Consider the following 57,168-nt stretch of genomic DNA (forward strand, 5'->3'; position numbering starts at 1 on the left):
ATCGCGCAGAAAACCAGACAACAACGTCCGACCCTCAACCTCCCCGATCACAGCAGTACCGTTCACGGTCATCGAGACCTGTGTCATGAGTTCCTCCCGGTTTGATTGTTCTCCCTATGAACAAGTTAAGCACGGGAAATACTGTTTGAGAACAAAAAACTTGTCGCGTTTAACGCATCCCCTCTCGCCCAACAGTCACGGTTTAGTGCGGCAGGGCAAGCGATCAAAACACCAAAGCATCACAGTTTACGCTGCGCACGGGGTTGCGGCCGCGTCGGGATTTCCTTGAGCAATCCCCCCACCCCCATGGCAGCGATGTCGGCGCCGGTGGTTTCGATACCGCAGGCCACACGGGACAACACCCAATCGGCACCGTTCAGCGCCGGAGACCGCGCACAGCCCGGCAGCCCGATCACCGGGCGTTCGCCCAAAGCCCCCAGAAACAACAGGTTTCCCGGATCGACCGGCATACCGAACCGATCCACCACCCCTCCGGCCTCACGAATAGCTGATGGCGCCACATCATCCACATCCGATGTAGCCGAGGCGGTCAGGATCATCAGCAGATCACTTTGCATCTGGGAAATTGCCGTAGCAATCCGACCGGTATCATGGGGGACGATCTGCACATCGCTCAGCTCCATTCCCAACAACTCGACGCGGCCTTTTATGGCTGCAATGCCTTTCTCATTGGGCGGACCGCCGGGAATATCGGTCACGATCAGGCCTGCGGTTCGGTGGACCGGTGCAATCAGCCGAACTGCGCCTTGCGCAAAGCTTGCAGCGTATCGAACGTCAGCCTCGGGAACCGCATAGGAGATGATCTTGATCGTCGCGACCATACCCCCATCGCTCATCTGCTGGTGCTGAGGCACAGTGGCGACGGTGATCATCGGGTTGACCCGATTGAATTGTTCCAGCGCTTCGACATCTAGGATCACGATGCCCGGACCATCAGCCAAAAGGTTCACACGCCCGGTAAATGCTTCGGTGATCCGCAGATTGGCGGCTTCTGCATCTGGGACCAAAGCGTGCGCCAAAAGACCAGCCGCCTCGTCCTCATGGCAATCGTCGGGATCCAGTCGCGCGACGGTGACTTCGATCAACCCGGCTTGGGTCAGTTCCGCAATGTGATCAGCTGATAGGGTCAATCCCTTGCGCAGTTTGCGCCCGTTCGCTGATACTGAATGCGCAAGAATCGCTCCTTTAGCCTGATCAACGGGCATTGGGCCAAACTTCATGCCCTGCCCCGCAGAACAGCCGTCATCTGGGCCAGAATGGCCACTGCAATCTCTGATGGATCAGACGCCCCGATATCCAGACCGATAGGGCCATGGATCAGAGCGATCTGTGCGTCGGTGAACCCGGCGGCTTGCATCCGCGCGACCCGTTTCGCATGGGTCCGGGTCGAACCCAGCGCGCCGATATAGAACACATTCGCCTCAAGCGCGGCTTGCAGTGCCGGGTCATCCAGCTTCGGGTCATGGGTCAGCAACACGACGGCGGTACGCGTATCCAATCCCAGCTTGGCAACGGCCTCATCCGGCCAATCCGTGAGAATAGTCTCGCCAGGAAAGCGGGCGTCAGATGCGAAAGCCTCACGCGGGTCGACAATTGCGGGATCATATCCGGCGATCCGAGCCATCGGCACAAGCGCCTGCGCGATGTGAACCGCGCCGACGACGATCAGCCGAAGCGGCGGATTGTGGACGGCAACAAAGGTTTTGCCATCTTCTTCGAAACCCGACCGGTCCATGCGCAAACGGTCGGGATATTTGTTGCGCCGCAGGGACCGGTGGCCGCTGTCGATATTGACCTCATAGGCCAAGGGCTCGCGCGCTGCCCGTGCGGAGACCAGTTCGGCCAGCATGGGTTCGGGCAAAACCTCGCCCACCGGCTCGACCAGAACCCTGATGGTGCCGCCGCAAGCGAGACCGACGGCAAAGGCGTCCTCGTCGCTGACACCAAATTCCAATAGGCGTGCCTCACCCTCGTCGATAGCTTCCAATGCCTCGACAATCACAGCGCCTTCGACGCAGCCACCCGAGACAGAGCCTTCGATCCGGCCATCGCCACCGATGACCAACTGCGCTCCTATGCGACGCGGCGCACTGCCCCAGGTTTCAACGACAGTTGCAAGGGCCGCACCGCGCCCGCTGCGATACCAGTCCAGAGCTGTTTCAGGGCTGTTGTCGAATCTCTGCATCAGAGCCTCCTGCGGTGTATCGGTTCAACATAGTGAGCCATGATACAAAGAAAAGCGTAGGCGGGTTGCTGTGATATCAGATTGATCCTATCCCGCCCGGCTTCTAATCTGTCATCATGCTTGGAATCAAATCCGGCAGACCCCCAAAATTTCAGAACGGAGACACAGAATTGAAACGCATTCTTACACTCGGCGCCGCAATCGGCATGTTGGCTGCAACCACAGCCTCTGCGGATACATATGAACGCTATGGTGAGGTCGAGGGCTGGAAAGTCTTCATCGATAATGAGCGCAAATCCTGCCTGATCGAAGCCATTGATGACGCTGAAAATGTGGTCCAGATGGGACTGACCGAAGATCGCGGCGTTGGCTATGTTGGTGTGTTCACCAAGGCCAAGACAAACATCAAACGCGGCGAGAAAGAAGCCGTGGCAATCCTTCTGGGCGACAACCTGTATCTGGGCGAAGCCACGGGCATGAAGGGCAATATCACCAAGGGCTATTCCGGCGGGTATGTCCTGTCTGATGACCCTCAGTTCGCCGAAGACATCGCGAAGAAGCAGGTGATGATCGTGTTTCCTGAAAAGGAATTCGCCTTCACCGTCGATCTGACAGGCACGTACAAGGCCATGGAAATGGCGCGAGAGTGCAACGCGAAACAACTCGGCTAGACCCTAACCTGAAAGCGCGGACATAAGCCGCGCTTTCTCACCCCCATCATCGGGGTCCGAGATGACTTTGGCCAGATCTTCCAGCGACGCAATCGAATGCCCGGCGCGAAAACTATCAACATGAGGCAACATCGCGGCCACGCCCTGCGCCTTGGGCGCAAACCCATCCCAGCGCAGCAGTGGATTGAGCCAGATCAGGCGGCGCGCAGACAGGTGCAACCGTTCGGTTTCTTTTGCCAACGCTTCTGCGTCACCCCGATCCAGCCCGTCCGAGATCAGCAGAACTACTGCACCCTGCCCCATCACCCGGCGCGACCAGTCGCGGTTGAACGCGTGCAGGCACTCTCCGATCCGTGTGCCGCCTTCCCAATCCTGCGCCTCGCCCCCCGCCGCGGCCAGGGCGGCATCCACGTCACGTTGCTGCAGATGCCGGGTGATATTGGTGAGCCGCGTACCAAAGGTAAAGGCATGCACCTTGGCCCAACCAGCCCCTTTGGCATTCGAAACCGTGTGCAGGAAGTGCAGGATCAGGCGGGAGTACTGGCTCATTGACCCGGAAATGTCGCAAAGCACAACCAGATTGGGCCAGCGAGGCTTGGGTTTCTGGTGTGCAATATCTCGCAGCTCACCCCCCTGTCGCATGGCTGCACGCAAGGTTCTGGCGCGATCTATGCGATGACCCAAGAGGCTGGCTTGCCCTCGACGGCTTGCAATCGGTTTGACCGGAAGGCTAAGACGCGACAGAAGGCGTTTGGCCTGGGCAGTCTCGGCAGTGCTCATCTGTTCAAAATCCAGGCTGCGCAGGCGTTCTTCGGAGGACGCGGTTTGTGACGCATCAATGTCGAGCTCGGTTTCCCCTTCATCGCTGGCGCTTTCAGGCTGGTCGCGCTCAACCCCATCCAGCAACGCCTCTGCCGCCCGTTTTTCGGCAGCGTCCGCTTTGCGTTCTTCCTGCACTCCGCGAATGGCAGGCAGCATCATGGACATCATATGCTCCAGATATCGCGGGTCGCGCCAGTAGAGGCGAAAGACCTGCGCAAAAACGGTGCGATGTTCGGGCCGGTTCACAAAGCAGGCGTGCAGGGTCCAGTAGAAATCCTGCCTTTGGGTAAAACCGGCAGCCTGCACGGCGCGGATCGCATCCACCACCCGCCCGGTCCCGATCGGCAACCCCGCTTTGCGCAAGGCCCGCGCAAAATGCGTGATGTTTTGCGCCAGCTTCGGGTCTTCGGGGATATCGAGCGGGAGTTGTTCAGCCATTACCGTTGATGGGGGCTCTGCCCCCAAACCCCCGAGGTATTTTTGAACAGAAGAAGCATCAGGCGGGTTCGAGATCTGCTTTGGCTTCATCCAGAATGCGTTTCGCCTCGGATCCCTGCAGTTTCTGGATGTCATCCTGATATTTCAGGATCGCGCCCAGCGTGTCGCCGATCACCTCGGGGCTGAGGTTGATGACGTCCAGAGCCAACAGGCATTTGGCCCAGTCGATCGTCTCGGCCACGCCGGGTTTCTTGAACAGGTCTTCGGTGCGCAGACGCTGAACAAAGGCCACAACCTCGCGGCTAAGGGCCTCAGCGGCTTCGGGCGCGCGGGCGTGTAGAATTTCAATCTCACGATTGAAATCAGGGTAGTCGACCCAGTGATACAGACAACGGCGCTTCAGGGCGTCATGCACTTCTCGGGTGCGGTTCGAAGTAACGATGACGATGGGTGGTTCGGGAGCCTTGACGGTGCCGAGTTCGGGGATCGTGACCTGAAAATCGCTGAGTGCTTCGAGAAGGAAAGCCTCGAACGGCTCGTCGGTGCGATCCAACTCGTCGATCAGCAAAACCGGCGCGCCGTGTTCATCGGGGCGCATGGCTTGAAGAAGGGGCCGTTCGATCAGATACTCATCTGAGAACAGTTCGGTTTGCAGCGCGTTTCGATCTGCACCCCCGGCAGCCTCGGCCGTGCGGATCGCAACCATCTGCGCCGGGAAGTTCCATTCATAGACAGCCGAGGACGCATCCAGCCCCTCGTAACACTGCAGACGGATCAGGCGGCGGTTCAATCCGGCGGCCAGCGCCTTGGCAATCTCGGTCTTGCCGACCCCAGCTTCGCCTTCCAGAAACAGGGGGCGTCCCAGTTTTAGCGATAAGAACACCACAGTCGCCAAAGCACGTCCGCAGACATAACCCTGCTCTCCCAAAATGGTCTGAACCGCATCAATCGATTGCATCTTTGACATGGCATCCCTCCGTTCGACCAAAAGGTCACGCTCGGCGCCGGTCGTCAACCCGGCCTGATATGGTCCCTTAGTCGCATTCCAGCCTCTTTCACAGCGGCCCACGCTATGTTAGCCGAGCGTCATGACCGAGAGCATCACGATCCGCCGCCCCGACGACTGGCATTTGCATCTGCGCGATGGCGCGATGCTGAAAGCCGTCCTGCCCGAAACCGCGCGCCATTTTGAGCGTGCGATCATTATGCCCAACTTGGTGCCCCCGATTGTTACGGGCGCGCTGGCTGCCGCCTATCGGGATCGCATTCTGGCCGCGCTGCCCGACGGCATGAGTTTCGAGCCGCTGATGACCCTGTATCTGACCGAAGATACGGACCCGGACGATCTGGCCGCGGCCCATGCCAGCGGGTTGGTCAAGGCCGTGAAACTCTACCCGGCGGGCGCAACGACCAACTCGGCCTCGGGCGTGCGAGATTTCGACAAGGTTCGCCCGGTGCTGGAGAGAATGGCCGAGATCAGTCTGCCGCTGTGTGTACATGGCGAGGTCACAGACGCCGAGATCGACATCTTTGACCGTGAGGCGGTGTTCATCGACCGTGTGCTTGACCCAATCCGCAAGGCCACGCCGGGCCTGCGCGTGGTGATGGAGCACATCACAACCCGCGACGGCGTTCAATATGTCAAAGCCAATGACACTGATCTGGGCGCTACGATCACCGCGCATCACCTGATCATCAACCGCAATCACATTCTGGTGGGCGGGATCAAACCGCACTATTACTGCCTTCCGGTTGCCAAACGTGAGGAGCATCGGCTTGACCTGCTTAAAGCCGCGACCTCTGGTGATCCGCGGTATTTCCTGGGCACCGACAGTGCGCCGCATACGGACGACAACAAAGAAATGGCCTGTGGTTGTGCAGGGTGTTTCACCGCGACCAACACAATGTCACTGGTGGCTGAAATGTTCGACCGTGAAGGGGCCATGGACAAGTTGGAAGGGTTTGTCTCGCTGAACGGACCCGCCTTCTATGGCCTGCCGGTGAATGAAGGCACCATCACATTGGCCAAAGGCGACCCGGTCGACTATCCCGAAAAGATCGAAACTGAAGACGGCCCAGTTACGGTGTTCGATCCCGGCTTCCCGTTGCACTGGCGCGTGGTTTAACCCGCCAGTTTTGCAGCCAGATCGCGGGCGCGGCCTCCGGTGCGCAGCATCGACCAGATCGCGTCCGCCTCATCCGCGCCGATCAGCTTGGACGCTTTGGCGCGCACCCGGTCCTCGCGATCCGGCAGAGATATCGGGGTCATCAGGTCATGCGTTGCCTCAAGCCGCGCCCCATCACGGCGCAGCAGGGTCAGCCGGGTTTGCGTCTCGGACAAGGCCTCATCTGCTTCGACCACGATACGGTCCTGCAGCGATTTGACACGCGGGTCAGCGCAGACTTTCTGAGAGTAGCTTCCGGGCAGCGCGGTGTCATAGCCAAGCGCCTGCATGGCGATCACGGCACGGTAAGAAAACTTGGCTTCCAGCCCTGTGGTCGGCGACATCTGGTTACAGACGCTCATCCAACGCGGATGCGTTTTGACCTTGATCTCGGCTACTTCCGGTTCGGCAATATCCAGATTGCGTGCCGCCTCAAGCGCCGCGTGCAGTCCATGACAACAGGCGTGAAACTTGTGGCTGACCGATTCGAACACCCACTCATCTCCGAGCCCGTCCAGAGCTGCGGCGGCGTCGGCAGCCCCGTGATGGGTCGCGCCAAAGCCTAACGGGCCGTCCAATGCATCCGCGCTCGGCACAAACCCCTTGTGGATCAGAAGCGCAGCCTCGACACCCGAGGCAGAGGCCATCCCTGCATTATAGGGTTTTCCCATTGTCCCGAATTGCGCCTTAAGGCCCGCCGCGCGGGTCGCAGTCAGGCCCATTACCTGCCGCATCTGATCCGCGCTGAACCCCAGAATACGCCCGACGGCAACCGCGGCCCCGAAAGCCCCAGCTGTGGCCGTTTGATGAAACCCGGTCTGATAGTGACCACGGCCCAACCACAGCCCAATACGAATTGACGTTTCCATCCCAACTAGGGCTGCTTCGAGAAGATCGACCAGGATACGATCATCCCACTCAGACGCGGCCAACGCTGCAGGCAGGACCGCCACAGACGGATGGCCGATATGGGCAAAATGGGTGTCGTCATAATCCAGCGCATGGGACACCGTACCATTGACCAAAGCCGCAGTACGCAAGGGGGCGCCGCCGCCACCGAACAGATGCGCCTGCACTGCACCCGCCTCGTCCATAGCCATGTCCCGGACGATCGTCGCAACGGGCTCGTTAATACCAGCCCGGCCAACGGCGACCCAGTCCAGAACAGAAAGCGATGTGACGATCCGCGCCTGCGCGGTGGTCGTGATCGGGCCTGCGGCAAATGCAGCCAGTGTTGAGGTAAAATCTGACATAAGGCGCAGTCTAGCGTGCGCCAAGCGCGGGTAAAGCCTTAGCTGTAAAGCGCGGCGGCGCGCGCTTCGAAGGCGCGTACGATGCGCTGCATGGCTTCGTTAAAAACAACGCCGATGATGCCTTGCAGGATGGCGTTCTTGAACTCGAAATCCACGTGGAATGAGATATTGCACCCACCTTCGGGCGCGTCCTCGAACTGCCAATCGGATTTCATGTATTTGAACGGGCCATCCAGATATTCGGTATCTATCTTCTTTTGGTCCGGATACAGAGTCACCCGGCTGCCAAACCGTTCGCGGAACACTTTGAACGAGATGACCAGATCGGCCTCCATCACCTCGGCCTCACCCATAGCATAAGTTTTGCGAATACGGGCTGCTGCGCACCAGGGCAAAAACTGCGGATACTGGGCCACATCCGCGACCAGATCATACATCTGTTGCGCGGTGTATGGCAGGTGGCGCGTTTCCGAGTGAATAGGCATGGCATTCAGGCAATAAAAGGTGACATTGGCGCGTCATGTCGTATGTTGCGCGCCAAAGATCAAGGGGGCAGCGATGAGTGACCGCGCATATGTGATAGATGAGATGATCTCGGCCAAGGCCATCGCGGCGCGGATCGAAGAGCTATGTCGGGAAATCTCTGACGAATTTGGCGATACCGACAAGCTGGTTGTGGTCGGACTGTTGCGCGGTAGTTTCGTGTTCATCGCCGATCTGGTGCGCGAGCTGGACCTGCCGATCGAGGTGGATTTCCTTGAGGCCTCTTCCTATGGTGACGCGATGGAGAGCAGTCGGGAAGTCCGTATTCTCAAAGACTTGCGCGGTGCAATTGAAGGGCGTGATGTGCTGGTGGTCGAAGATATCGTCGATACGGGTCACACACTGAACCATGTCACCAAGTTGCTTCAAAGCCGCAAGCCCTCTCGATTGAAGTCCATTGCGTTGCTCGACAAACCCAGTCGCCGCGAAGTGGATTTCCGGTCAGACTGGATTGGCTTTGAAATTCCGGATGAATTCGTCGTGGGCTATGGGATCGATTACGCTCAGCGCAATCGAAACTTGCCGTTTATCGGCAAGGTTCGGTTTACCGAAGGCGAGTAAGTTGCGGGTTCAGCCCAGAATCTGACGGATCGCATTCAGGAAGATACCCGTTCCGACCGGAATCAAGGCATCCGGGAAATCGTAGTCTGGATTGTGGAGTTGCGGGTGATCGCGCCCCGCCCCAAGCCAGTACATCGCCGTTTTCGCACCTTTGCCAAACTGTCCGAAATCTTCGGAAAATCGTTGCGGTTGGTCGGTCAAGTCACAGGTAACGTTTTGTGCCGCGCATGCATGGGATAAAATATCGACGGCTTCCGCGTGATTGGTGCAAGCCTCAAAGACATCTTCGTAAGTGATCGAGGCGCTAAGCCCTTCGGAGCGCGCGATCTTTTGCACCAGCGCTTCGGCGTCTGATACCAGTTTACCCATGCGTTGATCAGATACCGTGCGCAACGTCACCCACAATTCGGCTTGCCCTGGGGCAACGCCAAAGGTTTGCTCTCCCAAACGCGCATGGGTGATGGTCGTGAGCGCGTAGTCCGTGCTCAGGTCGCCACCCGTACCAAGACCCGTGAGCTTGGGAATCAGGGCCGATACCGCACCTGCCGGGGACACCCCATCCTGAGGCGCTGCGGCATGCGAGGTTTTGCCCGTCAACCCAATTCGCATCCCACGCGAGGCGCAATTGGCGGGCCCTTTGCACAGCTGGACAGCACCCAACGCAAGCCCAGGCAAATTGTGCAACGAAAACACATAGTCAGGTGCGATTTTTGCAAAACGCGGATCAGCGCGAAAGGCTTCGGCACCCTGCCCTGTTTCTTCCGCGGGTTGAAAAATCAGGACAACACGTCCGCGCAGTGGGCGTTTCTGTTGCAAGGCCAACGCTACGCCCAGGACCATTATCATATGCCCGTCATGGCCACAGAGGTGCCCGTTACCCGGCACTTGCGAACGATATGGCAGATCCGAAAGCTCCTGTATCGGCAACCCATCCAACTCACACCGGATCGCAACGCAAGGACCTGTCTGGTCGCCATCGAAGACAGCGGCAACGCCATGTCCCCCGAGCCCCGTTAGCACCGTGTCCGCGCCCGCATGCCGTAGCTCACCTACCATCCGCGCGGCCGTGGCCTGTTCCTGTCCGGACAGTTCGGGCTGTTGGTGCAGTTCGTGGCGCAGCTGTGTGAGCCGCGCCAAATCGTCGGGCGTCACGCTTGCCCCAGCTTCTCTTGCCGGGCGGCGCGCAGGCGGGCGAAATCATCACCGGCATGGTAGGAAGACCGAGTCAGCGGTGTAGCCGAAACCATCAGGAATCCCTTGCCATAGGCCGCCTTTTCATAGGATTCGAACTCTTCGGGTGTCACGAAACGATCCACCGCGTGATGTTTAGGCGTCGGCTGTAGATACTGCCCAATGGTCAGGAAATCGATATCGGCTGCGCGCATGTCATCCATAACCTGGGCAACCTGTTGCTTATCTTCGCCTAACCCAACCATGATGCCGGATTTGGTAAAAATCGACGGGTCCAGTTCTTTGACCCGCTGCAACAGACGCAGAGAATGGAAATACCGCGCACCGGGGCGTACCTCGGGATAGAGACCCGGAACGGTTTCCAGATTGTGGTTGAACACATCCGGTTTCGATTCCACCACAGTCTCCAGAACTTCCGGATCACATTTCAGGAAGTCCGGCGTCAGAATTTCGATGGTCGTCTTGGGCGAGCGATGACGCACCGCGCGAATGGTCTGTGCGAAATGATCGGCACCGCCATCCTTCAGATCATCCCGATCCACAGAGGTGATCACCACGTGGTTCAGACCCAATTTCTCAACCGCATGCGCCACACGGCCCGGTTCGAACACGTCCAGCGCGTCGGGACGGCCGGTGGCGATGTTGCAGAAGGTGCAGCCCCGGGTACAAATCTCACCCATGATCATCATGGTGGCGTGGCCCTGAGACCAGCATTCGCCCACATTGGGGCATCCAGCCTCTTCGCAGACGGTGACCAGATTGTTTTCGCGCATGATCCGATGGGTTTCAGCATAGCCTTTACCACCGGGCGCCTTCACACGAATCCATTTGGGTTTTTTCGGCTGCGCGTTATCCGGACGGTGGGCTTTTTCCGGGTGACGTTGTTCTGGAATCTTCAGATCTCGCACGGGCCGCTTTCCTAGCATTGGGTCAACTTTGTGTACCTTTAGCATAGTGCAGTGAAGCCGGTTACGCCAGCGCTGCATAGCCGCTATGCATGTGCATTGCGCAAACGCAGAATACGGTGAAAGTAAACGCAGATTTGAGCTAAGTATTCGCTTTTTAGGGAAGGAGTTAGCGACAATTCGCAAGCGCAGCATTTCTGTGATTGAAGGCTCGGGGCAACTGTTTTAATCCCGGGCCAATTCAATTTGAATCACAGGAGATCCAGCATGAAATCCGGCGCAAAATTGCCTGATGTCACCTTTCACACCCGCGTCCGGGATGAGGCCATCGAAGGCCCCAACCCCTATCGTTGGCAGGATGTCACCACAGCGGATTACTTCGCTGGCAAGCGGGTTATCCTGTTCTCGCTGCCCGGTGCGTTCACGCCGACCTGCTCGACCTACCAACTGCCAGGTTTCGAGAAGGGCTACGGCGATTTCATCGCCAAGGGCGTCGATGCCATCTACTGCATGTCGGTCAACGACAGCTTTGTGATGAACAAATGGGCACAGGATCAGGGGCTGGAAAACGTCACGGTCATCCCCGACGGGTCAGGTGAATTCACCCGCAAGATGGGCATGCTGGTCGACAAAGACAATCTTGGCTTTGGCATGCGGTCCTGGCGCTATGCGGCCATCATCAGTGACGGTGTGGTCGAAGCCTGGTTCGAAGAACCCGGCCTGATGGATAACTGCCCCGAAGACCCGTATGGCGTTTCCTCGCCCGAGAACCTGATGAAACATCTGGAACAAGCGGCAGAGCCCGAGCTGGCCTAAGCCAACCCCATCAATGACAATCTGGCCCGCCTCTTGGCGGGCCTTTTATGTTCGGGTGGCCGTCACGATCTGGTCACCCACATCGCGGATCACCTGTTCCAGCCTTTCGGCCCAATCGGCCTTGCCACTTGATGCACGATGGATCAGCCCCACGGTGCGTGCAGGCTGAGGGCTGCCGAACCGCAACAGTCGCAGGCCCGGAACGGCTTCGGATTCCGCACGGGCCGCAAGTTCAGGCATAAGGGTCAAGCCAAACCCCTCGGCCACCAACCGCGACAACGTCGCCAGGGATGAAGCCCCCATATTAATCTGCCCGCTGCCCCGGTCCTGGCCACAGACCTCAAGCGCCTGATCGGTCAGGCAATGCCCGTCTTCCAGCAGCATCAATTGGGCCGATTGCAGATCAAGCGGGCGCAGCATATCCGGGCTGGCCGATACCTTTTCAAGACGTGCAGCACTGCCTGCCAAGAGGAACTGATCCTGAAACAGAGGTGTTTCCCGGAACTCGGTACCACCAACTGGCAAGGCCAGCACAGCCGCATCAATCTCGCCTGCACGCAGCAAGGCCAACAGACGCTCGGTTCTGGCCTCACGTATCTGCACCCGCAGCGAAACATCGCCCGAACGCAGACCGGCCAGAACGCCAGGCAAAAGATAAGGTGCAATCGTCGGGATGATACCAATGGACAGGGATCTGTGACCGCCTGAATGATCACGGGTAAACTGATCCAGCCGATCGGCAGCGCCAAGGATCAGGCGCGCGCGCTCCAGCACATCGCGCCCCAATGGCGTCAGCAGAATATCGCGGGCCTGTCTTTCAAACAGGACACCGCCCATAGTCTCTTCCAGCGCCTTGATCTGAACCGATAACGCGGGTTGGGACACATTGCAGACCTGAGCAGCACGACCAAAGTTTCGCTGTTCGGCGACAGCCTGAAAATACTGCAATTGTCTGAGGGTAAAACTCATAACCCTTGCTTATCAAAACCAGGCGATTTCGCAAGGGTTGTATATGACAATCATCCGATCATCTGATCCCGGTCTGTCTGATCTTCGTAGTGGCGTTTCAAGCGTTGCAAGGCGATGCGCAAAACGATCTTGCCGGAGCGAGCAGACCAACCCATTCGCTTCTCTGCCGTTTCCAATCCTTCAAGGTAACAGCAACAGCGCAGCGCCACGTCGCTCAACCCCGGCCCCAGATCCGACAACGCCCACGCAACTCGATCCCGCGCATCCGAAGACCCGCGCCCGCCATGCGATTTACTGTCAAAACTGCCCCGGCCACCACCCGTCAGGAACCGATCCCAGTTCTGCGCGACCTGAGGCCCAATCTGCGCCAGTTCGAAATCCTCGCGCAGGCGTTCTCCGGCGCTGACAAGGGTTTCGTCCAGAAACGGCTTGCCATCGCGATCCCGGCGACGCGCCAGCGCGACCAGCGGGCTTTCTGCCGCACAATAGCGAATCCGCCGCGCCCGATCGTTCTGAGTTGTTGTGGTTTTGGCCTGAAACGGCATCTGAGCCTCGGCCATTCCAAATTCATTCTTGGCGCGGGCCTTGTTTTCCGCCTCGGCCACCAGACGGTTCAGCGCCGCGCGCCCTGATGCCGAGATCCGGTAACGCGAGATGCGACCGGGATTGTCGCAGCTGATCCAATCCTGCAACGCAAGCGCCTGTGCAATCTTGCAATCAACAACAGCCGTTCGGGTTGCCGCAGCATCGCCCGTATCCCGAACCACAACCGCCTTATCCATATCCTCGGCCACAGCAAGAACCGATCCGGTTTCACACAGGCGACGCAGGATCCGCATCGCTTCCTGATCAAAATTCTCTGCGTCATCAGACCCTTGACCGGCCCGGTGGTCATCCGAGATTGAGAAATGCGTTTCGGCCAGCGATTGCAGCGCGGCATCCACAAGCGGGTCATCCCGGCGCATTTCAATGCGTCGGATTTGTCGCAGAATAGTTGATGCATGGCATCCCTCGGATCGTGCGATATCTCGTATCGATCGACCGGTCTCGGTATGAGCAAGGTATCTCTGCGCCCCTTCGGGCACCCAAGCCGGAATGGTGAAAGCCATGTAGTTTTCCATATTCATTTGCCCTCGTCGACAAAACAGACTGCCACTTTTCGCCCGCGGAATTTGAGTTAACCAAATCTAACTAGAGGTGCTTTCGTTACTCGTTCGTTAACCCCAACGGTCGCGAACCAGATTTGATTCAAAAAGATAAACAGTCGTGAAACCATCGTTCGGAGGGAGCCCAACACAAGCAACACCCGCTTAGGTTGTGTGACAAACAGGCCAAATCAAAACCGCGTAAAGGAACACGGAAGATGCAGGACCTGATGACCATGATCACAACCCTCCGCCGCCCACGACTGCTGACACGGGCCGCGAAACTTGGGGTGCAGGATTACAATCGGGACAGGCATTTGCAGCGCATTCTGGGCTATGGATCGCTGCCCGGCACAGGCGCGGCGCTTATGCGGTTGATGGATCTTGAGCGAGAGGTAAACGCGCAGCGAAAAGAAGAAGATGCCGCCTATTCGCTGGTGCGGCATCTGGATCTTCTGATCGCGCTGTTGGGTGAGGCGCAGCTGTATCAGGCCAGCCGCGCCTCGTAGTTGGAGTATTCAGATGAAAGCATCCGGCATGGATGCTTTCTTTTCCGCAACAAATGCTTCAATGGCAGCAGTCTTGTCCGGATCCAACTGCGGCTGCTGATAGTTTGCCAGCAAGTGATCGACCCGCGCGGTTGCCAAAGCGCGCGTATCACGTGCGCCTTCTTCTTGCCAGGTCTCGAACGGCTTGTAGTCCAGCATTTCGGTTTTCCAGAACGCGTCTTTGAAATTGGCCTGCGTATGTGCGCATCCAAGATAGTGACCGCCCGGACCAACCTCGCGGATCGCGTCCATGGCTTGGGCGTTTTCATCATAGGTCACGCCTTTGGCCAACCCGTGCAGGACGCCCAATTGATCCGCATCCATGACGAATTTCTCAAAATCAGCCACCAGACCACCTTCAAGCCAGCCGCAGGCGTGCAGCATGAAGTTCACACCCGACATCAGACCCATGTTCAATGAGTTGGCCGTTTCGTAAGCAGCCTGTGCATCGGGCAGTTTCGACCCGCAGAACGAACCGGCCGAACGGTATGGCAAGTTGAGACGCCGCGCCAACTGGCCCGCACCATAGGTGATGTGCGAAGCTTCTGGCGTTCCGAATGTTGGTGCACCGGAATTCATATCAATGGATGTGACCATGGCACCAAAGATCGCAGGCGCGCCGGGGCGAATGATCTGGCTATAAGCTACACCCGCCAAAACCTCGGCCAGAACCTGTGTCAGTGTTCCTGCAACCGAAACCGGCGCCATCGCACCGCCGACGATGAACGGAGAGATGATGCAGGCCTGATTGTTCCGTGCGTAGACTTCCAGCGCCCCCATCATCACATCATCGAACGTCATCGGAGAGTTGATGTTGGTCAGCGACGTCATGACCGTATTTTCCTGCACGAACTGCTTGCCGAACAGAATCTCGCACATCTCAACCGAATCCTGCGCCCGGCTGGGATCGGTGACCGAGCCCATAAACGGCTTGTCCGACAAGGTCATATGCGCCTTGAGCATATCCAGATGCCGCTTGTTCACCGGAATATCCGTCGGCTCGCACACCGTGCCGCCCGAATGGTGCAGCCACTTGGACATATAGGCCAGTTTCACGAACTTGTTGAAGTCATCCATGATCGCATAGCGGCGGCCACCCTGGGCATCCCGCACAAATGGCGGGCCATAGACCGGGGCCAGAACCAGATTGCGTCCACCAATCACCACCGATTTCTCGGGGTTGCGGGCGTGTTGGGTGAACTCGCTGGGGGCAGTTTTGATCAGCTCCCGTGCCAACCCGCGCGGGATGCGCACACGTTCGCCATCGATATCCGCACCTGCATCGCGCCAGCGTTCCAGCGCGGCCGGATTGTCCACGAAGTTGACGCCAATCTCTTCCAGCACGGTTTCCGCGTTGTGTTCGATGATCTCCAACGCTTCTTCGTTGAGGATCTCGAAATTCGGAATGTTGCGTTCGATATACTTCGCGGTTTCGATACGAACTGCGGTACGCTCGGCCCGGCGGGCAGCGCCACCGCCACCTCTCGCCCTGCGCCGGGTGTTTGCCTCTGCCATGAGAAAATCCCGTCTGATGTGTTTAGATTGACCGTTGTGTTACAGGATTGAGCACCCGCAAGCATATGGATTACGGCGCTCTGGGGGGAAAAGCGACATTGAGGCCATGTCCCAACTGGATGACGCTCCGCTCCGCCGCTGATCGGGCGCTATCGGGCGCCTCTGCCCGCTCAAATTCCGGTTTTGTATCAAATGGCGTCATAGCGCTTGCACATACAAGGCTTGCGACCTAATAGCCGGATATGACCCAAAACACCCATGACCGCCTTCTCATCATCGACTTCGGCAGCCAGGTGACGCAGCTGATTGCACGCCGCCTGCGCGAGCTGAATGTCTATTGCGAAATCCACCCTTATCAGAATGTCACGATGGACGTTGTGCGCAAAATGGCCCCGCGCGCCGTGATTTTCTCGGGTGGTCCCGACAGTGTGACGCGCGATGGATCACCCCGTGCCCCGCAAGAGATTTTCGAATATGGCGTTCCAATTCTGGGCATCTGCTATGGCCAGCAGGTGATGATGCATCAGCTGGGCGGCAAGGTCGAAAGCGGCCACGGTACAGCCGAATTCGGCCGCGCCTTTGTCACCCCCAATGGACAACTGGACATCCTGGACGGCTGGTTTGCCGACGGGGATGAACAGGTCTGGATGAGCCACGGCGACCATGTCAGCGAAATCGCCCCGGGGTTTGAGGTCTATGGCACATCGCCCAACGCACCTTTCGCGATCACAGGCGATCCCAATCGCCATTTCTATGCGGTCCAGTTCCACCCCGAAGTGCATCACACCCCCAAGGGCGCAAAACTCTACGAAAATTTCGTAAAACTGGCCGGCTTCAAGGGCGACTGGACCATGGGGGCCTATCGCGAGGAAATGATCCGCAAGATCCGTGAACAGGTTGGCGACAAAAAGGTCATCTGCGGCTTGTCCGGCGGCGTCGACAGCTCAGTCGCGGCGATTCTGATCCACGAAGCCATCGGCGATCAGCTAACCTGTGTGTTCGTCGACCACGGTTTGCTGCGCAAGAACGAGGCCGAAGAAGTCGTCGGCATGTTCCGCGACAATTACAATATTCAGTTGATCCACGCCGACGAATCCGAACTGTTTCTGGGCGAGTTGGACGGTCAGTCCGATCCGGAAACCAAGCGCAAGATCATCGGAAAGCTGTTCATCGACGTGTTCCAGAAACATGCCGATACCATCGACGGGGCCGAATTCCTGGCGCAGGGAACTCTGTATCCGGATGTGATCGAATCCGTTTCCTTCTCAGGCGGCCCGTCGGTGACGATCAAATCGCATCATAATGTGGGCGGTCTTCCTGAAAAGATGGGCCTGAAACTGGTTGAACCCTTGCGTGAGCTGTTCAAGGATGAGGTCCGCGCCTTGGGTCGCGAACTGGGTCTGCCCGCCAGCTTTATTGGCCGCCACCCCTTTCCCGGCCCCGGCCTGGCGATCCGCTGCCCGGGTGAGATCACTCGCGAAAAGCTGGAGATCCTGCGCGAGGCCGACGCCATCTACATCGACCAGATCCGCAAACACGGGCTCTACGATGATATCTGGCAGGCCTTTGTTGCCATTCTTCCCGTGCGCACCGTTGGCGTCATGGGCGATGGCCGGACCTATGACTACGCCTGCGCGCTGCGCGCGGTCACCTCAGTCGACGGCATGACAGCGGATTACTATCCGTTCAGCCATGAGTTCCTGGGCGAAACCGCCACGCGGATCATCAACGAAGTGAAGGGTATTAACCGCTGCACCTATGATATCACATCGAAACCGCCTGGAACGATCGAGTGGGAGTGATCCCGGACTCAACGAACGGGAAATCTCACTGAAAACCCCTTTGCAAGTACGGGCAATCTACCCTCCTGAGCGCTGTTTCTTGCGCTCAGGATTGGCTTGCAATCCATTTCCTGATCACTCACCTTATGCGCGGCCTGTCAAGTGTGTATGACCCGGCCAGTTGATGGTTTGTTAGTTTGTCCCGCCCAAGGGTTTGTTTATGGCACTGATCCGAAATAGTTTTTTCATTCTTTTCATGACTATTGTCACTCTGATCGCGCTGGAAGTGATCCTGTTTGCCGCGTTTTCGATCCGTGGCATGGTCAGTGGAAATGAAACCCCCAAAACCTCTGAAAATCCCAATCAGGATGAAGAGACCCGGCAGTTCCAAAACGACGCTCAGAGCTTTCAGGGCTATCCCTATAAGGCTTTTGTGGGATGGCAATCGCCCCAAATCTCAAGCGAGACGCTGAATATCGATGAAAATCTGCGGCGTATCACCGTCAATTCGAATCCGCCAACAGACCGCAAGGTGCATTTCTTCGGCGGCTCCACCATGTGGGGGCACAGTGTTTCCGACAAGAATACAATCCCATCTCATTTCAGCAATTTAACGGGAAAAACGGCGATCAACTACGGGGAACAAGCCTATAATTCGCGCCAAAGCCTCAACAGACTTCTCAACACCCTGGACAGCATCCAACCCGGCGACAGCGTGGTGTTTTTTGATGGCGTAAATGACGTCTATCACAACTGCCTCAGCCTGAACTCGCCCGACGGGCATCCGCGCGAAGGGTTTATTAAGGAAAAGCTGAGTGGGAAGTCCAGCGGCATCTGGGGGCTGGTATCATCGACCTCGACCTACCGGTTGGCCCGCCGGATCAGTGAAAAGCTGGGCTCGGGCGATAACAACCAGCGCTTTGCCGATCTGAACCAATGTGATGATCCGGCCTATGCCGAGCGTGTCGCCGATTTCCTCGTCAGCAGCTGGGCTGCAACCGAAGCCATCGTCAATTCACGGGGGGCACGTTTTTCCTGTGTCTTGCAACCAAACCCGTATACCCTGCCCGACCGTCCGTTCAGCCACAACGAAACCTACGCCACGCAGATCCAACAAGTGTACCCGCTGATCCGTGAGAAGGCGCAAGAGCTTGACTGTTTTCAGGATTATTCAGGCATCCTGCAGCAGGATTTCTATATCGATCATTGCTGCCACGTAAACGCACAGGGAAACCTGGAAATCGCCCGGCGTTTTGCAAAGGACCTCAACTAATCCAGCCCTTTCTTACTGCACGGAAAGATTCAGAGTGCCAGAGCGGAAAAAATCCGGTTAGGTCCAGTTGCAAAGCCAAAAATTGCGAAGGACACCGGGTGGATAAGGGCTCAATTCAAATCGGCAAGGCAGCCCTGTGGATGACCGGGGCCATTCTGTCATTCTCGTCAATGGCCGTAGCGGGGCGAGAGCTGAGCCTGCATCACGACACGTTTGAAATCATGATGTATCGCAGCTTTGTGGGCATCGTGGTGGTCGCCCTGGTGCTGAGTGTAACCGGCAAATGGCATCAGGTCACAACCCAGCGACTGGGCCTTCATGCGGTGCGCAATGTGCTGCATTTCACCGGGCAAAATCTGTGGTTCTACGCAGTCGGAGTGATTCCCCTGGCGCAGGTCTTTGCGCTGGAATTCACCCAACCGATCTGGGTAATCCTTCTGTCGCCTCTGTTGTTGAAAGAACGTCTGACTCCACTCAAGATGCTGGCCGCCCTCATCGGCTTCGCCGGTATCCTGATCGTCGCGCGCCCCGGCGCGGCACCGTTGAGCCCAGGGCTGATAACCGCCGCGACATCTGCAATTTTCTTCGCATTTACAACGATTACCACGAAGAAGTTGACGCGCTTTTCCAGTATCGGTTGCATCATGTTCTGGCTGGCGGTGATGCAAGCCGCACTCGGCGCGGCAGCGGCCGGTCTGGATGGTCAGATCGCCCTGCCAAACGCGCAAACCCTACCATTTCTGGTTTTGGTCGGATTGGCCGGATTGCTGGCACATTTCTGCATTACCAATGCCTTATCCATCGCACCCGCAACTGTGGTCGTACCGTTTGACTTTGCCCGCCTGCCCACAATTGCGGTGGTGGGCATGCTGTTGTACCATGAGCCAATTGATCACTGGACCATGCTGGGCGCCGCGGTGATATTTTCGGGCATATTTCTGAACGTTTGGTCTGAAAATCGTAACAGTTTAGCAACAGTCCATAAACCTAGTTGCAATAAGTAACGCTCCGTCACCCGTTGACCTTAGACTAACCGAAAAGAAACTATCGGGCATTATTCAACGGGTCAGAGTCAAACACACTCAGTTTCACTTAATCAGGCTCGCATCGAAAACAAGGGAGGACAGCAATGAAAAAGGCACTACTCGCCACATGCGCGCTGTGCGTAGGGGCATCGGCAGGATATGCAGGCGGTCTGGACCGCAGCGGCCAAGGCATCAATCTTATCTTTGAAGAAGGCTCGGCGGTTCAGTTCCGTCTAGGGTATACGAACCCCAGTGTCACAGGAACTATGCCGGCTATCGCCGGGCCGAACATAGGTCAACCCGTCGATTCCGGTGAAGTCGCGAACGACTTTTTTACACCGCATCTGGGATACAAGACCTCCCTTACGGAAAAACTGGATTTCGCGATCATGTATGATCAGCCATTTGGTGCTGATATCCAGTACGCAGCTGCTTACCCGCTTTCGATCAACCCGGCTAACCCGACAGATCCCCGCGTCTTGCAGGCAACTGCTGACACGGATGCGATTACTGCTTTGCTGCGTTACAAATTCGACGGAGGCTTCAGCGCAATTGGTGGTGTTCGGGCACAGCGGGTGACAGCATCGATTACCGTGCCGCTTGCCGCCGGCTACAACGTGGAAACCGATGCAGACATCGCGTTCGGATACGTTGTTGGTGTGGCTTGGGAAAAGCCCGAGATCGCTGCACGAGTTTCGCTTACCTATAACTCAAAGATTTCACACGATCTTTCTCAGACAGAATCCAGTGCATTGACTGGAGGATTGCCCGTAAACTCTTCGAGTGAAGTTGAAACTCCGCAGTCGATTAATCTGGACTTTCAAACGGGCGTAGCACCAAAGACGCTTCTGTTTGGCTCAATCCGCTGGGTTGACTGGCCACAGCTTGTGTACAACCCACCAAACTACCCACCGACTTCGAACCTTGTTGACTACGATGAGGCCACTTTTACATACTCGCTTGGGCTGGGCTATCAATTCACGAACGAGTTTTCCGGTGCTGTGACGCTGGGCTACGAGTCATCCCAAGGTACTCCTGTATCGAACCTCGGCCCGACCGACGGATTCTGGAGCGTTGGTCTGGGTGGAACTTATTCCTTAGAGAACGCAAAAATTTCCGGTGGTGTTCGTTACACCGACATCGGCGACGCAATAGCTGATGGCGCTGGCCCGAATGCGCGAGGAACGTTCACCGGTAACAGCGCATGGAGCGTAGGCTTCCAGATCACTTACGCGCTGAATTGATCAGGCAGCAAACGAACCTTATTGGACCCCGCCCACCCGGCGGGGTCTTTCTTTTTCGCAAGAACCGGGTCGCGGCGACTGTCATTGAATGACAAGTTAAGGCCATGGAACCTCAAAAACATCTCTCACCCCGAGCTTGGGCCGAACTGCTGTTGCTCGGTCTGATCTGGGGCGCGTCCTTTGTGGCGATCCGCATCGCTCTGGACACTATCCCGGTTATGACTTCGGTTCTGCACCGGACCTTCTGGGCCATGGCCGCGCTATGGTTGATTGTCTGGATCAAAGGCATTGAGATCCCCAAAAGTCCAAAGGTTTGGCTCGCGTTCCTGATCATGGGCCTTTTGAACAACGCCATCCCGTTTTCACTGATGGCCTGGGGGCAGCTTTACATCGACACCGGCCTGACTGCGATATTGAACGCCGCAACCGCAGTCTTCGGCGTATTGGTCGCCGCGCTGTTCTTCAAAGACGAACGGCTTACACCCAACCGGCTGATCGGCGTGGTATTGGGGTTTCTTGGCGTCTCAATTGCCATCGGATTAAAGAGTTTCACCGGTTTCAATCTGCAAAGCCTTGCCCAACTCGCCGTACTGGCGGGCACGGTCTCGTACGCATTCGCCAGCGCGTGGGGCCGTAAACACCTGTCGGGTCTGTCTCCTATCCTCGCGGCTGCTGGAATGCTGACAGGGGCAACCTTGCTGACCCTTCCAATCAGTATCATTCATGACGGGCTGCCCATACTTGCCCTTCCGGCAGTGACATGGGCTGCCATCGGATACTATGCGATCATCGCAACGGCGGCGGCTTATTTGCTCTATTACCGCGTACTTGCCATGGCAGGCAGTGGAAATCTGATGTTGGTAACCCTTGTAATCCCTCCGGTCGCCATCGTTCTCGGCTCGCTTTTGCGGGACGAAGCACTTGGCGCAAACGCCTTTATCGGCTTTGCGATCCTCGCACTGGGCCTGCTGATCTTGAACCGCCCCGGCAAGCGTGATTGACGCGCCCCCTCGCCCGTTCTAGCAAAGGCGAAACAAAGGGACAGCGGATCATGATCTACGGCTCGGCAAAAGACTGGCGCACAGCTGCGCGCAAGAAAGTGCTGTTTTTCGGCATGTCGGGCTTGGGCAAAACCTATGTGTCCAACATCCTGCGCGATTCAGGTGATTGGTTTCACTATTCGATCGATTACCGGATCGGTACGCGTTATATGGGCGAATACATCACCGACAACGCCAAAGCCGAAGCGATGAAAGTGCCCTTTCTGCGCGACCTGCTTCTATCGGATTCCATCTATATCGGCTCGAATATCTCGTTCGAGAATTTGACCCCCGTGGCCGCCTATCTGGGCAAGCCCGGTGACCCGGCCAAGGGCGGGCTTGAGATGCCCGAATACCGTCGCCGTCAGGAGCAATTCCGGCTGGCTGAGATCCACGCCTTGCTGGATACCGAATACTTTATTGATCGCGCTCAGCGTTTGTATAGCTACCCGCACTTCATCTGTGACACCGGCGGGTCGATTTGCGAATGGGTCGATCCGGATGACCCTTCGGATCAGGTAATGAGCGAGCTGTCCAAGCAGACGCTGATGATCTGGCTCAAGGGCGATGAAGAACACACGGCCAAGCTGATACGCCGCTTCGACAAAGCCCCTAAGCCAATGTCTTATCAGCCCGAGTTTCTGGCGCGCAGCTGGTCCGATTATCTGGATCAGCAAGGCTGTTCCGAGGGTGAGGTCGATCCCGATGCCTTCATCCGCTGGACCTATGCCCAGGCGCTGGCCCACCGTCAGCCCAGATACGAGGCGATGGCCAAAAACTGGGGCATCACCGTCACCGCGGCCGAAATCGAACGCGTGCGCGATACATCTGATTTCGATGAGTTGATCGAAGGTGCCCTTGAGGCAAAGGCCAAGAAGGCCTAACTAGCAGTTTCCATTTACTTACCAAAGCTTGAACCGATGCCAATCAAAATACCCTCAGACCTGCCCGCCTATGATGTCCTGACAAAGGAAGGCGTCATGGTCATGGCCGAGGATCAAGCGATGCGACAAGACATCCGCCCCCTGCGCATCGGGCTGCTGAATCTGATGCCCAAGAAAATCCAAACAGAAAATCAGTTTGCACGTCTGATCGGGGCGACACCGCTACAGATCGATCTGTCGCTGATCCGTATGACGGAACACCGCACCAAGAACACGGCTGCCGCGCATATGGCGGAATTCTACCGGCCGTTTCAGGAGGTGAAGGACCAGAAGTTCGACGGCCTGATCATTACGGGTGCCCCGATTGAGCATCTGGAGTTCCCTGACGTCACCTATTGGGACGAAATCAGCGAAGTGTTCGAATGGACGCAAACCAACGTGCATTCCACCTTCGGCGTCTGCTGGGGTGGAATGGCGATGATCAACCATTTCCACGGTGTCAAGAAACACATGCTGGACGCCAAGGCCTTTGGCTGTTTTCGGCACCAGAATTTAAATCCTGCCTCGCCATTTCTGCGTGGGTTTTCAGATGATTGCGTTATTCCTGTCAGCCGTTGGACTGAAATGAAGCAGGCCGAGATCAATGCCGCACCGGGTCTGAACACCCTGTTGGGCAGCGATGCTGTTGGCCCTTGTCTGGTCGAAGATCCGGGGCACCGTGCGCTCTATATCTTTAACCATTTCGAATATGACAGCGATACGCTGAAACAGGAATATGATCGGGACGTGGCCAATAACACGCCAATCAATGTGCCGATCAACTACTACCCGGATGACGATCCTGCACAGACGCCTCAGAACAGGTGGCGCAGCCATGCGCATCTGCTTTATGGCAACTGGATCAACGAAATCTACCAGACAACACCGTTCGATATGGACCAAATTGGCCGCTAAGATACTGATATCATTTGTCATACTCCTGCTGGGCCTCGCCATTTTCACCACTTGGCGCAGCGCTCAGATCGAAGCACGGGCCGAGGCCGCCTTCCCCCCCGAAGGTCGGATACTGGATGTCGATGGGATTGCGGTGCATGCGGTTGTCATGGGCGAAGGGCCGGATGTGGTGTTGATCCATGGCTCCAGCGGCAACACCCGCGATATGACTTTTGCAATGGCTCCGATCCTTGCCCAGAACTATCGTGTGATCGTGTTTGACCGCCCCGGTCTGGGCTATACGGCCAGCTTCAACCCGGATGGGGAAACTATCATCGAACAGGCCGACATCCTGCAAAAGGCCGCCGCGCAGCTTGGGGCAGAGAAACCCATCGTTGCCGGGCAAAGCTATGGTGGATCGGTTTCGCTGGCTTGGGCTGTAACACGGCCCAACGACATCTCGGCCCTTGTTCTGATCGCTCCTGCGGCGATCCCCTGGGAAACGCCATTGGATGGTTTTAATCGCCTTGCCTCAACCCCAACCGGAAATGCCGTCGCCCTGCCGTTGATCACGGCCTTTGTGCCAAACTGGTATGTAGAACAGGCTATGGACCGGGTTTTTGCCCCTCAGGCCGCGCCAGAGGGGTATGCCGCGCATTTCGGGCCAGCACTGACGATGCGCCGCGCGTCGATGCATGCCAATGCCAAGCAACGGGCAAACCTTCTGGACGAAGTGACCGCGCTGCAGCCGCGCTATTCAGAGATTTCTGTTCCGACCGAGATCGTGCATGGAACGGCGGATGACACGGTTGGCCTGGAGTGGCATTCCCACCGTCTGATTGACCAGATACCGGATGCAGAACTGATCGAACTGCCGGGGATCGGCCACATGCCTCAGGTCGTCGCCGCCGATGCGGTCGCCGCGTCCATCAATCGCGCCGCAAAACGTGCGGGTTTGCGTTAAGTGATCAGCTAATCCATAGTAAGTTATGGATTTTATCATGAGGTGAGGCATGGCCCGGTCCGAAAAAGGCTCTATCGAGGCATATTATCACAAGAAAGCCCCCAAGGACGTTCGCGCACTGATCAAGACCGCCGAAAAAGGCGATATCCTAAACCCAACCTACCCTTATGCGCAAAAGATGAAGTCAAAAGACTATGAGGCTCAGATCGATGCGCTACAGATCGAACTGGTCAAAATGCAGTCCTGGGTCAAGGAAACCGGCGAACGGGTCGCGATCATTTTTGAAGGTCGCGATGCGGCAGGCAAAGGCGGCACAATCAAGCGGTTTCGCGAAAATCTGAACCCTCGGGGCGCACGTAACGTGGCATTGTCCAAACCTTCAGATGCTGAGCGCAGCCAATGGTATTTTCAGCGCTACATCCCTCATCTGCCTGCCGCAGGCGAGATCGTTTTTTTTGACCGCAGCTGGTACAATCGCGGGGTGGTTGAGAATGTCTTTGGCTTCTGCACGCAAGAAGAACGGGAACGCTTTTTCCGTCAGGTCATTCCCCTGGAAACCGGTCTGGTTAACGATGGTATTCGACTGTTCAAGTTCTGGCTGAATGTCGGCCGGGCCGAACAGCTTAATCGTTTTCTGGCACGCGAGACCGATCAGTTGAAGCAATGGAAACTCAGCCCGATTGACGTGGCTGGTCTGGACAAGTGGGAGGCGTATTCTGAATCGATCTCCGAGACCCTGACCCGCTCGCATACCGAAAAAAGCCCCTGGACTGTTGTCCGCTCAGACGACAAGAAGCGCGCGCGCATCGCCGCGATCCAAACAGTTCTGCACGCCCTGGACTACGATCAGAAAGACCGCAAAGCCCTGGGCAAAGTGGACCAAAAGATATGCGGCGGGGCCGAGATATGGGAAAACTAAGCATCTGAGCAATATCCAACCAAAATGACAGAAACTGGCCTCAATTCGGCCACGTCATTGCCGCCGACACAGCTCATAATTCACAAAAAAACCAGTATCCAGGCAGGAGCTGATCATGGTTGATGAGATTTACGCGGCCTTCCGTCATCCTTTCGAATTGTTCTTTGACCCAACGCAACGCCTATCGTTTCTGCATATGGCAACTGCCCTGGCCTTTGCGATCTTCGTTTTCTATCGATCCCGCAAAAGCCTGAAAGGCTTGATTAAATGGTTGCTGCCTTGGGATATCCTGACGCATAAATCCGCCAAGGCTGATTATGTGATGTTCTTTGTGAACAAATCCATCATCGCGGCCATCTATGCTTCGGTCCTGATTCAGGTCTCGGTCTGGTATGCCCTGGTCGAAAAAATCATGGGACCTGCTGGCCCAGGCCCGTCCGAGCCATCCTGGACCGTATCCGCCGTCTATACGCTCGTCGCTGTGCTGGCCGTGGATGGGGCGCTCTGGTTTGGGCACTATATCTTCCATAAGGTTCCATTCTTGTGGGAATTCCACAAGGTGCATCACTCTGCCGAAGTGATGACACCGCTAACTGCGACGCGCATGCACCCGCTAGAAGAGATCATCTCTACCTCCATGAGTGGTTTTGCCGTTGGCGTCGTCGTCGCGCTGTTGGATCAGTATTTCGGCACCGGGGCGCGCGCCTTTACGCTGTTTGGTCTGAACATCGTGATCTTTCTGTTCTTCGTGGTCGCGTTCAACCTTCGGCACAGCCATGTCTGGCTTCAATATCCCAACTGGATTCAACATGTCTTTGTCAGCCCCGCCCAGCATCAGATCCACCACTCAAAAGCGCGCAAGCACTGGGACAAGAATATGGGCTTCATCTTTGCCTTTTGGGATTGGGGCGCCGGGACGCTGTATTCGCCTAAAACCAATGAAAATGTCGAATACGGTTTGGGAAATGGTGAAGACGGGACCTGGAACAATGCGATCACGCTGTATTTCCGCCCCTTCAAGAACGCGTATGAGCTGTTCAAAAAAGACCCGCGCGGTGCTTTGACACGCAAACCAGCCAAATCAAAGGCGAAACAAGCGGTTACGCCAGACAACTCGGCCGAAACCAACTAAGGTTGCCGGACCACTTAGGTGATATCCCGCGCGTCAAGCGTTGGACGAACTCTTGCGGATACTCTATCTCTTTAGTTTCAATAACCTATTGAACAAAGAACTCTGAGGCCGGGATGACGAAACGCGGGTACCACCACGGAAACCTGAAGCAAGCCTTGATCGAGGCCGCGTTGTCCCTGATCGAGGAGAAGGGGCCAACGGGCTTTACCCTGTCCGAGGCCGCCAAAACCGCCGGTGTCACCCCTGCTGCCGTCTATCGCCACTATCACGGGCGCGAAGACCTGATTGCCGAGGCGGCAAAACAGGGATTCGAGATGTTCGCGGACCTTATGCAATATGCCTATGATCAGGGGCAGCCTTCGGCTTTGGCCGCGTTCGAGGCCACAGGCCGCGCCTATCTGGCTTTTGCCCGAAAACATCCGGGCCACTATATTGCGATGTTCGAAAGCGGTGTCTCAGTGAACCGCACGCCCGAGCTGTCACTGGCAGCGAACCGCGCCAAATCCGTGTTGGAAAAGGCAGCCGCTGACCTGTCGCAGCATATTCCGCCGGAAAAACGCCCTCCTGCCTCGATGTTCAGTGCACATATCTGGGCCATGAGCCACGGCGTGGTCGAGCTTTATGCCCGCAACACGGGTGCGACATCACCCTTCCCACCTGAGGATCTGCTGGAAAGCGGCATCGGCATCTATCTGCGAGGTTTGGGTCTGGTCCCACAGGACGATTGATTGGTTCAGATGCGACCACTGCCCTGAGGAACACTTAGCCCTGACGTGACATTGATCAAGTCCATGTCACCCATTCCCTTGATCGCAACGCGCCCGATATCCGACACTTGGAACTCGTCAATCAACGCGTATTTCATCTCTTCCGGAGCAACAATATGCATCGGGTTTGCAAAGACCTGTAGACGCGCAGCTGTGTTCACCGCAGGCCCGAACACATCATAAACATATTTCTGAATACCCACGACCGACCCGACAGCCGCGCCCATGCCTAGACCAATCCGAGCCTGCCATTTATGCGGGTGGCTTTCGTTTCGACGCTCAAGATATCGCAGAAAGCGCACTGCACAATGAGCTACATAGGTTGCGTGATCAGGCGTAGCATCCGGCATACCGGAAACAGCCAGATAAGCATCGCCAATCGTCTTGATCCGCTCGCAACCGAACTGTTCGACGATCCGATCAAAGGCCGTGAAGATATCGTTTAATTCGCTGAGTGTGACTGTTGGATCGGTTTTGGCGGCGAAATCAGTGAAGCCGACAAAATCCAGCATCACCACTGAGACCTCTTTGTACAACTGAGGCGTCACAACGCCAAAGGTTTTGAACTCTTCATAGACCGCGCGCGGCATGACGTTCAGCAGCAGACGCTCGACCCTCTCTTTTTCCCGCTCCAGCTCACGGGTATTGCGCTCTACCATGGTCGAGTAGCTATCGATCATGCTTTCAAGCTCACGAATGCGTGTGATGTTCTGGCATTCAACAATCAGCAGTTGGTCTGACAGTTCATTGGTCAACGAAACGGTAACCGCAAAGACCAGCGTCCGGCGCTTAGGTTTGATCTGTAACTCAACAGAGTAGCGTAGTCCGGACTGTTTCACGTCATCCAGTTCACGCAGATCAAGGTCGGGGATAAGGTCCAAGAGCGTCTGTTTCTTTTCAGGAGTGCCGAACCATTCCGAGAAAGGACCGTTGTGAAAGACGAACTTCAGGTCCGACGCCCGAACGATCGCCACGCCAACCCCGATCGCGCGCAGTAGTTGTTCATTGATGGCATGAATGCTCATGCAGCGTGCCGAACCACTATGATCGAACGTTTGTTTTCAATCGCTCCAAGGGCAGTTTGGATATCCTGAGCTGATACACCATGCATTTCCAAAGCTTCACCAAACAGCGCAGCCATTTCGTCAAAATCCGCATGCGTAATATTGAGATGGCTGTGAACCGCCTTGATCCTGTCATCGCTGAATGAAGCCGGGCCACCGATCAAAGAGGATACAAACTTGGTCTGATGATCAATCAATCGAGGCATATCGATATCTTCGAAATAGTCACCGATCTGGTCGGACTCTAACGCCATTTCATAAAATGACATCACCACCCGGCTGATTGTTTTGAAACCACCGTATTTCTCATAAAGCGTCTGTGCCACACGAATACCCGGGTGCTACCTTTGAATAACACCATGAGACTACATCAAATTTACGGTTTTGTTAACGTTTAACGAGTCAAAGCGCCTGCAACCTGTGTATCTGCTAAAAAACGTGACATCGAATTGTGAGTCATCGCTTACTAGGTTCCGTGTGTTTGATCATACGCGGACACAGCCGGTTGCACATGTGCTGATCGCGCTTCATCGCCCGGATCGTAGACCTCGATCAACAAGGGATAGCATGCTGCGGTATCCGATGAATGCTCGGACGAACAATCCCCGCCCGGACAGGCTGACAAACCAACGGTCAGGTCTATTTCGGCATAAAACTCTAGATAATCGCCAGGGCGCACCGGACTGGCCTTCATGAAATACTGCCCGGTCTCCTGTGTGAAGCCGGTGCACATGAAAACATTCAGCACGTCATGCACAAGCGGCTCGGCCTCGTGCAAGGGTATATCACGATGCTGGGCCAGTGCGCGTGTCAGGTTCGAATGGCAGCAATAATGGTAGTCCTGACCAGACAGCAGCCGACCAGTATACGGATCGCACCGCGTGCCGATCACGTCATGGACCGAGCCACCGAAGGCATCAAACCCGTACCAATCCAGCGTATCGTCAACTATAGTGGCCATCGGGCGCAGGAAAGGAAAGCTGGACCACATCCGGTCACCCGTCGACAAATGCGTGCCATGCAACGCGCGGGTTTTGCCGGAATAGAACCGCTCCGACAGGTCATGCGTGTTCCACAGGTTCAAATCCCCGACCTGCGACCCTTCGACCGAGGCGATGCGAAAGAAGGCACCGGCGGGCACGTCGATACAGGCAGCATCGCGCGGCGCAGCCGTCACTTCTGCCGATTTACGTGCTGTTTTTCGCAACGTTTCCAACCCACTCAGATTGGGTTGCGCCAGGCTGTCAGGAGGGTAGCAAATGACGGGCTGAATGGCCTGACGCGCCGCGGCATCAATAGGTGCTGCGTGTTTGGGGTTGTCAGATTTCATAGGCTACCTCCGGACCAAGTACCGATTGTTCCTTAGATAGTTAGCTTAGTTTCTTATCAACAACCATGCCAGCAATGAGCTGCTGCAAGAAACACAAGTCCAAACCCACATATCGGCTAAGCGAAGTGTCCTGTCAGTAAGGGGTGATGGCGGAGAGACAGGGATTCGAACCCTGGAGACGGTTTCCCGCCTACACACTTTCCAGGCGTGCGCCTTCGACCACTCGGCCACCTCTCCGTGAGCGGGATAATTGAACCATCGCCGGGGGATTTGCAAGGGGCGAATAGCGCGAAAACTCAACCTTTCGCGGTCGACTTGGAAATCGGGCTACAGCTCATCCCCGTCACCGTCAGACAGGTCCGCCTGGGTCAAATCGGCAGGTTTCGAAGGTGCCTGTCTTGGTTCCACTTCGGGCTTGGCGGCAGGCGATTGCGCCTGCAGCGCCTCGGGATTTCTCAGCCAGAGGTCACGCTGAGCGAACGGAATCTCGATACCCGCTTCGTTGAAGCGTCGGTTGATTTCGTGATTCATGTCGGACTTTACCGACAGCACCCAGTTCACATCCCGAAGGATCGCCCGGATTTCAAAATCCAGCGAATCCGCGCCGAACCCCTGGAACACCACGCTGGGCGCTGGGTTCGCCAGAACCATGGGATGTGCATTGGCAATCTCACCCAGGATCGTTTCAACCTGCTGTGTATCGGTGCCATAGGCGACGCCCACGGGCACGATCACGCGCCCGATGGTATTGCCACGGGTATAGTTGGTGACCACGCCGGAAATCAAATCCGAGTTGGGGACGATCACATCTGTGCGGTCAAAAGTCTCAATCCGCGTCGACCGCACCGAGATATCGCGTACATAGCCCATCATTCCGTTTACATCGATCCAGTCGCCTTTGGATATCGGTCGCTCAACCAACAGGATGATGCCCGAAACGAAGTTCGATACGATCGTCTGCAAGCCGAAACCAATGCCCACAGACAAGGCACCGGCTACAATCGCAAGAGAAGACAGATCAAAGCCAGCAACCATGATCGCCGCCAAAGCCGCCAGGAAAATTCCCACATAGCCGGACCCGGCCACAATTGCATTTTGCCCACCCGGGTCGATACTGGTTTTGGGTAGCAAAGAGTTTCGCAGCCCGCTTTGCAACAGACGCGTCAGCCCGTACCCAATCAGAAACACCGCGACAAAGGTCAGGAAGTTACTGGGCGAAATTGTTATCCCGCCAATGTTAAATCCTTCCAAGAGCCGCGACCAGGCTTCCAACAAATCTGTCTCACGCGCGCCCCAGTAAATCGCCAAAATCGGCAACGCCAGTATCGACAGGGCAAACCCGACCAAAACTGCGAACAAAGAATCCCGTGCAGCATCACCCTGCCCTGTAATCCAGCCATAAACCTGGCTGATAAAACGTTGGATGATGACCAGCGCAGCGATCAGAATAAGTGTCTTAACAGCGGGGAAGACAATGGCCTCGGCCGCGTTGATATAGCCAAAAATCGCCAGGAAAGGCGTTGTGATACCCAGCAAGAAAACTGCGCGGCGCAAAAACTCGATCACTTGGGTGAAACCGGCGCTGCGTACCGTGGTCGCTTGATCGGAACCTTCAGACCGTATGTCATTGATTCGAATTTGCCGAAGACGCAGCAGCAAAAGCGCAGTGACTACGATGATCGGAAAACTGACGACAGCACGGGTTGCATCAGAGATGTTTTCAATCTGCTCGAATAGCAACGCCAGCTCGTGCAGGATCAGCATGATCGCAAGAAGATCGATATATATGCGCAGTTCGGTGATTCTGGCGGGGGAAATGCGTTTGAACTCATTCGCCGCGCTCATCACGTAGATCTGGCGGCCAATCCAGTCATAAAACAGAATGATCGCAGCCCAGTAGGGAATCTCATCCAACAGCAAAGTGCCACGCAGACCGAGAACATCTGTCATGTCGATTGCTGTCACGGCGGCAACAACCCCGATCCAGGGCAAAACGATCCGCAGCAGAGAAATCACAAAGGTCCACGCACCCGCGCCGCGACCGCCGAGATTGCGCAGATAGTCACCGCCTTTTTCTGACCAGTATTTGCCAAAAATCAGCAAAACAGCCGACAGTATCAGCAATACGAAAATGCCTAAACCACGATTGGTAACCTGTTCGCGAACAACATCTGTCCGCATATTCTCGACCGTTTCATTGATGAGGCTGCGGAAAGCGTCTTTCACATCCGCCCAAGCCGGCCCCCAATAGACGGGATTGATCGGTGACGGCCCTTTTTCAAGCAGTTGTTTTTTCTGACGCTCTCGAAGGATCTGATCGATTTCGCTGATCAACCCGTTGGCACGGCTGAATGCTTCTTCGGATATGATCCGCGGAACCCTTAAGCTATTGAGCTGGTTTTCAAGATGTTCGCGCAACGCGGCGATGTCTTCAGGTTCCGAGGTATCGCCTTCGGGCTTGGGCCCCAGGGCCTTTAGCTGGCTTTCAAGGGTCTGTATCCGCTCTGTGTTGGCGCCACGTGCCGTGTTAAAATCCTCACGATACCCATTGATCTCGGAACGCAGATTTTCCATTGCGGCGTTCGATGCACGGTTTGCATCAATCACCGCCTCGGCCCGGTCCGCTGTCTTGATCCAGCCCTGATAATACTCACTCTGCCTGTCGGTCAGTTGCGCGCTGGCTGCGCCAACCAACCCGAACAGGCCGAACATCATCAGAACCAGAAACAGGCGGACCTGTTGCAGCATCAGATATCCTCGAACACACCGGGGATTTTGCGGGGCACTTCCGTCATCCAATCAGGCACCGGCAGCTCTTTCTCCCGCAGGAATTCCGGGTTGAACAGTTTCGATTGATAGCGCGTGCCGTAGTCACAAAGGATGGTTACGATGGTATGGCCGGGGCCCAGATCCTTGGCCAGACGCACGGCTCCCGCCATGTTGATCGCGGTTGATCCGCCCATAACCAGACCTTCTTCGCGCAGCAAATTGAAGATATAGGGCAGCGCTTCGTTATCGGACATTTGATATGAGAAATCGGGCGTGAACCCTTCGAGGTTCTTGGTAATGCGCACCTGCCCGATCCCTTCAGCAATTGAACTGCCTTCGGTCGCGATCTCACCAGTGGTGTAGTAGGAATACAGCCCCGCGCCCATTGGATCGACCAGACCAATTTTCACGCCTTTGGGCTGCAGCGCCTCGGCCACACCCGCCAGAGTGCCGCCCGATCCGACCGCGCAGACAAAACCGTCCACCTTGCCGTCGGTCTGTTCCCAAATCTCAGGCCCGGTGGTTTCCACATGCGCCTGACGGTTGGCGACGTTGTCGAACTGATTGGCCCAGATCGCGCCATTGGGTTCGGTCTTGGCCAGCTCCTCGGCCAGACGGCGCGAGTAGTGGACAAAGTTGTTGGGATTGCGATACGGCGCGGCGGGCACTTGTACCAGTTGCGCACCGGCAAGGCGTAGCATGTCCTTCTTTTCTTCCGATTGGGTTTCCGGGATCACGATCACGGTTTTGAACCCCATGGACGCACCGACCAGCGCAAGACCAATCCCGGTATTGCCCGCGGTACCTTCAACAATCGTGCCACCAGGCTTTAGCTCACCTCGGGCAACCGCATCGCGAATGATGTAAAGCGCCGCGCGGTCTTTGACGGACTGACCTGGGTTCATGAATTCGGCCTTGCCGAGGATCTCGCATCCGGTCTCTTCACTGATGCGTTTCAGCCGGATCAGCGGTGTTTTCCCGACTGCGTCGGCAAGGTCTCGTGCAATGCGCATGGCGCCCTCATGTCATTTGGTATCAGGCAAGATTTACAGCCGCGCTGCCGCAACCACAAGCGCGATAGTCACTCGCGCAGCCGGTCCCGGTGGCGGGCCAGCCAATGGGCTAAGGAAAGAAGCGGCAAATCCTTGAAGGCGTGGCTGTCTACAAGGTCGATGAATTCGAAATAAGGCACAATCCGTGTACGGATATCTTCACCTTCGCTGGCCAAACCGCCTGTATCCGTGGTTTGTGTCAGCTCTCCTAGTCCGACATAGAGATACAGGTACTCGGTCGACGATCCGCTGGATGAATAGGACCCGCCGGCAAATTCAAGCGTATCAAAGGTGACCCCGGCCTCCTCCGATGCTTCGCGATGCGCGGCTTGTTCCGGGGTTTCACCCGGATCGATCATGCCCGCGACAGGTTCCCACATCCAGGGTTCTGGGTCTTCGATCAGGAAAATCGGTGTCCGAAACTGTTCGACCAGCAGAACGACATCGCGCACAGGGTCATACGGCAAAACGACCACAGCACTGCCCTGCAACAGGCTGTTGTGGTTCAGAACCGGCCCCATCGAACCGTCATGCTGGCGATGTTGAAGCTGGATTTCCTCCATCCCGAAATAGTCGACATAGGCGCGGCGGTGGCTGTGGACGATCACGTCCTGTGTGATGTCACGCGGATCACCAGTGCGCCGCTGCCGGGCGAACAGCTTGGCCCAGGCACGGGTCTGGATGGCGGGCATGCTGCGGGTCATCTGCCTTGCGTCGACCCTGCCGAAATAGGCCATCTCCTCTTCGGCGGCGAGGGCCGTGACGGGCCCCAGTTTTTCGGCCCATGCATCCAATGACCACAGACCTGCGGGAACCCAGGCGCCGGGGGCTGGAAAAAACACCTGAGCCTCAGTCTGAGCGCCATCTGACAAATCAATGCTCAGCGTTTGCAGATCATAGTCGAAACCGCCTTCGTAGAACGCAAGCCGCGCCAGATCGACCTCGCTTAGGCCGCGCACCAGCAAACCATTGGCCTGTGCGCCGGGCACGGGTTGGATCATCGGGAAGTCCTGCCCCTGAACCGCGTGAACCGCGTGATCTGCAAGGGCCGCCGGTGTGATGCTCAAATCCTCTGCGGATCGGCCCAGGACACGCTCCAGCAGCGGGACATAGCGAAGAGTGCCGTAAAAGAACAAATCTGACACGGAGAAGCTTTCTACTTGGAGTGAAGGGTCAACGCCAGCGACGACTGGCGAATTCGGTTGCAAGCCCTGCCACGACGGATCCAACAACCAATGTGATCAGGATTTCAGGGACCAATAGAAGCTTTCCATAATCCACTCCGATCACAAAGATCGCCTTCACAGCCTCGAACGGGCCATCATAGCGGTTGCGCATGGCCAGGCGGAACATCTCGTAACAGCCCTGCACGAACAGCGCCCAAAACACCAGCGAGGCCACTCCGGTCAGACCATTGTTGATCCCTGCCGTCCATCCACGCCCGGCGCGTTTACCCATGATCTTCCAGCCACAGGCAACGGCCAGCGCGATGTTCACAAGGGTGAAATAGCCATAGTCTTTGCCCTCGTCCCCATTCTCGATGATCATGGTCGACACCAGAAAGGCCACCACCACCAGACAAAGGGCGGCAACAAGACGTGCGGCTGTGGGCATTGCGTATTCCGTTCCTTAACTTGGCTTTGCTATGGTGATCTGTGTCACATCGCAATTGCCCGTGTCAAAGGCGGCACCGCATGCGGTCAAATAATAATTCCACATGCGGCGGAAACGCTCATCAAACCCCATGTCCGAGATCTGATCCCATTTGGCGTTGAAGGTTTCGTACCAGCGGCGCAAAGTCAGGTCATAACTCTTGCCGAACTCTTTTGAACGCACCAGGTTCAGCCCCGCCAGATCGATTTGCTGACGCAAAACTGTCGGCGATGGCAACATACCGCCCGGAAAGATATATTTCTGAATAAAATCAACGCCATTTTTATAGTAATCCCAGCGATGATCGCCAACAGTTATGATCTGCAGCGTCGCCTGCGCCCCCGGTTTCAACCGCTCGCGCACCGTATCGAAATAGACGGGCCAGTATTTCTGCCCAACGGCCTCGAACATCTCGATCGAGGCGATGCCGTCATATTGCCCGGTTTCGTCTCGGTAATCCTGCAACTTCAGATCAACCATATCGGAAAGCCCAGCGTTTTCCATGCGTTGCTGCGCAAACTTCAACTGTTCTTGGCTAATGGTCAGGCCCGTGACCCTAAGGCCACGCTCTTTCGCGGCGTATTCGGCAAAGCCGCCCCACCCGCAGCCAATCTCAAGCACATGATCACCGGGTTTCACGCCCATTTCGTCAATCAGGCTGGCGTATTTGGCGGTCTGCGCCTTTTCCAAACTCTCTTGCCCGGTTTCGAACAAGGCGCTGGAATAGGTCATCGTATCATCAAGCCACAGCCCATAGAATTCATTCCCCAGATCGTAGTGATACGAGATGTTCTTCTTGGCCTGAGCCCGGTTGTTCCGGTGCAACCAGAACCGCAGACGTTCATAAGCCTGAACAAGGAACTTCCCGGTAAACCCATCATAGACCGTTTCCGAGCCCAGATGCACCAGATCCATGAAAGATCGCAGGTCCGGCGTGCTCCAATGCCCTTCCAGATAGGCGTCCGAAAATCCAAGCTCACCTTCGCGGATCAACCGAGCAAACACATCCGGGTCATGAATTTCGACAGCGGCAATAGGGCCAGGTTTTGCACCTTCGGTCCGAAACACACGCCCATCAGGCAGTGTGATGTCCAATCGCCCAGACTCCATCTTGCCGAGCATTTTGAAGACTTGGGCAAAATATCTGGGCAGGTTTTTCTGCCCCTCGGTCGATGTCAGGGTCATCCGCTCTCCCCTCTGCGGTGTTTGATGCAGGCTAGGACGGGTTTTTGTTTCTTGCAAGTTTTCAGTTCCTTACTGGTTTTTTTCGGCTGTCATACGCAGACAGTGCGCGGGCGCGGCCTTCGGCCATTTCAACAACAGGCGGCGGATAGGATTGTCCGGCATTCCGCCCCCAGCTTCGGGGGATCGCTTCGAAATATGACAGGGCCGTGGGCGTTGGGTTCGAACGGTCTTCGGCGATCCAGCGATCCAGATATTTGCCTTGTGGATCAAACTTTTCCTGCTGGGTCAGCGGATTAAAGATACGGAAGAACGGCGCGGCATCGGGACCCGATCCGGCCACCCATTGCCACCCCATCGCATTGCAGGCCGGGTCCCAATCGATCAGGCAATCCTCGAACCAGCGCATGCCAATCTTCCAATGGGTCATCAAATGCTTGGTCAGATAGCTTGCGACAATCATCCGGGCGCGGTTGTGCATTCGGCCTGTCACATACATCTCTCGCAGGCCCGCATCGACCACCGGAATACCGGTTTTTGCCTGCTTCCACGCTGTCACTTCAGGACGATCCGCGTCCCTGTTCCACGGAAATGCATCCCATTCAGGCCGCCAGTTTCCGCTGAGCAGATGCGGCGTGTGATACATCAGGTGATAGGCGAACTCGCGCCACACCAGTTGTCTCAAAAAGCTACCAGTACCCGAAACCCCCAGCATTGCCGCGCGCTGCACCCTGTGCCATGCGCTCCGTGGCCCGATCTCACCCAGCGACAGATATTCTGACAGGTTTGAGGTCGCGTCGATATCCAGCCGATCCCGGTCATCAGAGTAGCGCGCGACACGGTCAAGAAACCCGTCCAAATGATCGAACGCGGCGCTTTCCCCGGGCTGGACATAGGGGCGCACGATCTGCGCACCCCGGTTCATGGGCCTCGCCAAGTTCCAGTCAGTCAGGGTGTCGCTCTGGGGCCAGTGCGACGGTGCGGTCAGGCGCGTGACGGCCGCATCAGGCTCTGGCACGTCTCTCCCCTGCACCGCGCGCCACATCGGCGTGAACACCCGAAATGGCTGCCCGGTTTTGGTGGCAACGGTCCAGGGTTCGAACAAGAGATGACCTGAGAAGGATTTGGCCTGAACGCCATCCTCGATGAGCTTCGCCTTTATATTAGTATCACGTGCAATCGAGTCGGTGTCGTAGGCGCGTGACCAGTAAATCTCGGACGCGCCTGTCTCGGCGATCACCGCGCGCAACTGCGCCAACACATCGCCGCGCCGAAGGATCAGACGGCTGCCAATCTGTTCTAAGCTTTGGGAAAAGGCATCCAACCCCAGACCCAAACGCCATTTAGGGGCGGCCCCCAGCGCCTCGGCCAAAGGATCAAGGATGTATACCGGCACCACTGGGCGACCTGTTTGCGCAGCAGCGGACAGCGCCGGATGATCGGACAGGCGCAAATCCCTGCGAAACCAGACGATGATCGGAGAGTGCTGTGACGACATAGCCAGCCTGTTGTTTTCTTCGCACTACGAAACAGGGCTGAAAGTGGATCACAAAACGCGGTCAAGCGCCTCCAGCAATTGATCAATTTCCTGTTGCGTGGTGTAGTGCGTGAAGCTGACCCTTAGAACACCCGCGGCGGGATCAATACCCATCGCCTGTAACGCGCGCACCGCGTAAAAGTCGCTTCCACCTGCCATCACACCATGTTTTGCCAGTTCTGCGGCAACAGGTTCAGCTTGGCGTCCTAACGCCAGTGCAACCGTTGGTGCGCGGCGCGTTGCATCCGAGGGGCCGATCAGACGCACGGTGTTGCGGGTTTTCACGGCATCCAAAACCGGTTGCAGCAAAGCCTCTTCATGGGCGCGCATCAGGTCATGGGCAAAGGCGCCCTGCTCTGCCGCGCCTTGCTTTGGGCCACCGTGATGCAGACAAAGCTGTTCGATGTAATCGGCCATCCCGGCGCTCGCTGCAATCTGCGCGTGGTCTGGCCCGGCCGGCGTGAACCGTTTGTACAAGACATCGCCGTTGAAATAGTGTGCCTGATTGGGCAACAACTCACCCAGCCCGCGCCGGATGACCATACATCCCTGATGCGGGCCATAGGTTTTATAGGCGGAAAACAAGTAAATATCCGGCCCCAGATCGCCGACATTCGGCAGACCATGCGGTGCATAAGACACACCATCCACGCAGACAAAAGCGCCTGCGGCATGGGCGATTGCGGTGATTTCCGTCACCGGATTGATCTCACCCACCACGTTGGAACAATGCGGAAAACAGACAAGGCGCACCTTCTCATCCAGCAGGTTTTCAAGGTCCTGCGGATCCAGCGCGCCGGTGTCAGGATCAATTTGCCATTCCCGCACCTCGACGCCTGCGTCTGCAAGCCGCCGCCAGGGGCCGGAATTTGCTTCGTGGTCCTGATTGGTGACGACAATCGCCTCACCCGGTTTCAGCCATTGCCGGAAGGCTTGCGCCAGAACATAGGTGTTTTGCGTGGTTGACGGTCCAAAGCTCAACTCATCTGTCTCAACCCCCAGAATGGCGGCGAGCCGGGCGCGTGCCTCGTCCATCTCGGCGCCCGCAAGCTGGCTGGCTGCAAATGGTGCATAGGGCTGCACCTTGCGCTGGGTGTAGAACCGCGTCAGCCGGTCGATGACCGGCTTACAGGTGTAGGAGCCGCCCGCGTTTTCAAAGAAAGCCTTGCCCTGCAAACTGGGCTCAGAGAAGGCCGGGAATTGCGCCCGCACGAAATCAATATCTAACGGTGCCATGATCGGTCCCTCCCCTATGTGCTTTCGGCTGGTTGCGCGGTGTTAGCCCTGAACCTTGGTATAGGTCCCCTCACCGGCCAGAATGCCCCGGAACCCACCGGGCTCATCCAGGCCAAACACGATCAACGGCAGGTTATTGTCCCGCGCCAGCGCGATGGCCGAGGCATCCATGACCCGCAGGCGTTTGGCCAGCACATCATCATAGCTGACCGTGTCATAGCGCACGGCATCCGCGTGTTCCTTGGGGTCTTTGTCATAAACACCATCGACCCCGTTCTTACCCATGAAGATCGCCTGACAGGCCATCTCATTGGCCCGAAGTGTCGCGGCGGTATCGGTGGTGAAATATGGGTTGCCCGTCCCGGCGGCGAAGATGCAAACCCGCTTCTTTTCCAGATGTCGCACGGCGCGACGACGAATATAAGGTTCACAGACCTCATCCATGCGAATGGCCGAGATCACACGGGTGAACACCCCGATCTCCTCCAAAGCCGATTGCATCCCCAGCGCGTTCATCACGGTGGCCAGCATACCCATGTAGTCGGCTGTGGTCCGCTCCATCCCTTGGGCCGAGCCGCTGAGGCCGCGAAAAATGTTGCCTCCGCCGATCACCATGCAAATCTCAACGCCCAGATCATGGACTGACTTTACCTCTTGCGCGATGCGCTGAACGGTTGGCGGGTGCAGACCGAATCCCTGATCCCCCATCAGCGCCTCGCCAGAGATCTTCAGCATAACGCGGTTATACTTGGGTTTCGCGATGTCGGTGGATGAGGTCAGGCTCATATTGCGCTCCGGGCTGGCACGGGTTTATTTTCCGGCGCAAAATGAAGCAAAACCTCCGCAGGTTCAATGCGGTTGGTCAGGAATAAGACACACCGATATGGCTCAGCACAACCCGGCACAGGTTTGGGGTGATTTACCCCCGATCGAAGACGGCAAACCCGTCCTGATCGCAGGTCCGACTGCATCGGGTAAATCCGAGCTCGCCTTGCGGATCGCAGAGACCTTCGGGGGGGTTATCGTCAATGCGGATGCCAGCCAGGTCTATGACTGCTGGCAGGTCATCTCGGCCAGACCATCGGCACAGGACGAAGCGCGCGCGCCGCACAAGCTGTATGGTCACATCGCCTATGATCAGAGTTATTCCACCGGTCATTGGCTGCGTGAGGTCGTACCGCTGCTGACGGGCACTGAGCGCCCGATCATTGTTGGCGGAACCGGGCTTTACTTTACAGCCCTGACCGAAGGCATGGCCGAAATCCCGGCCACTCCGCCCGAGGTTCGACAAGAGGCGGATCAACTACCCCTGTCAGACCTGATCACTGGCTTAGATACCGTCACTTTGGCCGGGCTCGACATCAACAACCGCGCACGCGTCCAACGCGCGTGGGAGGTTCAGCGTGCCACCGGGCGCAGCTTGAACGCCTGGCAGGCAGACACCCCGCCGCCGGTCTTGCAGATCGAGGATTGTACCCCTCTGGTCTTTGACGTCGACAAAGCGTGGCTGCTGAACCGGATCGTCCGCCGGTTTGATCAGATGCTGGAACACGGTGCTTTGGACGAAGTGGCAGCCATGCGCGAGCGCTATGATCCCGCGCTGCCTGCTTTCAAGGCCATCGGCGTGCCCGAGCTGATGTCGTTTTTGGACCACCAGATGACCCTGGATCAGGCGCGCGAGCGCGCCACCATCTCGACCAGGCAATTCGCAAAACGACAGCGCACCTGGTTTCGGGCCCGGATGAAGAACTGGAATCGCCTATATATCTCAAAGTGATATCAACCAATCCTAGGGTGGCTGTTCATTTGATCAGAATCGGTGCCAATCTTCGAAGCGCTCTGGCCCGAGCGTCAGCAAATATCGGCTTTGGCAGCAGCCAGAACACGCTCGAATCCGATTATTAACAAGACAACCACTTCTGCCTGTTACCGAAAACAGCCCTTTACGAAGGGCAAAGGATGTCGTTTTTTTACCTTGGATGACGAATTCGAACATTGACGCTACTTTCATTCTGGTGCCGAATACACCCATGGGGAGACACAGAATCCGAATAAAGAGACCCATAGATTTACCAAACGGCGCGAAATGCGCCGCGTAATCTGATTCATCACATCCAAAAAAACTGTAACTCAGGGAGAAGAGTTAATGGCAAATCAATCAACTACCGGAGCAAATGTTCACTGGGCGGCCGAGATGCACGCTCAGGAATGCCGCGACGGTAAACTCAGCCGCCGCGAGTTCATGGCGCGTGCCACCGCGCTGGGTGTTGCCGTACCCACAGCCTATGGCATGATCGGCCTGCAAACACCTGCGGCGGCACAGGAGCCACAACGCGGCGGCACTATCCGTTATCAGATGGAAGTACGCGCCCTGAAGGATCCGCGTACATACGACTGGACTCAGATCGCCACCTTCACAGCAGGCTGGCTGGAATATCTGGTCGAATACAACAATGATGGCTCCTTCAAACCCATGCTTCTGGAAAGCTGGGAAGCCAATGACGACGCAACCGAATACACTCTGAATGTCCGCAAAGGCGTCAAGTGGAACAACGGGGATGACTTCACCGCCGAAGACGTGGCGCGCAACATCACCGCCTGGTGTGATGCAACGGTCGAAGGCAACTCGATGGCCGCACGGATGGCCTCGCTGGCAAATGCGGAAACGCAAAAGGCAGCCGATGGCGCAATCACCGTTGTCGACAGCCACACAGTTAAGCTGAAGTGCAACGCACCCGACATCACAATCATTCCGGGCATGGCTGACTATCCAGCCGCCATCGTGCACAGCAGCTTTGACGCCAATGACATGCTGAGCAACCCGGTCGGAACCGGATTTATGCTGCCTGAAAGCCACGAAGTGGGCGTGAAGGGCGTTCTGGTCCGCAACGAAGGCCATGACTGGTGGGGTTATGAAGCCGGCAAAGGCGGCTACATCGACCGCATCGAATTCATCGACTACGGCACCGACCCGGCCGCCTTCCTGGCCGCGTATGAGGCCGAAGAGATCGACATGAACTGGGAATCGGTCGGGGAATTCGTTGATATCTTCGACGGTATCGGCCTGGTTCGTTCGGAAATCCCGTCGGGCTTTACCATTGTCATCCGTCCCAACCAGTTGGCCGAAGACGGAAATGGCAACAAGATCTATGGTGATAAGCGGGTCCGTCAGGCGCTTGCGATGGCCGTGGACAACGAGGTTTGCCTGGAACTGGGTATGTCCGGATACGGTATCCCAGCCGACAACTGCCATGTGGGCCCGATGCACCCCGAGCATGACTCGGCCGTGACCCGTATTCCTTACGATCCGGCAGGTGCCAAGGCGCTGATGGACGAAGCGGGCATGGGTGATTTCGAGCACGAGGTTCAATCCATCGACGACGACTGGCGCCGGAACACCACCGCTGCTGTTGTCGCTCAGCTGAACGATGCGGGCATCAAGGCCAAGCACACCGTTCTGCCGGGATCGACCTTCTGGAACGACTGGACCAAATATGCGTTCTCGTCGACCAACTGGAACCACCGCCCGTTGGGTACACAGGTTCTGGCGCTGGCCTACAAATCAGGTGTTGCCTGGAATGAATCGGGCTTTGCGAATGAGGAGTTCGATACGCTGCTGGCCGAGGCAAACTCGATCGCGGATGTCGACAGACGTCGCGAGGTGATGGCCAAACTGCAGGCGATCATGATCGACGAAGGCGTGACCATTCAGCCTTACTGGCGGACGGCGATGCGCCACCACCGCGACAACATGGTGGGCGTTGAAAAGCACATCGCGGACCTGCCTCAGATCTACAAGTTCGGCCTCTTGTCCTGAGCCAACACTAAACACAAGGCCGCGCCACATTGGCGCGGCCTTTTCGTCCTGACTGCGGCGACCATAAAAACAGCTACGCGTGAAGCCAAACGGCAATCACGCCAGCCTACCAACAGGGGCTAACATGGGACTATTTATCCTAAGACGCGTGGGCATCATGCTTTTAACTGCATTGTGCCTGACGTTCTTGGTCTTCTTTCTGACGAACCTCTATCCAAATCTCGAAAAGCTCGCGAAAACGCAGGGCAATTTCCGCATGTCGGATGAACAGGTTGAGAGCTTTCTGGAAAAAGGCGGTTATCTGCAATCCACGCCGATCAAATACGGTGAATGGTTGGGGGTTTTGCCTTCGTACCGGCATACGAATGAGGATGGCACTGTTCAGGGCCGATGCATTCTGCCCGGGAAAACCGCCGAAGAGTCGCCTAATTTCTGCGGTATCCTGCAAGGATATTGGGGATATTCGACGGTCTTCAAAGATGAGGTTTCAGCCGTTGTGGGTAGCCGCCTGGCTCTGACGGGTCGGTTGATGTTCTGGGTGATGCTGCTGATGGTCCCGTCCGCGCTGATCCTGGGTATCCTGGCGGGGATGAAGGAAGGATCGGCCACGGACCGGACACTTTCTACCTTTGCCATCACCACCACAGCGACACCGGAATATGTGTCGGGCGTGATCTTCATCGCCATCTTCACCTCATCCGCTGTTGGATTGAAATGGTTCAAGGGCACGGCCACGCAAGCGATGGAAAACCCGACCTTTGAGAACTTCTTCCTGCCGGTGCTGACCATTGCGCTTTACGGTATGGGCTATATCGCCCGCATGACCCGCGCCTCGATGACCGAGGTGATGACGGCGCAATACATCCGCACCGCGCGCCTGAAGGGTGTTTCGTTCCCGAACATCGTCATGAAACACGCGCTGCGCAACGCGCTGATCGCACCCTTCACCGTTATCATGCTGCAGTTCCCATGGCTGCTGAATGGTGTCGTGATCGTCGAGACCCTGTTCAACTACAAAGGCTTTGGCTGGGCGCTCGTTCAAGCGGCAGGCAACAATGACATCCAGCTGTTGCTGGCAATCTCGGTCGTGTCGGTCTTTGTGGTGCTGATAACGCAGCTGATCTCGGATATCGGCTATGTCTACCTCAACCCACGCATCCGCATTTCATAAGGAGGGATAGGATATGGAACCACTAACCTGGACCGGCTCTATCGCCTTCCTGAACCCGCTATTGGCCCTAGCTTTGGGGCTGATGATCTTGTCAATCGTGGTCTGGATGCTGGCCAGCATCGTGCTGCCAGAGGATCAGATGACCGTGAACCCCGATGGTACGCTGACCTCAAGTTCGGGCTTGAGAAACCTGATCGGCGCGTCGTTGCGCTATAGCTTCCTCGCCAGTGTCGGGATCGCAGTTGCCTATATCGTGCTCGGCATAGTGATGGGCACGGGCGCAGGCATCATCGGCGCCATGTCTCAGCAATTTCTACCTGTCTGGCTTTCGCTGATCCTGCTTTACGCCATGTCGATCGCCTTCAAACGCAAGCTGGGTCTTTATGGCAAGCTGTTCGACAGCCCCATTGGCATGATTGGCTTTGGCTTGGTCATGTTCTGGGTCTTTACCGGGATATTCGGGGCCGTCGACATGATCGTCACCCATGATCCGCTGGCACAGTTATCGGGTATGAAGAACAAGGTGCCGGGTACTCCGCTCTCCAGCGTCGAGGATGGCCAATACGCCTGGTACCTGCTGGGCGGCGACAATCTGGCGCGCGACGTCTTTAGCCGGATGGTCAAAGGTGCCTGGATCGTGGTGCAGATTGCGCCGCTGGCAACGATGTTTGCCTTCATGGTTGGTATCACCCTGGGCCTGCCTGCGGGGTATTACGGCGGTCGGCTGGATACTCTGCTGTCGTTCTTGGCGAACTTGATCCTAGCCTTCCCGGTGATCCTGCTGTTCTACCTGCTGGTCACGCCCGAGATCGTGGCAACAGGTGTTCCGAACTATATGGCAGCCGTCCTGTTCATCTTCCCGATCATCTTCCTGGGTGTTCTGCTGAATTCGCGCTACTACACGCGTCCGAATTTCCGCACACCTCTTCTGATCGGTGTTTTGGGTGTGGCCTTGTGGTTGTATCTGTCGCTGATTTCGACCGGCGGTCATATCATCAATACGGATAGCTATCGCATCTGGGGTCTGCCCACCTATCTGGACCTGTTCGATATTCCGGGCGGCATTCTGGTGGTGTTCGTGTCAGTGGTCTTTGTGAACTCTCCGACCGTATTCCGGATCGTTCGGGGCCTGGCGCTGGATATCAAGACCCGTGACTATGTGGCGGCGGCGCAAACCCGTGGCGAGGGTCCTTGGTACATCATGCTGTGGGAAATCCTGCCCAACGCGCGTGGTCCGCTGATCGTCGATTTCTGTCTGCGGATCGGGTACACCACCATCCTTCTTGGAACCTTGGGTTTCTTCGGGCTGGGTCTGCCACCGGAAAGCCCGGATTGGGGCTCGACGATCAATGAGGGGCGCAAGCTTTTGTCGATCTATCTGCACCCTGCCCTTCCGCCTGCGCTGGCGCTGTTGTCGCTGGTTCTGGGTCTGAACCTGTTGGCGGACGGCCTGCGCGAAGAAAGTCTGAAGGACTGATGTGACTGTGGCCGGGGGGCCAGCCCCCCGGACCCCCCGGGATATTTATAGCCAGATGAAGGGGATCCCCCGGACTCTCGCGAGGAGAAACACAGATGAATAAATTGGCGGACTATGATGGGCCTATCTTAGAAATCGACAAGCTTTCGATTTCGTTCTTCACCCGTCTGCGCGAAATACCTGCTGTTATGGATTTCTCGGTCAGCGTACAGCCCGGCGAGGCTGTGGGGCTGGTGGGTGAATCCGGTTGTGGGAAATCGACGGTCGCGCTTGGCGTTATGCAGGATCTTGGCAAGAACGGGCGGATTGTTGGCGGCACGATCAAGTTCAAAGGTCGCGATTTGGCAGAGATGTCAACAGAAGAGCTGCGCGATATTCGCGGCAATGAGATCGCGATGATCTACCAGGAGCCGATGGCCAGCCTGAACCCGGCAATGAAGATCGGCCGGCAGTTGATGGAAGTGCCGATGATCCATGAGGGGGTAAGCCAGGAGGAGGCTTATTCCCGCGCGCTGGAAGTTGTGACGGATGTGCGCCTGCCCGACCCCGAGCGGATGCTGAATTCTTTCCCGCATCAGTTGTCCGGCGGTCAGCAGCAACGGATCGTGATCGCCATGGCGCTGATGTCGAAACCGGCGCTTTTGATCCTCGATGAGCCGACCACTGCGCTGGACGTGACGGTCGAGGCCGCTGTGGTGGAACTGGTCAAGGATCTGGGTAAAAAATATGGCACTTCGATGCTGTTTATTTCGCACAACCTTGGTCTGGTGCTTGAGACTTGCGACCGACTGTGTGTGATGTATTCGGGCGAGGCGGTCGAGCGCGGCTCGATCAAGGATGTGTTCGACGAGATGCAGCATCCTTATACTCAGGCGTTGTTTCGGTCGATCCCGCTGCCCGGTGCGGACAAGAATGCGCGCCCGCTGGTGGCCATTCCGGGGAACTTCCCGCTGCCGCATGAACGCCCGCCAGGCTGTAACTTTGGCCCGCGCTGCGACTATTTCGAAGAAGGCCGCTGTGACGCGCAGAACATCCCGATGGAAGCGGTGCCTGGCAATGATCGTCACCACACGCGCTGCCTGAAGTTCAAAGAGATCGATTGGAACGCGCCGCTTACCTTGGCGGATCAGAAGGAAAAAGGTGAAATCGGCCGAGTCGTTCTCAAGATGGACAACCTCAAGAAATACTATGAGGTGGCCGCAAATGCCTTGTTCGGAGGCGGTGAAACAAAGGTTGTGAAAGCCAACGAGACGCTGAGTTTCGAGGCACATGAATCCGAGACGCTCGCCATTGTTGGTGAATCCGGTTGTGGCAAGTCGACCTTCGCCAAGGTTCTGATGGGGCTGGAGACGGCGACAGACGGGCAAATCCTGCTGGACAATCGCAACATCGAAGACGTGCCCATCGAAGAGCGCGACGCCAAAACCGTCGGCGAAGTGCAAATGGTATTCCAGAACCCGTTTGACACGCTGAACCCCTCGATGACCGTGGGCCGTCAGATCATTCGGGCTCTGGAGATCTTCGGGGTCGGCAATTCAGAGGCCGAGCGCAAGAAGCGTATGCTGGAGTTGTTGGATCTGGTGAAACTGCCCCGCGCCTTTGCGGACCGGATGCCCCGGCAATTGTCAGGGGGGCAAAAACAGCGTGTCGGTATCGCCCGGGCCTTTGCCGGCGATGCGCGGATCGTGGTGGCGGACGAGCCGGTCTCGGCACTGGACGTGTCGGTGCAGGCTGCCGTGACCGACCTGTTGATGGAGATCCAGCGCGAGCACAAAACCACATTGCTGTTCATCAGCCATGACCTGTCGATTGTGCGCTATCTCAGCGACCGCGTGATGGTGATGTATCTGGGTCATGTGGTTGAGTTGGGGACGACCGATCAGGTCTTCTCGCCCCCGTATCACCCCTATACCGAGGCCTTGCTGAGCGCGGTTCCGATTGCGGATACATCCGTCGAGAAAACGCATATCGTTCTTGAAGGGGATATTCCGTCAGCGATGAACCCGCCGCCGGGCTGCCCGTTCCAGACACGCTGCCGCTGGAAATCCGAAGTGCCGGATGGGCGTTGTGAATCGGATGTTCCACCGGTCAGAACGCTGGCCGAGGGTCACCAGGTGAAATGCCATCTTGCCGATGAGATTCTGGCGCGCATGGAGCCAGTGATCAAAATCGCGGCGGAGTAAACTTCTGATCAGATTTAGAAAGGGCCGGTCATTAACCGGCCCTTTCTGTTGGCGCCGCGGTTTATGGGGAGACAGGCGGCGCGCATTGGTATGCGTGAATGACAGAAACCTTCCGACATAACCTCAGCCGGTCATGACGTTGTTCCCGAAATGCATGAACTCCTGACTCATTCCGGCAATTTCACCAGCTTCAAGCCGGAGGCTGGCGCTGTCGAGCATCTTGTAACTCTGCTGTCCTTTGACCCATTCATCGGCGGATTGCAGGGTGGTCAGCGTATATGATGTGACCTCGTTCAGGTAGTGGGTCGGTATGATGACCTTGGGCTTGAGCTTAGACACGATGTCATTGCCCTGATCAAAGCTGAGAATGTGTTCTGAACCATCCACTGGCAGCGTCAGAACATCGACCTGTCCGATGGCATCCCAGAACTCCTGCGGCGGGTTATGGCGGTTGTCGCCCCAGATTAACGTACGGATGCCGCCGGTTTCGACCAGATAGACCACCATATCCATATGGCCGACATTGTTCGGCGGGCAAGCTTCCACCCCAAATTCGGCGAGCGCGTTCGTCCAGTCGTACCAACCAGGCGCAACACAGGCGTGCTTGTCGGCAAATCCCGTGATCTTGACGTCGGCAAACTCGAAATTGCCCACCATCCGGTCCAACACCATGGTCGAGCTTGGGCGCTCAATCGCATCATGGTCAAAATGCGCATGAGTCGACAGCGTGATGTCCACAGGGATTTGCGGGAATTCGTTGCGGAACCAAAGTCCCCAGGCACCAGACGGATCATCGCGCCACGGATCAAACAAAACAGTTGCCCCATTGGGTGAAGTGATTTTGATTGCACAATGACCGTAGTAGTCGATGCCTACGGCCCCGGTGCTGGCCTGGCCGGTTGACCCCTGAAGATCAATCACATGATTGTTGTTACCCGGTTGCAGCCAGGCCTGTGATTGCGCCTCTGCTGGTTTTGCGCCAAGAACTGAAGCCGTTGCGCCGACGCCTGCAGCGCCCGCTGCCATAAAGAAAGACCGGCGCGACAACCCCGGTGCCAGATGATCCCTGTCTCCTTTCAGGAGTGTTGGTTTCAGATCTTTGCGATCCATTTTGATGTACCTCTCTGTTGATCGTGTGCAGTTCGTCCGCACCTCTCGGCAGAGGGTAACAAGTCAAAGCAAATGGGCTCAGACCGGAAAATTAGGGGTGAAATATGGGGGTAAACCCCATATTGGAATATCACGAAATCGAGAGCAGATGGCTGCGCAGGTTCTTGTCGCGCCCTTCAAGGCCCAGTTTGCGACGGATGTTGTTGCGGTGAAAATCGATGGTCGACGTTTCCCGCGACAGCGCTTTGGCGATGTCTTTGGTTGTTTTTCCGAACATCACCATCTGTGCAATTTCAATCTCGGTCGGAGTCATTACCGCGAAGGCATCCGTGAGTTTGTCAGAGAGTGACGACGTAATCTCGTTCAGGTTTTTCTCAGCCAACTCAAGATAAACATACTGTGCGTCGTCCCCTGGTAGCTGAGCACGAACCTTGTCCAGATATGGCAATACGCGGCTGCGCACCTGATCGACAATTTCGTGATCACGGCTTTTTCGATCATCATCCAAACTGGACAACAAAACCCGCAAGGCAGTGTTCGTTTCTTGCAACTCGCGGGTGCGGTCCGAGACACGGGATTCGAGCTGCGCCAGTGTCTCGTTCAGTTTTTCTTCCAAGGCGCGACGCAGGTAAACCTCTTGCAACAAGGCCAAATCCGACTCGACCATACGCGCAAACTGCGTCAGACCTTCGCGGAACAATAAGGCGCGCCTGTTGTGCTTGCGGTCCAAAACACAGATTGTGCCGAACACCGATCCATCCGGCCATTTCAACGGCAAACCGACGTAAAATGTCATACCGTGTTCAAGGTCGTCATTGTCTGCCCAGACCGGATCACAGGCGGCATCCTTGACCACCAGTTCTCCGTCGCGTTGAAGAACGCCGTGACAATAGAGCTTCGGATTGAGCTGAAAACTCATACCCACCGGATACGGGTTCTCTGGATGATCCGATGTGATCAGAACTGCATGATCTGGCGCATCAGTTTTCATGATCAGACTTGCCGGTACATCCGCCAGCTCTGCAACCAGGTCCACAAGCTGTTGCCAGTTGGCCAGTGTTTCCTTGGGAATCTGTGGGTGATCAACAGGCATGAGGGCTCTAACCAATTGCTGGACGATACCCTTTCAGGCTAGTTGGACCAACGATGAAAGATCAAGAATAGGCCGCTCTGCGCCGCAGCATCGGGGCCTAACCGCCCCAGATCACTTTCACATAGTTCTGGGTTTCCTTGTACGGAGGGATACCCCCGTGCTTTTCAACCGCTTTGGGTCCCGCATTGTAGGCAGCAAGAGCCAGAGGCCAGGATTTGAACTTGCGATACTGCCAGGACAAATACCGCGCGCCGCCTTCCAGGTTCTGTTTGGGGTCATGCGGATTCACGCCCAAAAGCTCTGCCGTTTGTGGCATCAGCTGCGCCAGACCCAACGCCCCTTTGTGCGATTTGGCGTGCGGATTCCAGCCGCTTTCCTGTTGCACCAGCCGCAAGAACAGCTCTTCCGGGATGCTATGCAAACGGGCCGCTTGCCGCGCCATGGTCAGATATTGACCCCGATAGCTACCGGTATAGCGTTTGGCGAAGCTGCTTTGCGAAGCTTTCGGTTTCAAACGCTCGGATCCGCGATATTGCGTCGCAGCGCGGCCATCCAACACTTTGGATTGCTTGAGGAAAATATCCATCCGGCTTTTGGTCGACAAGGTATCCGCCTGCGCAGCCCCTGACAGCAACAAAACGCCCAGAACCGTTAACCCAACACACACAGAACGCATCAAAGCCTATCCCGTCGCTCAAAAATCAGTCGGATTATATGTATTCCAGTCAAAAATGAAAGCTTGGTTAAGGCCAGGGCGGGAATTCTTGCCGAACGATGTTGTGATCAATCATGTTTTAACCATGACGCAGGCGATATAGGATCGCAAGGATATCCGGCGCCAGATTCGGCGCACTCAGATCAATACAGCACGGGGAAATACATGGCGGGTTCAGTCAACAAGGTCATTTTGGTCGGCAATCTTGGCCGCGATCCCGAGGTTCGGACATTCCAAAATGGCGGAAAGGTCTGCAATTTGCGCATTGCAACCTCGGAGACGTGGAAAGACCGAAATACGGGTGAACGCCGTGAACGGACTGAATGGCACTCGGTTGCTATTTTCAACGAAGGTCTGGTGCGCGTGGCCGAGCAATACCTGCGCAAGGGCTCAAAAGTCTATCTTGAGGGTCAGTTGCAAACCCGCAAGTGGCAGGATCAATCGGGCCAAGATCGTTATTCGACCGAGGTCGTTCTTCAAGGCTTCGGCTCTACACTCGTCATGCTTGATGCGCGCGGCGAAGGCGGCGGTGGAGGCCAGTCGGGCGGCTATGGCGGCGGTCAAGCCGGAGGCGGCTATGGCGATCCCTATGGCGGCCAATCCAATGCCCCGGCATCCGGCGGAATCGACGACGACGAGATTCCGTTCTAAGCGAAACGGAGACAACATATGACATGGTCCTTCTCCCTCGGCCGGTTACTCGGGTCCGAACTCAGGGTCCATGTCACCTTCTTCCTTCTGCTCGCCTGGGTTGGGTTTGCGGCCTATTCAAGCGGCGGCTGGCCAGCGGCCGTCGACAATCTGCTGTTTGTGCTGGCCCTGTTTGCCTGCGTCGTGGCGCATGAGTTCGGCCACGCCCTGATGGCCCGGCGCTTTGGCATCAAAACCCCTGACATCACCCTGTTGCCCATCGGGGGCCTGGCCCGGCTGGAGCGCATGCCAGAGAAACCGATGCAAGAGGTCTTAGTGGCCCTTGCGGGCCCCGCCGTGAACATCGCCATCTGGCTTGTACTGGTTCTGCTTGGCGCGGGGATGTCGCTAGGGTCGGTAACCGATCTGGATTCGGCCAGTTTCGGGCTGTTGCAGCGGCTTGCCTATGTCAATTTGCTGTTGGCCGCGTTCAACATGATCCCAGCCTTTCCAATGGACGGGGGGCGTGTCTTTCGCGCCCTGCTCTGTCTGCGGATGGATCGCAGTAGCGCGACGCGCATCGCTGCGGTCAGCGGTCAGATTGTCGCGGTCGGATTCGGATTCTGGGGGCTGAGTTCAGGCAATCCCGTTCTGGTTCTGATCGCAGTCTTTGTGTTCATAGCAGCCAACTCCGAAAATCAGGACGTCGCGCTCAGATCAGTGGCACGTCGGGTTCTGGCGCGCGACGCGATGATCACCGCGTTTCGCTCTCTGTCGCCTCAGGATACGCTAAGCACGACCGCCGAGGCCGTAATCCACACGACCCAGCACGAGTTCCCGGTTCTCGGGCCCAACGGTGCCCTGCTGGGTTTTGTCACACGGGATCGGCTGTTTGCAGCCCTGGCCGGGAATCATCCGAGATCCGACCCGGCAACTTCGATCATGGAGACAGATATCCCCCAGGTCGCACTGACCACAGGGCTGGAAACGGTGTTGGGCGAGTTGCATAAAGGCGCACCCGCCGTCGCTGTGATGAGCCAAACAGGCAATATGATCGGCTATATCACGCGCGAGAACATTGCCGAGTTGATGATCATAGGTGGACGCTGAGTAGCGTTTCAACGCGCTGCCAACGCATCCTGCAACACCGACAACACCGCATCGCGCGGTACGTCCGAGGTGACAAAAGCCTGGCCAATCCCATGCGCCAGGATAAAACGCAGTTGACCATCAATCACTTTTTTATCCTGCGCCATCAGGTCGACCAGAGCCTCGGCATCCGGAAGCTCTCCGGCGATATCGGACAGGTCGGTTTTCATCCCCATGGCCTTGAGATGTGCCCGAACACGGCTTGGATCTTCCTGCGAACACAGACCGAGACGGGATGACAATTCAAAGGCCAGTGCGCAACCGATGGCAACGCCTTCGCCGTGCAGCAAACGGTCGGAATAGCCTGTCGCGGCCTCCAGCGCATGGCAGAAGGTATGGCCGAGGTTCAGCAACGCCCGGTCGCCCTGCTCTGTCTCGTCCCGCGCGACGATGTCTGCCTTCATCTGTACCGAGCGTGTCACCGCATGGACCCGCGCGACCATGTCACCGGTCGAAACATCGGCGCCGTTAGCCTCAAGCCAGTTAAAAAACACCGCATCGCCCAGCAGGCCGTACTTGACGACCTCACCATATCCGGACAGGAAATCCCGCTGTGTCATGGTTCCCAGAACCGAGGTGTCGGCCAAAACAAGCGATGGCTGATGGAAGGCCCCGATCAGATTCTTGCCTTGCGGCGCGTTGATCCCGGTTTTGCCGCCCACCGAACTGTCGACCTGCGCCAGCAGAGAGGTTGGGATTTGCAAAAACCGCACCCCACGGCGCAACACGGCTGCGGCAAAGCCCGCCAGGTCTCCGATGACGCCGCCGCCTAAGGCGACAACCACATCACGGCGTTCTACTTTTTCGGCCAGCAACCATTCAACTGCGCGTTCAAAATGCGGCCAGCTTTTGGTTCCCTCTCCGGCCGGTAAAGCCAGAGATGACATCTCAATCCCAGCGGTCGCCAACCCATCGCGCAGAGCGTCCAGATGCAAGTCTGCCACGTTTTCGTCGGTCAGAACCGCCACTTTGCGGCGATGCAGCAAAGGCGCGATCCGTGCGCCCGACTGCGCCAGCAGATCAGGGCCAATCTCGACATCATATGCGCGTTCGCCCAGCGCTACATGTACGGTTTGATGCATTTATTTTCGTTCCAAAACATCCGGGCGGGCCAACAAGGCCTCGACCACGCGGTCCACCATATTGTCGATCGAGGTTTCGCCATCCGAGTCCGCGATCAGATCGGCCTTGGCATAAACCGGCACGCGATCCTCGTACAGGGCCTTGAGCGTGGTGTATGGATCGGCAGTGCGCAGCAAGGGGCGCGTATCCTTGTGACGCACCCGGTTCCATAGCACAGTCAGATCCGCGCGCAGCCACACCGCCGCGCCACGTTCACGGATCATGCTGCGATTCTCGGCAGACATAAATGCGCCACCGCCGGTGGAGAGTATCCCCCGCTCCTCATCCAGCAAACGACCAATGACCTGAGTTTCCTTCTGGCGAAAGAACGGCTCTCCATCGCGTTCGAATATCTCGGGGATGGTCATATTGGCCGCCGATTCGATCTCGGCATCGCTATCTAGGAACGGAACACCCAGCCGCAGGGCCAAGGCCCGGCCCACAGCCGTCTTTCCGGCCCCCATCATGCCAACAAGCACAACCGTTTTGTGCAGATCATAAGATGATCCGTCATCCGCAAGTCGCGTGTTATGCTTAATTTCGCTCATTTCATCGTGAATGACGTGATCTTGGAAAAAATGCCAGTTATAACTTGGTCAAAATCAAAAATTGAGGCAGCGTGACGCCATGGGCCGTCTGATCAAGTTCCTGATATATCTAATTTGCCTGTGTTTCATCGGGTTGGTGGGCTATGCCTATATCGGCCCGTTCTTTGGGGCCGATTTCTCGGCCCCGCAAAGTGAAATCCGTGAACCGGTCACGCTGGATGTCGACTAAGCACATTGCGGTGGCAGTGCTGCTGGCCGGGGCCGCGCACGCGCAGGAACCGCTGTCGGCCATCGAATGGCTGACCGAGCCCCCAGAAAACCTGCCAGGCACAGTCCTGCTGGAACCGCCGGTGACCCAGAACGGCATTCAGCCCGAGGTCGAGGTGACGCCGCTTGAGGCATTGTCTCAGCCGCTGGGCCTTGTGTCATCCTCGGTCACCGGCCTGCCGGTCGACCTGTGGCAGGGCAGCGATCCCGCGCGTCTGGCAGAACTGATCACGCGTGTTCCGGTCAAGACCAACCCGGCCATGCAGCGCCTGCTGTTTACGCTTCTGCTGTCGGAATCCCGTGCGCCAGCTGGGCCAGGTGCTGAGGAAGCCCTTTTGCTGGCCCGGCTGGATCGTTTGATACAGCTTGGCGCCGCTGATCCCGCGCAGTCGCTTGTTCAACTGGCCGGCCCTACTGACACGATGGCGCGATTTCAGCGTTGGTTCGATGCCACGCTGTTGACCGGGGATGAGGATCGCAGCTGCACTGCTCTGATCGCGCAGCCACATCTGTCCTCTGACTATGCGGCGCAGATCTTCTGCAAGGCCCGCCGGGGGGATTGGGCGTCGGCTGCTCTGACGCTTGAGGCCGCACATGCGCTGAGCCTGCTGCCGCCAGAGGAATTGGACCTTCTAGACCGGTTTCTCAGTCCCGAACTCTATGAAGACGCGGCTTATCTTCCCCAACCGGACGACCCGAACCCACTGACCTTTCGCCTGTTCGAAGCGATTGGAGAGCGGTTGCCTTCGGCCCCGCTGCCCCGCGCCTTTGCCAATGCGGACCTGCGCGATGTGGCGGGCTGGAAAGCTCAAATCGAAGCTGCCGAACGCCTGACCCGGATCGGCGCGCTGACACCGAACCAATTGCTTGGGCTATATACCGAGCGTGAGCCCGCCGCTTCGGGTGCCGTCTGGGATCGGGTTGCTGCGATCCAGCGTTTCGAAAGCGCTCTGAAAACCGGCAATGCCGAGGCAATCGTCAAGACCCTGCCCCGCGTCTGGGACCAGATGCGCAGCGTCGGGCTGGAGGTCCCGTTTGCAGATCTGTTCGCTGATCAATTGGCAAGGGTGACCTTGCCGGTGCCCGCGACAGACGCGCTGCGGTGGCGCATTCTGATGCTGTCCGAGCTTTATGAACAGGCCGCAATGTCCCCGCCAGACACGTCTACCGAGACGCAGTTCCTGACCGCCCTTGCACAAGGCGATCCGGGGCGTGCAATTTCTCCATCACCCCTGGCGGATGCGGTGGCGCAGGGGTTTCAATGGGCCGCTCCGGTGCCGCCGGATATTGACGCTTTGCTGGATCAGGGCCAATTGGGTGAGGCGCTGCTGGAAGCCATGCAGATGTTCGCACATGGCGCACGCGGGAACCTTGTGGACCTGTCAGCCGCCATTGCGGCCTTTCGGCGTGTGGGTCTGGAGGACACGGCAAGACGCGCCGCTCTGACCCTGCTGATCCTGCAACGGTGACCCAGATGAGCGCGCCAGCCTCGCATGAGTTGTGGATTTCTACCTTTCTACAGGCGCAAGCAGCCGAACTCGGGGCAGCGACCAACACGTTGTTGGCCTATGGGCGCGACCTGAAGGATTTTGCCGCATGGCTGGAGTATCGGAAGATTGCACTAGGTGACGCAGACCGCGACCAGATCGAAGCCTATCTGATCGATTGTGACGCCCAAGGCTTATCGAAATCCACGCGCGCGCGCCGTCTGTCAGCGATCAAACAACTCTTTCGATTTGCCTTTGAAGAAGGATGGAAAGACGCCAACCCCGCGATTCAGATCAAAGGCCCAGGCCGATCCAAGAGGCTGCCAAAAACGCTCGACGTCCCCGAAGTGGATCGCCTGCTTGAGGCCGCACGGACAACCGGGCGCAGCGCATCTGACCGGATCCGGAACACCTGCCTGATGGAGTTGCTGTACGCCACCGGCATGCGCGTGACCGAACTGGTTTCGCTGCCCGTTTCCTCGGCGCGGGGCGACCCACGCATGCTACTGGTTCTGGGCAAAGGCGGTAAAGAGCGCATGGTGCCCCTGTCCCCGCCCGCCCGCGATGCGCTGGCTGCCTGGCTGATTCAGCGCGATGAGGCCGAAGAGAAAGCACTTGAGAAAGGCGGGCAGAAATCACGGTTCCTGTTCCCCTCGCGCGGAAAATCGGGGCACCTGACGCGGCACCGCTTCTTTCTTCTGGTCAAGGACCTGGCGGTTGCTGGCGGCGTTTCCCCTGCAAAGGTCACGCCGCACACGTTGCGCCATGCCTTTGCCACGCATCTTCTGGCAAATGGGGCTGACCTGCGTTCGATCCAGACGCTGCTAGGCCATGCCGATGTCGCCACGACCGAGATTTACACCCAT

53 protein-coding genes, 1 tRNA gene and 1 pseudogene (1 of these 55 only partly in view) are annotated in these 57,168 nt (G+C 56.9%); 26 read left to right on the top strand and 29 right to left on the bottom strand.

The annotated features are described in order from the left end of the window. The 3 genes and pseudogenes from AC2FFE_RS06695 to AC2FFE_RS06705 all read right to left on the bottom strand — a co-directional run. Window positions 1–87: pseudogene (locus AC2FFE_RS06695) on the bottom strand ((2Fe-2S)-binding protein); the annotation flags it as partial. 152 nt (window positions 88–239) lie between these two features. Then, a complete protein-coding gene (locus AC2FFE_RS06700; protein WP_496817712.1) occupies window positions 240–1,241 on the bottom strand; it encodes a molybdopterin-binding protein in 1,002 nt (333 codons plus the stop codon). Next, window positions 1,238–2,206, bottom strand: a complete 969-nt coding sequence (locus AC2FFE_RS06705) for an XdhC family protein (RefSeq protein ID WP_496817711.1) — start codon at window positions 2,204–2,206, stop codon at window positions 1,238–1,240. The genes AC2FFE_RS06700 and AC2FFE_RS06705 overlap by 4 nt, the downstream gene beginning before the upstream one ends. Window positions 2,207–2,376: 170 nt before the next feature. Between AC2FFE_RS06705 and AC2FFE_RS06710 the strand changes: the two genes are divergently transcribed. Next, window positions 2,377–2,877 carry a hypothetical protein gene (locus AC2FFE_RS06710; protein ID WP_496817710.1) on the top strand — a complete coding sequence of 167 codons (501 nt, stop codon included), beginning with the start codon at window positions 2,377–2,379 and terminating at the stop codon, window positions 2,875–2,877. Window positions 2,878–2,880: 3 nt separating this feature from the next. On the opposite strand, the gene AC2FFE_RS06715 is transcribed toward AC2FFE_RS06710, so the two are convergent. Both AC2FFE_RS06715 and AC2FFE_RS06720 read right to left on the bottom strand, forming a co-directional pair. After that, window positions 2,881–4,137 carry a vWA domain-containing protein gene (locus tag AC2FFE_RS06715; RefSeq protein WP_496817708.1) on the bottom strand — a complete coding sequence of 419 codons (1,257 nt, stop codon included), beginning with the start codon at window positions 4,135–4,137 and terminating at the stop codon, window positions 2,881–2,883. 58 nt (window positions 4,138–4,195) lie between these two features. Next, entirely contained in the window at window positions 4,196–5,104 is a 909-nt protein-coding gene (locus tag AC2FFE_RS06720) for an AAA family ATPase (protein WP_496846236.1), read from the bottom strand. A gap of 121 nt (window positions 5,105–5,225) precedes the next feature. On the opposite strand from AC2FFE_RS06720, the gene pyrC reads away from it, so the two are divergent. After that, entirely contained in the window at window positions 5,226–6,263 is a 1,038-nt protein-coding gene (gene pyrC, locus AC2FFE_RS06725) for a dihydroorotase (RefSeq protein ID WP_496846237.1), read from the top strand. On the opposite strand, the gene AC2FFE_RS06730 is transcribed toward pyrC, so the two are convergent. Together AC2FFE_RS06730 and AC2FFE_RS06735 are read right to left on the bottom strand one after the other, a co-directional pair. Then, entirely contained in the window at window positions 6,260–7,555 is a 1,296-nt protein-coding gene (locus tag AC2FFE_RS06730) for an MmgE/PrpD family protein (protein WP_496846238.1), read from the bottom strand. The genes pyrC and AC2FFE_RS06730 overlap by 4 nt on opposite strands. Before the next feature lie 38 nt (window positions 7,556–7,593). Continuing rightward, a complete protein-coding gene (locus AC2FFE_RS06735) occupies window positions 7,594–8,040 on the bottom strand; it encodes a type II toxin-antitoxin system RatA family toxin (protein ID WP_496817703.1) in 447 nt (148 codons plus the stop codon). Window positions 8,041–8,113: 73 nt separating this feature from the next. On the opposite strand from AC2FFE_RS06735, the gene hpt reads away from it, so the two are divergent. Beyond that, a complete protein-coding gene (gene hpt / locus AC2FFE_RS06740) occupies window positions 8,114–8,659 on the top strand; it encodes a hypoxanthine phosphoribosyltransferase (protein ID WP_480826952.1) in 546 nt (181 codons plus the stop codon). A gap of 9 nt (window positions 8,660–8,668) precedes the next feature. On the opposite strand, the gene AC2FFE_RS06745 is transcribed toward hpt, so the two are convergent. Further along, a complete protein-coding gene (locus tag AC2FFE_RS06745) occupies window positions 8,669–9,811 on the bottom strand; it encodes an amidohydrolase (RefSeq protein WP_496846239.1) in 1,143 nt (380 codons plus the stop codon). Then, window positions 9,808–10,758 carry a lipoyl synthase gene (lipA, locus tag AC2FFE_RS06750; protein WP_480498046.1) on the bottom strand — a complete coding sequence of 317 codons (951 nt, stop codon included), beginning with the start codon at window positions 10,756–10,758 and terminating at the stop codon, window positions 9,808–9,810. Before lipA ends, AC2FFE_RS06745 begins: the two co-directional genes overlap by 4 nt. 264 nt (window positions 10,759–11,022) lie before the next feature. Between lipA and AC2FFE_RS06755 the strand changes: the two genes are divergently transcribed. Then, on the top strand, window positions 11,023–11,571 hold the full coding sequence (locus tag AC2FFE_RS06755) for a peroxiredoxin (RefSeq protein ID WP_496846240.1): 549 nt from the start codon (window positions 11,023–11,025) through the stop codon (window positions 11,569–11,571). Window positions 11,572–11,616: 45 nt separating this feature from the next. Here AC2FFE_RS06755 and AC2FFE_RS06760 read toward each other — a convergent pair whose 3' ends face one another. Both AC2FFE_RS06760 and AC2FFE_RS06765 read right to left on the bottom strand, forming a co-directional pair. After that, window positions 11,617–12,540, bottom strand: coding sequence for a hydrogen peroxide-inducible genes activator (locus tag AC2FFE_RS06760; RefSeq protein ID WP_496846241.1), 924 nt, complete (start codon window positions 12,538–12,540; stop codon window positions 11,617–11,619). 50 nt (window positions 12,541–12,590) lie between these two features. Further along, window positions 12,591–13,661, bottom strand: coding sequence for a DUF6456 domain-containing protein (locus tag AC2FFE_RS06765; protein ID WP_496846242.1), 1,071 nt, complete (start codon window positions 13,659–13,661; stop codon window positions 12,591–12,593). Window positions 13,662–13,903: 242 nt separating this feature from the next. Between AC2FFE_RS06765 and AC2FFE_RS06770 the strand changes: the two genes are divergently transcribed. Next, window positions 13,904–14,194, top strand: coding sequence for a DUF6477 family protein (locus AC2FFE_RS06770; protein ID WP_496846243.1), 291 nt, complete (start codon window positions 13,904–13,906; stop codon window positions 14,192–14,194). A gap of 9 nt (window positions 14,195–14,203) precedes the next feature. Here AC2FFE_RS06770 and AC2FFE_RS06775 read toward each other — a convergent pair whose 3' ends face one another. Beyond that, window positions 14,204–15,748: a trimethylamine methyltransferase family protein gene (locus AC2FFE_RS06775; protein ID WP_496846244.1), complete on the bottom strand. Its 1,545-nt coding sequence runs from the start codon at window positions 15,746–15,748 to the stop codon at window positions 14,204–14,206. 242 nt (window positions 15,749–15,990) lie between these two features. Here AC2FFE_RS06775 and guaA point away from each other — a divergent pair, with 242 nt between their 5' ends. The 11 genes from guaA (at window position 15,991) to AC2FFE_RS06830 (ending at window position 27,671) form a co-directional block, all read left to right on the top strand. Continuing rightward, window positions 15,991–17,550: a glutamine-hydrolyzing GMP synthase gene (gene guaA / locus AC2FFE_RS06780; protein ID WP_496846245.1), complete on the top strand. Its 1,560-nt coding sequence runs from the start codon at window positions 15,991–15,993 to the stop codon at window positions 17,548–17,550. A gap of 199 nt (window positions 17,551–17,749) precedes the next feature. Continuing rightward, window positions 17,750–18,802: an SGNH/GDSL hydrolase family protein gene (locus AC2FFE_RS06785; RefSeq protein WP_496846246.1), complete on the top strand. Its 1,053-nt coding sequence runs from the start codon at window positions 17,750–17,752 to the stop codon at window positions 18,800–18,802. Between the two features lie 98 nt (window positions 18,803–18,900). Continuing rightward, a complete protein-coding gene (locus AC2FFE_RS06790; RefSeq protein ID WP_496817691.1) occupies window positions 18,901–19,806 on the top strand; it encodes a DMT family transporter in 906 nt (301 codons plus the stop codon). A 125-nt stretch (window positions 19,807–19,931) separates the two neighbouring features. Further along, window positions 19,932–21,071: an OmpP1/FadL family transporter gene (locus AC2FFE_RS06795; protein ID WP_496817690.1), complete on the top strand. Its 1,140-nt coding sequence runs from the start codon at window positions 19,932–19,934 to the stop codon at window positions 21,069–21,071. A 104-nt stretch (window positions 21,072–21,175) separates the two neighbouring features. Next, a complete protein-coding gene (locus AC2FFE_RS06800) occupies window positions 21,176–22,072 on the top strand; it encodes a DMT family transporter (RefSeq protein WP_496817689.1) in 897 nt (298 codons plus the stop codon). A 50-nt stretch (window positions 22,073–22,122) separates the two neighbouring features. Continuing rightward, window positions 22,123–22,995, top strand: coding sequence for an ATPase (locus AC2FFE_RS06805; RefSeq protein WP_496817737.1), 873 nt, complete (start codon window positions 22,123–22,125; stop codon window positions 22,993–22,995). A 36-nt stretch (window positions 22,996–23,031) separates the two neighbouring features. Then, window positions 23,032–23,949: a homoserine O-acetyltransferase MetA gene (gene metA / locus AC2FFE_RS06810; protein WP_496817688.1), complete on the top strand. Its 918-nt coding sequence runs from the start codon at window positions 23,032–23,034 to the stop codon at window positions 23,947–23,949. Beyond that, the gene (locus AC2FFE_RS06815) at window positions 23,939–24,892 is read left to right on the top strand and encodes an alpha/beta fold hydrolase (protein ID WP_496817687.1); all 954 of its coding nucleotides are present in this window, start codon (window positions 23,939–23,941) and stop codon (window positions 24,890–24,892) included. Before metA ends, AC2FFE_RS06815 begins: the two co-directional genes overlap by 11 nt. Window positions 24,893–24,941: 49 nt before the next feature. Continuing rightward, window positions 24,942–25,811 carry a polyphosphate kinase 2 gene (gene ppk2, locus AC2FFE_RS06820; protein WP_496817686.1) on the top strand — a complete coding sequence of 290 codons (870 nt, stop codon included), beginning with the start codon at window positions 24,942–24,944 and terminating at the stop codon, window positions 25,809–25,811. A 115-nt stretch (window positions 25,812–25,926) separates the two neighbouring features. Continuing rightward, the gene (locus AC2FFE_RS06825; RefSeq protein WP_496817685.1) at window positions 25,927–26,943 is read left to right on the top strand and encodes a sterol desaturase family protein; all 1,017 of its coding nucleotides are present in this window, start codon (window positions 25,927–25,929) and stop codon (window positions 26,941–26,943) included. A 113-nt stretch (window positions 26,944–27,056) separates the two neighbouring features. Then, window positions 27,057–27,671 carry a TetR/AcrR family transcriptional regulator gene (locus AC2FFE_RS06830; RefSeq protein ID WP_496817684.1) on the top strand — a complete coding sequence of 205 codons (615 nt, stop codon included), beginning with the start codon at window positions 27,057–27,059 and terminating at the stop codon, window positions 27,669–27,671. A 5-nt stretch (window positions 27,672–27,676) separates the two neighbouring features. On the opposite strand, the gene AC2FFE_RS06835 is transcribed toward AC2FFE_RS06830, so the two are convergent. From AC2FFE_RS06835 to pyrH, 12 genes are all read right to left on the bottom strand, one after another. Then, a complete protein-coding gene (locus AC2FFE_RS06835) occupies window positions 27,677–28,735 on the bottom strand; it encodes an adenylate/guanylate cyclase domain-containing protein (RefSeq protein WP_496817683.1) in 1,059 nt (352 codons plus the stop codon). Further along, complete coding sequence (locus tag AC2FFE_RS06840) at window positions 28,732–29,100, bottom strand: group I truncated hemoglobin (RefSeq protein WP_480542917.1); 369 nt, start codon at window positions 29,098–29,100, stop codon at window positions 28,732–28,734. The genes AC2FFE_RS06835 and AC2FFE_RS06840 overlap by 4 nt, the downstream gene beginning before the upstream one ends. 140 nt (window positions 29,101–29,240) lie before the next feature. Beyond that, complete coding sequence (locus AC2FFE_RS06845; protein ID WP_496846247.1) at window positions 29,241–30,104, bottom strand: urea carboxylase-associated family protein; 864 nt, start codon at window positions 30,102–30,104, stop codon at window positions 29,241–29,243. A gap of 147 nt (window positions 30,105–30,251) precedes the next feature. Beyond that, window positions 30,252–30,341: transfer RNA gene (locus AC2FFE_RS06850), tRNA-Ser, on the bottom strand. A 90-nt stretch (window positions 30,342–30,431) separates the two neighbouring features. Next, window positions 30,432–32,852 carry a DUF3772 domain-containing protein gene (locus tag AC2FFE_RS06855; RefSeq protein WP_496846248.1) on the bottom strand — a complete coding sequence of 807 codons (2,421 nt, stop codon included), beginning with the start codon at window positions 32,850–32,852 and terminating at the stop codon, window positions 30,432–30,434. Continuing rightward, entirely contained in the window at window positions 32,852–33,886 is a 1,035-nt protein-coding gene (locus tag AC2FFE_RS06860; RefSeq protein ID WP_496846249.1) for a cysteine synthase A, read from the bottom strand. The genes AC2FFE_RS06855 and AC2FFE_RS06860 overlap by 1 nt, the downstream gene beginning before the upstream one ends. Window positions 33,887–33,954: 68 nt before the next feature. Next, on the bottom strand, window positions 33,955–35,070 hold the full coding sequence (locus tag AC2FFE_RS06865) for an NUDIX domain-containing protein (protein ID WP_496846250.1): 1,116 nt from the start codon (window positions 35,068–35,070) through the stop codon (window positions 33,955–33,957). Between the two features lie 28 nt (window positions 35,071–35,098). Then, window positions 35,099–35,539, bottom strand: a complete 441-nt coding sequence (locus AC2FFE_RS06870; RefSeq protein ID WP_496817678.1) for a TrgA family protein — start codon at window positions 35,537–35,539, stop codon at window positions 35,099–35,101. A 15-nt stretch (window positions 35,540–35,554) separates the two neighbouring features. Beyond that, window positions 35,555–36,763 carry a class I SAM-dependent methyltransferase gene (locus AC2FFE_RS06875; RefSeq protein WP_496846251.1) on the bottom strand — a complete coding sequence of 403 codons (1,209 nt, stop codon included), beginning with the start codon at window positions 36,761–36,763 and terminating at the stop codon, window positions 35,555–35,557. 61 nt (window positions 36,764–36,824) lie between these two features. Continuing rightward, window positions 36,825–38,258 (bottom strand): cryptochrome/photolyase family protein, encoded by a 1,434-nt coding sequence (locus AC2FFE_RS06880; RefSeq protein WP_496846252.1) that lies wholly within the window; start codon window positions 38,256–38,258, stop codon window positions 36,825–36,827. 48 nt (window positions 38,259–38,306) lie between these two features. Next, window positions 38,307–39,533: an aminotransferase class V-fold PLP-dependent enzyme gene (locus tag AC2FFE_RS06885; RefSeq protein ID WP_496846253.1), complete on the bottom strand. Its 1,227-nt coding sequence runs from the start codon at window positions 39,531–39,533 to the stop codon at window positions 38,307–38,309. A gap of 42 nt (window positions 39,534–39,575) precedes the next feature. Then, window positions 39,576–40,319: a UMP kinase gene (pyrH, locus tag AC2FFE_RS06890; RefSeq protein ID WP_496817673.1), complete on the bottom strand. Its 744-nt coding sequence runs from the start codon at window positions 40,317–40,319 to the stop codon at window positions 39,576–39,578. Between the two features lie 97 nt (window positions 40,320–40,416). Between pyrH and miaA the strand changes: the two genes are divergently transcribed. From miaA to AC2FFE_RS06915, 5 genes are all read left to right on the top strand, one after another. After that, window positions 40,417–41,310: a tRNA (adenosine(37)-N6)-dimethylallyltransferase MiaA gene (miaA, locus tag AC2FFE_RS06895; protein ID WP_496846254.1), complete on the top strand. Its 894-nt coding sequence runs from the start codon at window positions 40,417–40,419 to the stop codon at window positions 41,308–41,310. Between the two features lie 369 nt (window positions 41,311–41,679). Then, window positions 41,680–43,350 (top strand): ABC transporter substrate-binding protein, encoded by a 1,671-nt coding sequence (locus tag AC2FFE_RS06900; protein WP_496817671.1) that lies wholly within the window; start codon window positions 41,680–41,682, stop codon window positions 43,348–43,350. 124 nt (window positions 43,351–43,474) lie between these two features. Next, window positions 43,475–44,521 (top strand): ABC transporter permease, encoded by a 1,047-nt coding sequence (locus AC2FFE_RS06905; RefSeq protein ID WP_480826937.1) that lies wholly within the window; start codon window positions 43,475–43,477, stop codon window positions 44,519–44,521. A 13-nt stretch (window positions 44,522–44,534) separates the two neighbouring features. Next, window positions 44,535–45,998, top strand: coding sequence for an ABC transporter permease (locus AC2FFE_RS06910; RefSeq protein ID WP_496846255.1), 1,464 nt, complete (start codon window positions 44,535–44,537; stop codon window positions 45,996–45,998). 95 nt (window positions 45,999–46,093) lie between these two features. Beyond that, complete coding sequence (locus AC2FFE_RS06915; protein ID WP_496846256.1) at window positions 46,094–48,181, top strand: dipeptide ABC transporter ATP-binding protein; 2,088 nt, start codon at window positions 46,094–46,096, stop codon at window positions 48,179–48,181. Between the two features lie 123 nt (window positions 48,182–48,304). On the opposite strand, the gene AC2FFE_RS06920 is transcribed toward AC2FFE_RS06915, so the two are convergent. From AC2FFE_RS06920 to AC2FFE_RS06930, 3 genes are all read right to left on the bottom strand, one after another. Then, window positions 48,305–49,291: an MBL fold metallo-hydrolase gene (locus tag AC2FFE_RS06920; RefSeq protein WP_496846257.1), complete on the bottom strand. Its 987-nt coding sequence runs from the start codon at window positions 49,289–49,291 to the stop codon at window positions 48,305–48,307. 130 nt (window positions 49,292–49,421) lie between these two features. After that, entirely contained in the window at window positions 49,422–50,384 is a 963-nt protein-coding gene (locus tag AC2FFE_RS06925; RefSeq protein WP_496817668.1) for a LuxR C-terminal-related transcriptional regulator, read from the bottom strand. A gap of 97 nt (window positions 50,385–50,481) precedes the next feature. Continuing rightward, window positions 50,482–51,060 carry a lytic transglycosylase domain-containing protein gene (locus AC2FFE_RS06930; protein WP_496817667.1) on the bottom strand — a complete coding sequence of 193 codons (579 nt, stop codon included), beginning with the start codon at window positions 51,058–51,060 and terminating at the stop codon, window positions 50,482–50,484. Window positions 51,061–51,264: 204 nt separating this feature from the next. Here AC2FFE_RS06930 and ssb point away from each other — a divergent pair, with 204 nt between their 5' ends. Beyond that, window positions 51,265–51,750 carry a single-stranded DNA-binding protein gene (ssb, locus tag AC2FFE_RS06935; protein WP_496817666.1) on the top strand — a complete coding sequence of 162 codons (486 nt, stop codon included), beginning with the start codon at window positions 51,265–51,267 and terminating at the stop codon, window positions 51,748–51,750. An 18-nt stretch (window positions 51,751–51,768) separates the two neighbouring features. Continuing rightward, the gene (locus AC2FFE_RS06940) at window positions 51,769–52,839 is read left to right on the top strand and encodes a site-2 protease family protein (protein WP_496846258.1); all 1,071 of its coding nucleotides are present in this window, start codon (window positions 51,769–51,771) and stop codon (window positions 52,837–52,839) included. 8 nt (window positions 52,840–52,847) lie between these two features. On the opposite strand, the gene aroB is transcribed toward AC2FFE_RS06940, so the two are convergent. Together aroB and AC2FFE_RS06950 are read right to left on the bottom strand one after the other, a co-directional pair. Continuing rightward, entirely contained in the window at window positions 52,848–53,960 is a 1,113-nt protein-coding gene (aroB, locus tag AC2FFE_RS06945) for a 3-dehydroquinate synthase (protein WP_496817664.1), read from the bottom strand. Continuing rightward, on the bottom strand, window positions 53,961–54,548 hold the full coding sequence (locus AC2FFE_RS06950) for a shikimate kinase (protein ID WP_496817663.1): 588 nt from the start codon (window positions 54,546–54,548) through the stop codon (window positions 53,961–53,963). It abuts the gene before it with no gap. A gap of 79 nt (window positions 54,549–54,627) precedes the next feature. Here AC2FFE_RS06950 and AC2FFE_RS06955 point away from each other — a divergent pair, with 79 nt between their 5' ends. The 3 genes in view from AC2FFE_RS06955 to AC2FFE_RS06965 are tightly spaced (at most 5 nt apart) and all read left to right on the top strand, a layout consistent with a single transcriptional unit that may run on beyond the window. Then, the gene (locus AC2FFE_RS06955; protein ID WP_496834326.1) at window positions 54,628–54,777 is read left to right on the top strand and encodes a hypothetical protein; all 150 of its coding nucleotides are present in this window, start codon (window positions 54,628–54,630) and stop codon (window positions 54,775–54,777) included. Beyond that, the gene (locus AC2FFE_RS06960) at window positions 54,767–56,284 is read left to right on the top strand and encodes a hypothetical protein (protein WP_496846259.1); all 1,518 of its coding nucleotides are present in this window, start codon (window positions 54,767–54,769) and stop codon (window positions 56,282–56,284) included. Before AC2FFE_RS06955 ends, AC2FFE_RS06960 begins: the two co-directional genes overlap by 11 nt. A 5-nt stretch (window positions 56,285–56,289) precedes the next feature. Continuing rightward, window positions 56,290–57,168, top strand: the 5' portion of a protein-coding gene (locus tag AC2FFE_RS06965) for a site-specific tyrosine recombinase XerD (protein WP_496846260.1). 75 nt of this gene lie beyond the right edge of the window; 879 of the gene's 954 nt are visible here — the first part of the coding sequence; its start codon is at window positions 56,290–56,292; its stop codon lies beyond the right edge, outside the window.

The organism is Ruegeria sp. YTSA168 (assembly GCF_059610045.1).

Excerpts from the sequence above, each read along its gene's own strand:
- AC2FFE_RS06700 (WP_496817712.1), bottom strand. The coding sequence starts at position 1,241 with ATGAAGTTTGGCCCAATGCCCGTTGATCAGGCTAAAGGAGCGATTCTT.
- AC2FFE_RS06705 (WP_496817711.1), bottom strand. The coding sequence starts at position 2,206 with ATGCAGAGATTCGACAACAGCCCTGAAACAGCTCTGGACTGGTATCGC.
- AC2FFE_RS06715 (WP_496817708.1), bottom strand. The coding sequence starts at position 4,137 with ATGGCTGAACAACTCCCGCTCGATATCCCCGAAGACCCGAAGCTGGCG.
- AC2FFE_RS06720 (WP_496846236.1), bottom strand. The coding sequence starts at position 5,104 with ATGTCAAAGATGCAATCGATTGATGCGGTTCAGACCATTTTGGGAGAG.
- pyrC (WP_496846237.1), top strand. The coding sequence starts at position 5,226 with ATGACCGAGAGCATCACGATCCGCCGCCCCGACGACTGGCATTTGCAT.
- AC2FFE_RS06730 (WP_496846238.1), bottom strand. The coding sequence starts at position 7,555 with ATGTCAGATTTTACCTCAACACTGGCTGCATTTGCCGCAGGCCCGATC.
- AC2FFE_RS06735 (WP_496817703.1), bottom strand. The coding sequence starts at position 8,040 with ATGCCTATTCACTCGGAAACGCGCCACCTGCCATACACCGCGCAACAG.
- hpt (WP_480826952.1), top strand. The coding sequence starts at position 8,114 with ATGAGTGACCGCGCATATGTGATAGATGAGATGATCTCGGCCAAGGCC.
- AC2FFE_RS06755 (WP_496846240.1), top strand. The coding sequence starts at position 11,023 with ATGAAATCCGGCGCAAAATTGCCTGATGTCACCTTTCACACCCGCGTC.
- AC2FFE_RS06760 (WP_496846241.1), bottom strand. The coding sequence starts at position 12,540 with ATGAGTTTTACCCTCAGACAATTGCAGTATTTTCAGGCTGTCGCCGAA.
- AC2FFE_RS06765 (WP_496846242.1), bottom strand. The coding sequence starts at position 13,661 with ATGGAAAACTACATGGCTTTCACCATTCCGGCTTGGGTGCCCGAAGGG.
- AC2FFE_RS06770 (WP_496846243.1), top strand. The coding sequence starts at position 13,904 with ATGCAGGACCTGATGACCATGATCACAACCCTCCGCCGCCCACGACTG.
- AC2FFE_RS06775 (WP_496846244.1), bottom strand. The coding sequence starts at position 15,748 with ATGGCAGAGGCAAACACCCGGCGCAGGGCGAGAGGTGGCGGTGGCGCT.
- guaA (WP_496846245.1), top strand. The coding sequence starts at position 15,991 with ATGACCCAAAACACCCATGACCGCCTTCTCATCATCGACTTCGGCAGC.
- AC2FFE_RS06785 (WP_496846246.1), top strand. The coding sequence starts at position 17,750 with ATGGCACTGATCCGAAATAGTTTTTTCATTCTTTTCATGACTATTGTC.
- AC2FFE_RS06795 (WP_496817690.1), top strand. The coding sequence starts at position 19,932 with ATGAAAAAGGCACTACTCGCCACATGCGCGCTGTGCGTAGGGGCATCG.
- AC2FFE_RS06800 (WP_496817689.1), top strand. The coding sequence starts at position 21,176 with ATGGAACCTCAAAAACATCTCTCACCCCGAGCTTGGGCCGAACTGCTG.
- AC2FFE_RS06805 (WP_496817737.1), top strand. The coding sequence starts at position 22,123 with ATGATCTACGGCTCGGCAAAAGACTGGCGCACAGCTGCGCGCAAGAAA.
- metA (WP_496817688.1), top strand. The coding sequence starts at position 23,032 with ATGCCAATCAAAATACCCTCAGACCTGCCCGCCTATGATGTCCTGACA.
- ppk2 (WP_496817686.1), top strand. The coding sequence starts at position 24,942 with ATGGCCCGGTCCGAAAAAGGCTCTATCGAGGCATATTATCACAAGAAA.
- AC2FFE_RS06825 (WP_496817685.1), top strand. The coding sequence starts at position 25,927 with ATGGTTGATGAGATTTACGCGGCCTTCCGTCATCCTTTCGAATTGTTC.
- AC2FFE_RS06830 (WP_496817684.1), top strand. The coding sequence starts at position 27,057 with ATGACGAAACGCGGGTACCACCACGGAAACCTGAAGCAAGCCTTGATC.
- AC2FFE_RS06835 (WP_496817683.1), bottom strand. The coding sequence starts at position 28,735 with ATGAGCATTCATGCCATCAATGAACAACTACTGCGCGCGATCGGGGTT.
- AC2FFE_RS06845 (WP_496846247.1), bottom strand. The coding sequence starts at position 30,104 with ATGAAATCTGACAACCCCAAACACGCAGCACCTATTGATGCCGCGGCG.
- AC2FFE_RS06855 (WP_496846248.1), bottom strand. The coding sequence starts at position 32,852 with ATGCTGCAACAGGTCCGCCTGTTTCTGGTTCTGATGATGTTCGGCCTG.
- AC2FFE_RS06860 (WP_496846249.1), bottom strand. The coding sequence starts at position 33,886 with ATGCGCATTGCACGAGACCTTGCCGACGCAGTCGGGAAAACACCGCTG.
- AC2FFE_RS06870 (WP_496817678.1), bottom strand. The coding sequence starts at position 35,539 with ATGCCCACAGCCGCACGTCTTGTTGCCGCCCTTTGTCTGGTGGTGGTG.
- AC2FFE_RS06875 (WP_496846251.1), bottom strand. The coding sequence starts at position 36,763 with ATGACCCTGACATCGACCGAGGGGCAGAAAAACCTGCCCAGATATTTT.
- AC2FFE_RS06880 (WP_496846252.1), bottom strand. The coding sequence starts at position 38,258 with ATGTCGTCACAGCACTCTCCGATCATCGTCTGGTTTCGCAGGGATTTG.
- AC2FFE_RS06885 (WP_496846253.1), bottom strand. The coding sequence starts at position 39,533 with ATGGCACCGTTAGATATTGATTTCGTGCGGGCGCAATTCCCGGCCTTC.
- pyrH (WP_496817673.1), bottom strand. The coding sequence starts at position 40,319 with ATGAGCCTGACCTCATCCACCGACATCGCGAAACCCAAGTATAACCGC.
- miaA (WP_496846254.1), top strand. The coding sequence starts at position 40,417 with ATGGCTCAGCACAACCCGGCACAGGTTTGGGGTGATTTACCCCCGATC.
- AC2FFE_RS06900 (WP_496817671.1), top strand. The coding sequence starts at position 41,680 with ATGGCAAATCAATCAACTACCGGAGCAAATGTTCACTGGGCGGCCGAG.
- AC2FFE_RS06905 (WP_480826937.1), top strand. The coding sequence starts at position 43,475 with ATGGGACTATTTATCCTAAGACGCGTGGGCATCATGCTTTTAACTGCA.
- AC2FFE_RS06910 (WP_496846255.1), top strand. The coding sequence starts at position 44,535 with ATGGAACCACTAACCTGGACCGGCTCTATCGCCTTCCTGAACCCGCTA.
- AC2FFE_RS06915 (WP_496846256.1), top strand. The coding sequence starts at position 46,094 with ATGAATAAATTGGCGGACTATGATGGGCCTATCTTAGAAATCGACAAG.
- AC2FFE_RS06920 (WP_496846257.1), bottom strand. The coding sequence starts at position 49,291 with ATGGATCGCAAAGATCTGAAACCAACACTCCTGAAAGGAGACAGGGAT.
- AC2FFE_RS06925 (WP_496817668.1), bottom strand. The coding sequence starts at position 50,384 with ATGCCTGTTGATCACCCACAGATTCCCAAGGAAACACTGGCCAACTGG.
- AC2FFE_RS06930 (WP_496817667.1), bottom strand. The coding sequence starts at position 51,060 with ATGCGTTCTGTGTGTGTTGGGTTAACGGTTCTGGGCGTTTTGTTGCTG.
- ssb (WP_496817666.1), top strand. The coding sequence starts at position 51,265 with ATGGCGGGTTCAGTCAACAAGGTCATTTTGGTCGGCAATCTTGGCCGC.
- AC2FFE_RS06940 (WP_496846258.1), top strand. The coding sequence starts at position 51,769 with ATGACATGGTCCTTCTCCCTCGGCCGGTTACTCGGGTCCGAACTCAGG.
- aroB (WP_496817664.1), bottom strand. The coding sequence starts at position 53,960 with ATGCATCAAACCGTACATGTAGCGCTGGGCGAACGCGCATATGATGTC.
- AC2FFE_RS06950 (WP_496817663.1), bottom strand. The coding sequence starts at position 54,548 with ATGAGCGAAATTAAGCATAACACGCGACTTGCGGATGACGGATCATCT.
- AC2FFE_RS06955 (WP_496834326.1), top strand. The coding sequence starts at position 54,628 with ATGGGCCGTCTGATCAAGTTCCTGATATATCTAATTTGCCTGTGTTTC.
- AC2FFE_RS06960 (WP_496846259.1), top strand. The coding sequence starts at position 54,767 with ATGTCGACTAAGCACATTGCGGTGGCAGTGCTGCTGGCCGGGGCCGCG.